Below are 57,003 nucleotides of genomic sequence, written 5' to 3'. Positions count from 1 at the left end.
ATGGGAAAAGGGTTGTTCCATCTACTGAAACAACCCTTTTCTGGTCCTGTTAATTCCGGACAGTCTATTCGCTTTTCATTTCCATGGAAAGAATAGCCAGGTTTACACTTTCATCTTCACTCAGTGCTTCTGTCACGATGTACAGGTCCTGCAGCCCTTGTTCCGGCACTTCATTAAACGTTAACTGAAAGGTATATTGAGATCTTCCTTCCCCGGGTTTTTTACGGAGAACCGACTGTCCAATGACCGGTCCATCCGGTGCGCCGATGCGGGCTTCTACCTGGTAGCCATAGGCAAGGGGATTTTGGGATCCGGCTGTAAAATCGATGCCTGCCAGGTTGGTAAGATCGATGTCCTTGAGGGCAAAATATCCCGGCCCGGTAGGGGCTAGCAGCATGTTCTGTCCATTCATTTCAAAGGAGGTATAGCCCGAAGTTTCGCTTACTTCTGCAAAGTTAATTTTACTGTTTCGCAGGTAGGCAGTGCTGGCCGTACTGAGTGGTTTGATATTAACGCCGCCGCGGTCTGTAAAGCTGGCATTGAGTATCATCACGCCATCATCCGACATCGTTTTCCCTTGAAGCGGATCGATTTTGCCGGAAAGTGGCAAACTGGTCTCCAGGTTTTCCAATTCCCCCAGAGAAAGAATCCATGCCACAATTTTTCGGGCATCTGCAACTTTTAAATCCGGATTCGCTGGCATCATGGTTTCTCCCCAGACACCCGAACCACCATTGATGATTTTATTGATAAGATGGTCCGTCGCCTCTGGGTCATCGGCATATTTCTTAGATACCTCGGTGTAGGCAGGTCCTACGGAAAGTTCGTCTACCTGGTGACAGGTTTTACAGGTAAGTGATTCCATGATACTTTTTCCCGCCATTGCTTCTGACATCACCTGATGCCCCATGGCTGCCTCTGCTCTGTCAAACCCCTCAATATAATCCGCTGAAACATACAAGCTAGATAAATCCTCCGCTGCTTCGGGGTCGTCCGGGTCCGTCACGGTTACCTGATATTCAATGGGTTTTCCAGGAAAATAAAAGCTGGAATTGCCTACGAATTCAATGGAGACTTCCGGTGCCACATTTCCCGCATAGACGTTTACGGTATTGCTTTTTACCGCTTCATTTCCAGTGTCCTTTACCGTGACTGAAATGTCATAGTCACCGACAGCTTCATAGGTATAGGTCAACTCAGGCTCGGCAGTTTCGATTGATTCCCCATTTCCAAGATCCCAGGTATAGGTCAGCGGATCCTTTTCAGGGTCACTGGCTTCGGCTTTCAGATGTACTTCCAGGGGCAAGGAGCCCGATGTTTTATCAGAAGCTATTCCTGCAATTACCGGTGCCCTGTTGCCCGGGTTGTAGTTGATTACCGAGAGGGCTGCGTCCTCATTGGCACTAAACCAACCATTTCCGTATTCCAGCAGATAGAGTTTGCCATCAGGCCCCATTTCCAAATCGATGAGGGCATTGTGGCGAACCCCTTCCATAAATGGCTCCATTTTCAGGTAGTCTCCGTTTTCATCCATGGTGACTACTTTAATCCATCCCCGGATCCATTCGTAGATAAACAGTTTGCCGTCATAATAATCCGGAAGCCCGCCGCCATTAGGGTACAGGTCCGAATAGTAGACAGGTCCGGCCATGGCATTTCTTCCGCCCGTTCCGACCTGAGGAAATTCGTCTGACTGGTCATAGGGGTAATAGATAAAGGCTGGTTGGGCAGGGGGCAATTCTGTTAATCCGGTATTATTTTGGGAAATATTTACCGGAGATAGCGGGTCAAATTGGATTCCCGGTTCACCGGTATTAAAATTATAGGCATTGTAGGGGTAGTTGTCACCCACAAAGAAAGGCCAGCCAAAAAAACCAGCTTCCTTGGCTTGATTAACTTCGTCGTATCCTCTTGGCCCTCGTACTCCCAGGCTGTCTGCTCTGGCATCAGGCCCGACTTCTCCCCAGTACAAATAACCGGTTTTTTGATCCACGCTGATTCGATAAGGGTTCCGGTTGCCCTGTACGTAGATTTCTGGTTTGGTGCCTTCCATTCCCTCCGGATACAGGTTGCCCTCAGGAATGCTGTAGGATCCGTCTTCGTTCACTTTTATACGGATGATTTTTCCGCGAAGGTCATTGGTGTTGCCGGATGACCGGCCGGCATCATATTGTTCAAATCCGGGCCTGTCGTCCAAAGGAGCATATCCTTTCAGGGTATAAGGTTGGTTTGGTTGGTTAAACGGCGTGGAGTTATCTCCGGCAGATACGTAAAGTAATCCCTCGCTATCAAAAGCGATGGAGCCGCCCGTATGGCAGCAAATGTCTCGCTGGGAATAAAATTCGAGGATCACCTGCTCGGTATCCATTTTCCATTCATCTGACTCAAATTTAAATCTGGAAAGCCTGTTTACCGATTCACCTGTGGGGCTGTAGAAAACATAGATCCAATGATTGTTTTCAAAATCCGGATCCGCTTTTATTCCCATAAGTCCCTCTTCGGCATTGACTCCTGGAGCATCCGTCTTCCAGTACACATCCAGCTGTGCCACCTGACGGGTGGTGGAATCCCCTTCTTTATACAACAGAATTTCGCCTCTTCGTTGAGAAACAAGTATATCCAGGTCAGGCAAAATGGTCATTTCAGTAGGCTCGGTAAACTCACCTTTTACCATGCTCACTTTTTCAAACCGATCGGCTTCCGGCACCCTTTTGCTACTGGATTTGGAATAGTCCAGTTTTCTATTTTCACCGATGGCATAGTGTATCCCTTCAAGGAGGTGGCGCAAAAACAACTCTTCCTGGAAGGAAGCGGTGGTATGTCCCCCACCGGTGTAAAATGCCCTACCGCCATCATAATCATGGTACCAGGCAATGGGGTGTTCGCCCATATCTTCTCCGCCCTGGTAACTGCTTTCATCCAGGGTCATCAAAACGTTTACACTTTCGTTAAAGTCTTTGTAGCTGTACCATTCATCGGTGCGGGTCCATTTTTCCGGTAAAAAAGAAGTACTGCTGTGGGATGGGTCTACCACATCGATTTCTCCTTCCTGCACATTTGGGTGGGGATCATTGATTCCTGGGTGGTCTGAAAAGTACCCTCCGGTCATTTTTCCATACCAGGACCAGTCGTATTCCGTATCTGCCGCCGCGTGTATTCCTACAAAGCCTCCACCGGCCTGGATGTATCGCTCAAAATCTGCCTGCTGGTAATGATCTAGCACATCACCCGTCGTGCTTAGAAAAATCACGGCACTGTATTGTTCTAAAATACTCTCTGTAAAAAGCTCCGCATTGGTCGTGGTGTCCACCAAAAAGCCGTTTTCCTGGCCCATTTTGATAAGTGCCTGTACTCCATCTGGAATAGACTCATGATAATAGCCCGCGGTTTTGGAGAAAACCAAGACTTTGGGGTCACCCGAACGGGTGGAACAAGCTCCCAGAAGAAAGCCTGCAAACAAAAGAGCGATAAAGCCCTTTGTGATCCTGTTGATATACATACCTAAATTCTAATTTTGCGGCAATATAAAGAATATCTTTTTTTTGGCAGCTACCTTCATCAAAATTGTAGTTGAATGGTGCCTTCAGGCCAGGGACTGCAGGAAAAGGCTTCATTTTTCCGTAAATCGTATGCCTTGGCGGAAATAATAAGTATGGAAGCGTAGCCTTATTAGCGGCACCAATTCAAAGTTATGCCATGGAAGTATGGGCTTGCCAGGCCAGATAAATGAAAAAAGCATTCAGGGCGGTGGCAGAAATCTTGTTCATCCACATGCTCATCCGGTGGGATACATAACTTTCCGGATCCTTTCGGGCCAATATAAACCATAGGGAAAAATAAAAAACTACCGGAAGCATGGCTAGCAAAAAAAGCCAAACCGCCCAGGGCTTATCCATATGAATAAAGTATCCTGCAAATGCCAGGCCTCCCAAAAACAACCAGATGGCGGAAAAGCTAAAGGTACCTAAAATACCCAGCTTTATGCTCAGGGTCAGATCTCCTCTTTTGAGGTCTTCCTCATGCTGGTAAATTTGCGTGAGTGGATAGGAGCCAAGTAATAGCAAGCTGGTTAGTAGGGCCGGCACCCAGTGCTCCCAGGACAGGGGCCAAACCAAACCGGAATCGCTTATTCCTGCGATACACATCCAGAAAGTGAAGGCACCTTGGAAAAATCCGGCCGTGAGCCAGCTGAGATAGGGGTATTTTTTAAGGCGCACGGAGGGGTGACTATAGGCCATGGACACCAGACCATATACCAGTACCATCCAAAAAAAGAGAGTGTCTATGGTTAGGGAAATTACCAATGCGATCAAAAAAAACACCAGGGATAGGTAATAAAGACCTATGGTCACCTTCTTTGGGTTCTTCAATCCCCCGATGCTTTTTTCATCTTTGTCAAAATAGCTATTGTACCCATTGCTGGAAGGATATAAAAACAAGTGTAATACCAACCCTACCATCAATGTGCGAAGGGCATTCAGCTCCGGTACACTTGCCAGGGCAAACCAGTATACCGGCATCAAGTAATAAGAAAAGGGAATTCTCAGGTGTTCCCAGTTTGATTTTTTGAACATATCTATAAACCTTGATAACTTTTCGTTGCGGCAACTGTTTTTTACTTATCTTGAAAAGTACAATAAATAAAAACTAAAATAAAATCCATGAATAGCCAAATAGTCAGCATAGGACTGGCCAATCCGGGAATACCAATACCGCAGGACAAGATCAGTCGATTCATGCAGATGGCTCATGGGTTGGACGCGCAGGAGTGTAGGAAATTGGGCTTTATTTATCGGAAGTCTGGAATTCGGGAGCGCTACAGTGCGCTGAATGATTTCCATCACGAGGATCCCTTACGATTTGATTTTTTTCCGAAAAACAATAGCCTGGAGCCTTTTCCAGGGACTGCCAGCAGGATGCAGGTGTTTCGTAAGGTAGCTCCTGTACTGGCAACGACAGCCATTCGGCGTTGTTTGCAAGACGCTGACACGAGTCCTGAAAAGATAAGCCACCTGATCCTAGTAAGCTGCACCGGAATGTACGCCCCGGGGGTCGAATTGGACATTATTCAGCAAATGGGTTTTCAAAATACCATTGAACGCTATGCGATTCACTTTATGGGTTGTTATGCAGCGTTCAACGCCATCAAACTGGCCGACAGGATTTGCAGCAGTGAACCCGATGCTCAGGTGATTATCGTAGGCGTGGAGTTGTGTACCATCCATTTTCAAAAAGAATACAATGAGGACAATGTGATCGCCAATGCCCTTTTCGGAGATGGAGCCGCTGCGGTATTGGTAAAAAACGCCGAACAGGGCCTTTCTATACGGAAATACCAAAGCAATATCCTTATAGAAGGTGAAACCGATATGGCATGGACCATCGGTGACTTTGGCTTTGAAATGAGACTCAGTAAATACATTCCGGATCTACTGAATCGCGGTATCCATGAGCTACGGAAAAACCTGGAGAAGAAGTTCGACATCGCACAGGTCAGTCATTTTGCCATCCATCCGGGAGGAAAACAGATTCTAAAAAAAATCGAAGCGGCTTTTGGCATCGGAGAAGAGCAGAACCTGCATGCGCATCAGATCCTGGAAAGGTTTGGTAACATGTCTTCGGTAACCATTTTATATGTCCTATCAGCGATTCTGAAAGATGCAACCATGCAAGGAAATGTTTTGGCCATGGGTTTTGGTCCTGGCCTTACCTTGGAAACCTTACTACTTCATAAGTCATGAGCACGTTTTCCAAAAGATCCTACACGAAGGAATTGATGGACGACCTGCATTGCAGCGGCAGGGAACTGGAGCAAACGCTGCGAGAGCTCAAGACCATCAATCGACTGCTGGGGGGGAATAAGGTAACCACTTCAGGGATTCGGGAACTGGTTGGGAAAAATGTCGGTCGCCCCTACAGCGTAGCTGATCTGGGATGTGGAGGAGGCGACATGACCCTGGTGATGAAAGACTGGAGTATACGAAATGGATACGCGTTGCGAATCATCGGCATAGATGCCAATCCAAATATTATTTCCCTGGCAAAAGGAAACGTTCAGCTCAACTATCCTGACATTGAATTCAGGCAAGGAAACGTGTTTGATGCGGATTATTTGACGGAAGAAGTGGACATTCAAACCTGCACCTTATTTATGCATCATTTTACAGATGAGGAATTGGTTCGGATGCTAATCAACCTCAGGAAGCGTACCAGGATCGGATTGGTGATTAATGATCTCCACCGGCATTTTTTAGCTTATCACGGCATTAAATGGCTGACAGCAGCCTTCTCTCGTTCTCAAATGGTAAAGAATGATGCTCCGCTTTCGGTTTTGAGGGCATTTTCAAGAGGGGATTGGGAGCGATTATTGAGCGCTGCTGGCATTGAAAAATATAAAATTTCCTGGCATTGGGCATTTAGATGGCAAGTTATTTGCTGGGTGTGAATATTATTTTGTAATTTAAATTTTAACCTAAAATCATAATTAACCTATGGATATGGATACTATAGATTATGAAGGGGTGTTTACGAGTGCCCTTCCGTTTATTTTAGATGCTTTAACAAGCATTCTCATTGCCGTAATCGTTTATTTTGTCGGTAAATGGGTAATCAATTTTACCTTAAAGGCACTTAATAAGGTCTTCGCCAAATACGATATCGATCCATCCTTAACTTCTTTTTTGAATAGCTTTCTGAAGGGGTTTTTGTATGTGGTATTGATATTAATTATTCTCTCGACAGTGGGCGTAGAGGTTACTGCGTTTATCGCCGTACTAGGTGCTGCCGGTTTGGCCGTTGGTTTGGCACTGCAAGGCTCCCTGGCAAATTTTGCCGGAGGAATTCTTATTTTGGTCTTCAAGCCTTTTAAAGTAGGCGACACCATTGAGGCGCAGGGAACCCTGGGCTCGGTCGAAAATATCGCCATCCTTTATACGACCGTTAGAAATTTTGATAATAAAGTCGTAACCATACCTAACGGTGCCCTGGCTAATAATAGCATTGTTAATTTATCCATTAAACCCACGCGCAGAGTTGAGATGGCGGTGGGAGTAGCCTATGGCACTGATCTGAAAAAAACCCGCCAAGTCATTCTGGACACCCTGAAAAAAGACGATCGAATACTTCCGGATCCGGCACCCGCCGTTTATTTCACCAATTTTGGGGATAATTCTCTGGATTTATCGGTAAGATGCTGGGCGAATGCAGACGACTTATGGCCGGTGTTTTGGGATAATATGGAAACCATAAAAGAATCGCTGGAGGCACATGATATTGAAGTTCCCTTTCCTCAGCGCGATTTGCATCACTTTTTTCCAGAGGGAAAACCTGAAATTAAAGGGTAAAAAAAGCCGGAGCCTCTGTTACTACCAAGTTAAGAGGCTCCGGGCAAACCCTACATTAAAAAATAACCAACTACCAAAATTCAACCAACTTCACTTCCTACTTCACTCGTAATTAATCTTCAAAAAAATAAACTCTTTCTCTCAAGGGTCAGGTGTACAACCCTCCGAATCAAACGTGATTAACACTTGTAACTCTTTTTCACCTTTCAGCTGCATACTTCCCTTTGAAGGAATGGACAGGCCTGAGTTCATACATTCCTGTAAATAGACTACCGGATGGATGATTTCGAATGATGTCTTCTGATCGTCCGATGAGGATAAGTTGCCATACCCTTCCAGGTAGATCCGGAACCCATTTTTATCCGTTGATAAATGTAAGTTTTTAATGTAATCCAAATTTAAATTAAAGGTCTTCCCCGTACGGGATGTCATTTTAAAATCATTTGTCACCGAAGAAATCCGAAGACTTCGGCTGTTTACCTCAAATCCAAGATTTTCCAAAGAACGGCTACCTTTCAATTGATGCCCGTTTAGGTAAAAATCTTCAAACGCAATGGTTACTTTACTTCCTTTTATCAGAAATTCATCGGTATAATCGATGATTACAATTCCTTTTTTTTCAATTCCCCTGCTAGAGACACAACCATCCCCAAAATCTATTTTTATTCTTTTGTTTTTCTCGTCCCGCTGGAAAATCGAGCCAGGGCAATAGGAAACATCCACTAAGGGACTGATTTTCTGTTGGGTTAAGTCTTGTTGCAAGGCCGACAGCGCCATCAGGTCTACCTCCTCCATGAGTCCCATTGTATGGGCCACCTCTTCTGAAGAAATCATTTCCATTTTGGGAGCCGGGTCTTCCATTTCAGGCTCCATGCAGGAAAAGACCAGGAGAGGGAAGGCTACTACAAACCAGCTAACCAAACGTAAATTCGAAGTTCCCATCGTATGCTAAAGTCAATGACCTTGTTGTTTGTATACGAAATGTAGAATAGAATACGTTGTTTTACTAATAAGAAACCAACTAATTTACTTCAAAAATGAACAAAACATATAATTGATTTTGAAAAGCAAAAATCCGCATGCACCTGCCGATATAGCTTTAAAATTGCCTTTTTTTTCAAAAAAAATGTAGTTGATAATCGATCCCGATTCCATTTTTCGTTTTTAGGCTTGATTTCAAGTAGTATAATGAAATAAAAAATAAAATAAATAATATTTATACATGGAAGAGCTAAGGTGTAATTATTTGGACAGCTGATTTTCCGAGTGTTACTTGTTGAAGACCTTTCTATTTTTTCAGAATTCCGGCAGGGTCGGGCCGGGTATCCTGTCTTTTTTTGTCCGGCTTTAGGTAAGAGGGGTACCCAGCAAAATTCTTTTTATCTTTGTCCCTTTATTCGCAAAATCCAATCTATATGAATACTAATTTTGACCTTACAGATCCGAAAAAATCGGTGGAAGACGCCAGGAAAAAGGCTTTGATGTTGTCAGTGGGTCGGTTGGTCTTGTTTTTTTTGCTGGGGATTGTTTTAATCGTGGGCATTTCCGAGTCGCACTGGTCCGCATTGCTGTTTTTTCCCTTAAGTGGGGTATTTATCGTTTTGATATTAAAGTTTAACACCCAAAAAGACCGGGAACGTTTTTACGAATCGCTTCTGGACATCCATCGGATGGGGGAAAAGCGGCAGGAAAGAAAATTTGCCGGTTTCGATCCGGGAACCGATTTTATCGATCCGGCCCATCCCTTTTCAAGTGACCTGGATTTGTTTGGAGAACATTCGCTTTTCCAATTACTCAACCACACGGTCAGCAAAGGCGGACGAAGCAAGTTGGCAGGTTGGATCCGAAATCCGCTTCAACCGAAGGCCGCCGAAGAAAAGCGGGAGGCATTACTTGAACTGAGTAGAAAAACAGATTTTTTATTCATATTTGAATCACTGGGTAGGGCTTTTTTAAAACAGGAAAAGTCAAAGGTAGCTTTTTACCGCTGGTTGGAAAAGACGTTATATTGGAGTCCGCTATTCCTATTACCCATGATTATTGGTCCTTCTCTGGGCCTTTTGGTATTGCTGGGAGTGTTATTGGGCTGGTTTCCGACGGTGTACTTAAGTGTTTTTATAGGCCTTGGGCTGCTTTTGCTTGGATTTGCCTTTAAGCCACTTCTGGAGGCGATGAAGGCCCTGCCAAACGACAGTGACCTAAAAACCTTACAAGCCTGGGCAAATTTGCTCGAAAGGCAGGAGTTTGAGCATTCCCTACTAAATGGGTTTCAGCAACCCGTAAAAAACCATGGTTTTCTGGCATCCAAGGCCCTGGATCAGTTGGAAAGCCTGACGTTTTTGTTGCAGAACAGGACGAATCTTATGTACTTGATTTTTAACGTTTTTTTCTGGACTGATTTTTACGTGCTTTACCGATTGGTCCGCTGGCACAGAGGGGTGGGAAGCTATATCCGGCAATGGGAAGAAACGTTCGAAAATTGGGAGGCATTGGTTTCGTTGGCCGCTTTTATTAGAGAGGAAAAATTATCGGCTCCTGTTTATTGGTCCTCAGCAGCAGACTTGAAGTTGGACGCGGTCAAACATCCCTTGATAAAACCGGAAGACTGCGTGGCAAATGATTTTAAAATGGGAGCGAAGGATCAGGTCATTCTCCTTACCGGCTCCAACATGTCTGGGAAAACAACTTTTATGCGCACGGTAGGCATCAATCTGGTTTTGGCGGGTATGGGGCTTCCTCCTTTTGCCGCACAGCTTAGCTGTGGTCATTTTCAGCTTTACACTAGCATGAGAAACACCGATAGCTTGGGAGAAAGTATCAGTTCATTTTATGCTGAGCTGGCCCGAATTAAAGGATTGCTGGATCTGGCCAAGGAAGGTAAGCCTGTTTTTTACCTTTTGGATGAAATACTGAAGGGTACTAATACGGCGGACCGGATAATGGGTAGCGAGGCCTTGATCCGGCAACTGGCCGGAAGCTCGTCCAAAGGCATTATTTCAACCCATGATATTGAATTGAGTGAATTAGAAAGTAGTCTTCCTACTCTGTCCAATTATAGTTTCCACCATGATATACAAAAGGATGAAATTGTGTTTGACTACAAGATTAAGCCCGGCTCCTGTCCTAATTTTAATGCGAAAATCCTGATGGAACTGATGGGGATAAACCTCTCTAAAACAGGTACTGATAAAAATTAAATTTTGTTTGGCATAAATATTGGTACTATTCAAATGAAATTTATAATCATCATTAACCAACACCACTATGAGTTCTTTATTGTATTTGATTGCGATCATCCTGGTCATTGGATGGATTGTAGGAGCATTTGTTTATAGCGTAGGTGGACTAATTCATATATTATTGGTCTTAGCTGTAATTGCTATTCTATTCCGTCTTATAGGCGGGAGGACGGTTTAGCCTTTGAAACCTATTGAAAATTTAATAAATGAAAACCGCCGGGAATGGCGGTTTTTTTATTTCCATTCGGTATTTATGCCTATTTTTGAGTTCGCAAACCATGTAAATCAGCCAGATTGTGCAGAAAAATTACCAGCAACAGACTTTAGGCATCTTAGGAGGTGGACAACTGGGCCGAATGCTCATTCAATCTGCCATCAATTATAACCTGGACATCCACATTTTGGATCCGGATGCGGAGGCTCCTTGTAAAGACCTTTGCGGCCGCTTCGTTCAGGGCAATCTTACGGATTTTAACACGGTGTATGAATTTGGGAAAGTATGCGATGTGATTTCCATAGAGATTGAGCATGTAAATACCCAGGCACTTTACCAACTGGAAAAGGAGGGTAGGAAAATATTTCCCCAACCACATATTATCGAATTGATTCAGGACAAGCGCAAGCAAAAACAATTTTACCAGGATAAAGGCATCCCTACCTCCCCTTTTGTGCTGACGGAAACCAAAGCAGATGTCAAGCAACACCTGGATTTTTTGCCTGCCGTGCATAAATTGGGAAAAGAAGGTTACGATGGCCGCGGGGTGCAACTCATTCGAGAGGCGCAGGATATTGACAAAGCCTTTGACGCGCCGGGTTTGCTTGAGAAATTTGTTGATTTCGATAAGGAACTCGCCGTCATTGTCGCCAGAAATGAACAAGGGGAGGTAAAGACCTTTCCATCGGTAGAGTGCGCTTTTCATCCGGTACACAATCTGGTGGAGTTTTTGTTTTCTCCGGCAGCCATTTCTGCGGAAACAGATCAGCAGGCACAAGCGCTGGCGTTGGAGGTGATCGAAAAGTTGGATATGGTGGGCTTGCTGGCAGTGGAACTATTTGTCACCAGATCCGGGGAAATCCTGGTGAATGAGATTGCCCCCAGACCACATAACAGCGGTCACCATACCATTGAAGCTAATTTTACTTCCCAATTTGAACAACACCTCCGGGCTGTAATGGGCATGCCGCTGGGGGATACCGGTATCCGTAGTGCTGCCGCCATGGTTAATTTGCTGGGGGAAGACGGATATACGGGAGAGGCATTGGTAGAAGGAATGGATGAAGCGATAAACATGAAGGGCGTGTACTTGCATCTTTACGGGAAGAAACTGACCAAGCCTTTTCGGAAAATGGGGCACGTGACGGTATTGGAAGCGGATGTGGATCGGCTAAAAGAAAAAGCACAGCGAATCAAAGAATTAATCAAGATAAAAGCATGAGCAAGGTTCAGGTAGGTATCATAATGGGCAGTCAGTCTGATTTGCCTGTCATGGCAGAGGCGGCCAAATTTTTAGAAGAAATGGAAGTCGGTTACGAGCTCACGATCGTTTCGGCGCATCGAACTCCCCGTCGAATGATTGATTACGCAGAAAATGCCAAGGCAAGGGGCATAAAGGTGATTATTGCCGGGGCAGGGGGCGCTGCCCATCTGCCAGGGATGGTGGCCTCACTGACCACCTTGCCGGTCATTGGGGTACCGGTCAAATCCTCCAATTCCATTGATGGCTGGGACAGCATCCTTTCTATTTTGCAAATGCCTTCCGGTATCCCCGTCGCCACGGTGGCATTGAATGGGGCAAAGAATGCCGGGATCCTGGCCGCCTCGATTGTTGGTGCCTTTGAGGAAAAGACTGGGGCCAAAATGGCAACATTCAAAAAATCACTCAAAGAAAAAGTAGAAAATACCGCTGAAGAGATAGAAAGTAAAGGCTGGAAAACGGTACTTGGAAACAAAGGGTGATTAATGAGACCTTTCTTATCCGGTTAAACGTTAGTTTCCTAATTTTTTACTCCCCTTTTCAATAATAACTTCTTTGTTTTCCACCCTAATGGCGAAATCCTCAGGGTGAAGCGTTGGTCCGTATCGTTCGGCATAAACCCGGGTAAATGCGGCTCCAAAAAACAGTATCAAACAAGAATACGATACCCACAATAAGACCAGGACCACAGATCCCGCTGCGCCATAAGTAGAGCCAGGTTCGGCGATACCAAAATAAAGGCTTAATAAAATTTTGCCCAGATTAAATAAAAAAGCGGTAATAAATCCACCGAGCCAAACGGAACGCCAATGGACCTTCATGTCAGGCATAAATTTAAATATCAAAACAAACAAACATCCTAACACAGCTGTGGAAAATAGAAACTCCAATACCTGGGCAATTTCCACATAGCCAGGTTCCCACAAGCGCGCCAGGTAAGTACTGACCAATGTCAAGGCAGTGGAAACCACAAAACTGATAATCAATAAAAACGCAATGGCCATGACAAATGCCAGGCTCAAGGCCCTGTCCTTGATGATTTTCCAGTATCCGGCTTTGGGATCAATTTTTACACCCCAAATTTCATTCATGGAAATCTGGAGTTGGTAAAAAACACCTGTCGCTCCAAAAATTAAGATGGCTATTCCAAGAATGGTAGCAAAAACCGTCCTGCCGTCTTTTTGGGTGTTTTCTATAATGGCAATCACTGCCTGGGCGGCATCAGGCCCTATGGCTTCCGAAATTTCACCCGTGATCTGCCCCTGTACGATCTCCGTGCCCCAAATGGCTCCCACCGTGTTGATAATAATGATCAGCAAGCCGGGAAGCGATAACACCGCATAGTAGGCGACTACTGCCCCTAGTCGCCAGGGATTGTTGTCATTCCAGATCTTCGCCGCTTTCCAAAAAAGCCCGGGTAAATGTGCGATTCTAAATTTCCCCTTCCTCCTCGCGGACACACTTTTCTTTCGTATCATTTCAATAAAAATTAACTTTTATCCGGCCATCAGATAATCAATGCGTACAGCATTAACCATGCCCCGCTTTTCATCGGAATTGGCAAACAAGTAATTGACTACTAAAAAATAAGGGCCAACAGGGCCCAATTTCCCATCACCATTCTTTAAGGGTCAGAAATGAACGGTTTTCATTATTTTATCCGCTTTTTTTACCTCCAAGGTAAAGGTCTGTGCATTCCTGTCCTTATAGTCACCTAGTGGGGTAACTTTTACCTTATACATGCCAGGGTTTAATAGAAATTCCTTTCCTCGATCATAGGTACGGCCTCCGGCTACGTTTTTGCCAGAGGATTCTTCGGTTAAGGTAACCATACTGTCAATGGATCTGTCCGCTACCCGTGCGTCAATATGTGCAGTTCCTGTTTGGAAATCAAACGTAACAGGGGTGATCCCGCCTGATTGGATGGTGACATTTTCAATTTCCGCATAGGTGTCCATACCGTTCATGGCGAGTGCCTGAATGGTGATTTTATACGTACCTGGGTTTACCTCTACTTCTTTGGCTGAATTATAGGTACGAATCGAAGCGGTCCTATTCCCATTTTGGTCAATCACTTTTACCATCGCATCCCAAAAGTCACCATTATTTAAGATCGAAATCCCAAATTTCCCGCTGTCAAAACTAATCTCCTGATGCACCAGTCTGTCTTCCGTACTTTCTATTCCCGAAACGGTTACCATTTTTACATCACTGCCTTCGAGCGGGCTTGCTTCAAAATTGTATGTGCTCGGTGGCAAATAAAAAAAGACCGTGTCCCGGTAAGTGCGCACACTTATTGGCTCTCTTTTTCCAACGACATCATAAGCCTTAACCATGGCATCAATGGGCATTCCATTCTTTACGGCATATACCGAAGCGTTGCTTTTGGGTTTGTCTATGGTAGCCGTAGTAGCTTCATTCAGGACCGCTCCCAGGTCCACGGCATCTGTTGCCGGGAAGTACCGACCCTCCCCGGCCAAAGCAGCGCATTTTAATGGCTCGGTATCTTCATCGACTAAGCCAAAACCGATGATGTGCAAGCGAAAATCAATTCCTTCTTTTTTGGCTTGCCTCACTACCTCACATATGTTTCCGTCGCAGGACTCAATCCCATCGGTTACCAGAATGACGGTTGCCTTGGCTTTTGAGTCCCTTAGTTGATCAATTACCAACGAAGTAGCATAAGCCAAAGGGGTCATTCCCAGTGGTTTGATCGAATGTAAGGCCGTATTGAAGCCGGTTTTAGTTCCATTCTCGAAATCAACCAAAAATTCAACATCCCCGCAATCACCTTTATTCCGGTGTCCATAAGCGACCAATCCGATTTTTTGATTTTTCCGAAGGCCATTGACGGAGTTGGTCAACACCTCAGCCGCAATTTCCATTTTGGTTCTCCCCTCTAATTGACCCCACATGGAGCCGCTGGCATCGTAAATAAATACAATCGGGGACAGGGATTCATATTCTTGCGCTGACCCAGAATAGGATGACAAAACGACCAAAAAAAAGATGGTAAGGAATCTCATAAGGGGCAGGTTTAGAGCGGGATACGATAAATATAATCAAAAAATCAAGAAACCAGTTACTTTGGTAGTCATTAAAATAGACCGGGAATCAGGACAGTATCTTAATTTTATACGTATAAAGAATAGACAATTCAAATTTTCTTCCCATGAAATCTATATGTGCGTATTCCTTACTGGTAGGCTTCCTTTTTTCATGTACCGATACGGAAATCCCGATACTCCCTGAGGAGCTTGTGGGTACCTGGAAGATGGTTGAATACGAGGAAAACCAGGATATGGACCGGGTGGAATGGGTTACTTAATTATGAAAATGGTACTTATGCGCAATTGATCGGGTATCGGGAGGCTGGATCGGGAGCGTTTTTGGGCTACCGGTCCTATGCTGAGGGAACCTACACAGTGGAAGGAAACCGTGTGCTGTTTCAGGAAAGCAATCGCCTGATACATCTGGGCGGTACCATTTACGGAGAACGGGATCAATTGAGTCCTATCAACCCCAACCCGGACGTTTGGGCAGAGCTGTCGATAAGGGAAAACGGATCCGTTCTGAACATTCACCTACCCTGCAACCCCGTTTCCTCGGCAGGGTGCATTCCCGATAAAAGCTATAACAAACTGGTAGCTTTCTCCGGTGACCTGCTTTGATGCGGATTTTTCAATACGTGGGTCGCAAAAATAATACCTGACCGGATCAAAGTCAGGGTGATAAATAGCACCTTCCGCTGATCTTACCCCCTTCTAGTCAGTCCGACCGCGGTGTCAGGTAAATTTAGTTTCCCGAAGAATCAACCTCAGTAGGTCAATCCAAAACCAAAGGGAAACAGTGTATCTTCTTCGGGATATCCCGGTGCATCAGGGGCCTGGTCCACGATTGCCTCCGGCTTATTGGCCAGGGCAAAGGGAAGTTTTCCAGCTGGCTTGAATTTTCCAGTGAGGATGTCCAAAAGGGCCCCATCCGTAACGCCAAAAGTAGCCAAAATGGCTCCTGCGTTCAGGATTCCGGAATTTTTATCCAGAACATAGGGTTGTCTGAAATCAATGGCCAACACCGTATTTTCAGGTCCTACCTTTTCCATGATGGTTTTTATGTCTTTTAGAGAAGGGGTAATTTCCCAGGATGTTGAGCCCTCCATGGCTGAAAAAGCAAGTAAATCCAGTTCGTTGGGGTCCGCCCCGCCAAACCTCCGTCCGCTCTCTCTTCCGCCACTATTGGATACATTTACACGGATGATGGCCAGTTCAGTACCATCACTGATGGGGGCAAGGGTTTCTTCCTCGCCGGAATGTTGATCCCCTGCCACTGCCATGATGCCAGCCCAGGACTGGTCCTCAAATACTTCCGGGTTTACGCCCATGGTATAGACCATCAGGGAGTCACCTTCTTCCGGAAGGGCAATGGGAAGGTTCATTTTATTTTGAAGCAATACGATCGATTTTCGCTGGGCGATATCCGCTTTTCTTTGGTGGGCCGGATTACCCAGCAGGTAGGCTGCCCGGTTGGGATCCACATAGGGGTTTTCAAACAAGCCCAGTTCGAATTGTTCCCTTAACAGTCTTTCCACGGAAAGGTCTACCCGGCTTTCTGAAAGTTTCCCCGATTGAACTAAGGAAAGTAGCTGCTCATTATCATTAAAACCGGACAATACATCGGTCCCCGCTTCGATGGCGATGAGAATTTGCTCCTCTGTGCTTTTGTCTTCCAGGCCCCATGCCCGGTCTCCGATAATGCCGGTATCCGAATTGATATACCCCTTAAATCCCAGCTTATTCCGCAATAAATCGGTGAGAATTCCCTTTGAAAAAGCCATTCCTACATTGTTGGGCATGTAGGCCTGCCCCACCGGAATGCCATAGTAGGCCATGATGGAAGAGGCTCCTGCATCAATGGCCGCCTGAAACGGCGCCAGGTGGTAATCAAAATTATCGGAGGGATACACCTGATTTTTGCCATAATCGTAATGGGGGTCTCCGCCACCTTCCTGCGGCCCACCACCAGGAAAATGTTTGATGGTCAGGGCAACGCTTTTGGCATTCAGGGATTCACCTTGAAGGTTTTTGACAAGGGTCGAAAGTATATCCGATGCCAGTTCGCTGTCTTCGGTAAAGGTTTCATGCACCCTGTACCAGCGGGGTTCGGTAGAGAGATCGGCCATGTAGCCATACATTCCACGGATGCCAACCGAGGTCCATTCCCGGGCCATGATATTGGCAAAGTCAGCAATCAACGCCATGTCCCGTGTAGCGGCCAGACCGCTTTCCTTGGGCCAGGCCGAGAATGAACCTGAGGAAACATTAATGCCAGCCCTGGCATCGAAATCTACCTGATTTCGGGCATTGGACTTAAATACCACGGGTATGCCGAGTCTGGTGGATTCTGCCAATTCCTGGATGGAATTGGTAAACTGGGCCGCTTCAAAGGGGCTGATCTGCGCCCCGCCAAAAGAATTGGTCGATTCAGACCGCTCAGGGTTATTTTTAAGCACATTTCTAAATACAAACCGGGTCATCTTTTCATTCTCAATGAATTGGACCGCACGGTCTGTCATATGGCCATACTCCCCGGCATTAAGCGTATTAATCAGCAGCATGCCCACCTTTTCCTCTAAAGTCATCTGACCGAGCAGGTTTCCTATCCGCTGCTCCACCGGCAGCCGCCAATCCTCATAGGCATCCAAACGATTGTTTTTGTTGAGGTCTTTGAAGGTCAATTGCCCTTCATGCAGAAGGTCAACGGCCCGGGATTCAATCGCCGGTTGGTGGGTATAAGTACCTTGTGCATGGCCCTGAATGCACAAAAGCAAAACGGACAGTCGGAATAGATTTTTCATGATTGCTTTAATTTCCAGAGTTCTTTTGATTCATTTCCGTCTTTTGTGTTCAATTGAATTTTATCCGAATGACTGCAAATAAAACGGACCCGATCTTCCGGTAAATTGTTATGACTTGCTATGGCTCTGGTAGAACGCCATACCTCCGAATGCTTAGGTTTTGTATTTTCTTTCAGCCATTTCAATACCCGCTTGGTATGGCTTTTTTTCAAGTAACCCTGCCGTGACAGTTCAGCCAGCCAAATGACCAATCCTGCAATGGCACCGCCAACAGCACCAATAATAATTCCTTGCCATATTTGCACTTCGTCCATGTGAAAGCAATATACCCAATAATCAATTACAGTAATAGGTCTATAGAAATTATCTGTATTCGAAAATACCAGGTGAAAAAATAAAAGGAATAAAGATCCAGCAATCGGTTGGGAGAAATGATACCAGGAAATTATCCCTTTACTAATTTAAAAAGGAACGATTATCGTTTTCTAACGATTCGCTTCAAATACCATGGATGACCTGATTTCGGGAATTAACCTTTTCGAATCCGAAGCTTACGGGCAGTTTATGCGAATAATCCTGATTAAAAAGGCAGGATATCTCCTTCGCTGTCATCGCTGAAGGTACTGACATCAGGTTGGTCCTGCTTTTGGTTTCCGGAAGCCGCTGCACCACCTCCATTACTGGTATCCTGGCTGTTTACCCGCCAAACTTTCACATCGGTATACCAGCGTCCGTTGTATTCCCTGCTTTCTACTTCTATACTGGCGGTAACATCAGCACCTTCCTGAATGTTAAATTGGTCGATTTTATCTCCCCATACGGTGAGACAGACTTTTTTGGGATACTGGCCGGGAGTTTCCATGATATAGTCCCTTTTTCGCCAGGTACCGTTTCTACCGTTACCTGATTGTTCTTCCAGTGCCTGAATGATTTTTCCAGTTAGTTCCATGATGGTTGGGTTGGTTGATGAAAATACGAAGGTAATTAAAATTTTTGATTAACTTTAATGTCTAAATCTGGTAACATGAAGGTCTTAATCCTAATCGTTTTATCGATGGCTTATTTTGAAAGCCCTGCACAGGAAAAAGTAACTGACTTTACATTACCTGCCGTAGGGGACCATGAACCCTTTATCTTAAGCAATGCCAAGGGTAACTATGTGGCCTTACATTTTTTACTCAAAACCGAATGCCCTTATTGTATCCGCCATACAAATGACTATATAGAGAAATCTTCTTCCCTGGAAAATGTCATTCAGGTGTTTATTAAACCTGATACAGAGCAAGAAATCGAGGCTTGGGCGGAAAACCTTGGGGAAACTCCTTTTCCTATTTACCAGGATATGGATGCCAATCTGGCCGAGAGACTGGGTATTCCCGATGGCTATGCCTTTCACGGACAGGTGGTTCACTATCCAGCCTTGATTCTTATAGATCCTGAGGGAAAAGAGGTATACCGGTATGTTGGAAAGAACAACAGTGACCGGCTATCCTTCAAAAGATTTAAGGACATTTTAGATAAACAGTGAGAAACGTAATTCTCTACGGATTATTACTGATATTGCCCTGCCCTGCTATTAGATGCTAAATCATTTTCCTTCGCAGTAGGTAATGGACAATCTCCGAATATGGATTCTTTTCCATATTGCTAATTAGAAAAGAAAACAAAACACCAAAAGCTATCCCATATTCTTCACGGCATGGTCTACCGCTCTGGCGGCAAAGGCCATGTAGGTCAGCGAAGGGTTTTGCGTACTGGTGGAGGTCATACAGGCCCCGTCGGTCACATAGACATTGGGGCAACTGTGAATCTGGTTCCATTTATTCAGCACCGAAGTTTCCGGATCGTTCCCCATTCGGGCTCCACCCATTTCATGGATATCCAGGCCGGGGGCACGTTTGTCATCCCGGGTACGGATATTGGTGAATCCAGCCGCTTCAAACATCTCGGTCATCTGCTCCAGATAATCCTTGATCATGGCTTCGTCATTGGCATCGTAGTCCATGGCAATCTTTAACTGCGGGATGCCCCAGGCATCTTTTTTAACTGGGTCCAGGCTTACCTGACTTTCTTCTTTCGGGATGGTTTCGCCCATCATGTGGGAACCCACCCGCCAGGGCCCGTATTCCTCCCGGGTCAGCGCCTGTTCCAGTTCTTCTCCAATGCCGGAGTAGTCCGTAATCATACTTCGACTAGCACTGAATCCGGCCGCATATCCCCTCAGAAAATCGGTTTCCTGTTTGTAAACATTCCGGAAACGCGGGAAGTACCCGGAAGTGGGCCGTCTTCCCTCAGTGGTATATTCTTTTAAGCCATCGTATTCTCCGGAAATGCCTGCCCGGTAGTTATGAAAGGCCACGTATTTTCCCAGGACGCCACTGTCATTGCCCAAGCCATTGGGAAAACGGTTGGAGGTTGAATTCAACAAGATCAGATTGCTATTGAGGGCACTGGCATTCAAAAAGATTACCTTGGCATAATATTCTGTGGTTTCCCCGGTATTGGCATCGATCACCCGAACTCCCGTGGCTTTGCCTTTGGCCTCGTCATAGATGATGGAATGAACCACGGCATGGTGTTGCATACTGAGGTTGCCGGTGTTGGCAGCCCAGGGCAAGGTGGAGGAGTTGCTACTGAAATAGCCTCCAAAAGGACAGCCCCGCTGGCAAAGCGTCCGGTTTTGGCAAAGGGCCCGACCCTGTTTGGCATAAAATTCCTTGTTGCCGGTAATGTGGGCACAACGAGCCACGATTATTTCCCTTTCGGGGTAGTTTTTACGTAGAAAGTCCTTGAAGTACAACTCACCGGCTGTCAGCTCGAAAGGGGGTAAAAACTCCCCATCGGGAAGGTTGTCCCTGCCATCCTTATTGCCGGAAACGCCGATAAATTTCTCCACATGGCTGTACCAGGGAGCGATGTCCTGATAGCGAATGGGCCAATCCACCGCAAATCCATCCCGGGCAGGTCCTTCAAAATCGAAATCACTCCAGCGCTGCACCTGTCGGGCCCAAAGCAGCGATTTGCCACCCGTTTGATACCCTCTGATCCAGTCAAAAGGTTTTTCTTGTACATAGGGATGCTCCTGGTCTTTTACAAAAAAATGCTGAGCATCCTCCCGAAAGGCGTAGCAACGACTCACTACCGGATTTTCCTTTTTGATTGCTTCCGGAATGGCCCCCCGGTGTTCAAATTCCCAGGGCATCTTATTGGTGGTAGGGTAATCCTGAACGTGCTTCACTTCCCTTCCTCTTTCAAGAACCAGGGTTTTGAGGCCTTTTTCGCAAAGCTCTTTGGCTGCCCAACCGCCGCTCATCCCTGAGCCGATAACGATAGCATCGTAGCTGTTTTCCTTTTTACTGTTTATATTCAAATTCGCCATGGCGTACGTTTCTTTTATGCGTTTTCAATCTTTTTGCTTCCGTAAAATCGTGCAGGAACCAATTCATAGGGTTTGATTTCTGTCATGAAGTATTCGGAATTCAGGTAGCCTTGCAAGGCAAACTGTTTGGTGGTGCTAATAAAACCCCTAGCCGCATCTGCTTCCTTGTCTCCATCCATAACCAGGGTTTTTCGAAGGCTGTTTTCTGCCTGTGTAGCATCCATCTGGGAAAATTCCGTTCCAAAATGGGTTTTGGAAAACAGTTCCCATTGCCGGAGGCCGGTGAGAAACGCTTCCTGTTGGGTATCATTCAGACAATCGTTGCACATCACCAGCACAAAATCGGGAAGCTGTAGCGCTTCCCCGGATTTGAGCACGTTTCCCGGAAAAATCGTATGGATAATGCGGGTCAACAGTTCTTTTTCAGAAGCGGTGATCTTTAGGTTTTCATAGGCTTGCAAGATGGATTCCTCGCTGAAGTCGCAGGCCGGAATCAGAACCACCCCTCCGGTAAGCAGCGCCAATTGCTTCATGGCAGATCTTCTATCCATAATCGTAGGTATATTTAATGATAATTGTCAAACAAGGTATTGATTTTTTGATTACCTGCCACAGGTTTTTTTTATTGGTGGTATATTGCGAGCGAAATGATTTAATTTTGTAAGCGTAACTACATTCTCATCGTATTCCTCCAATCCATGATCAAAAGTTTACTATTATTAATAATTACCTTATTGCCTTTGACGCTCTTGGCGCAAACCAGAATCCTGGTGCTGGATGCACAGTCTGGCAATCCCATACCTTATGTTTCGCTGAAAGCAAATAATCTGCCTGCTTACGTGGTCGATGAAGAGGGACAAGTAAGCTTTTCATTGGAAGAAGCCACCGAGATGCGTTTTTCGCACGTAGCCTATGAGAGCAAGACCCAAACGGTACCCGTCTCAGGTACCTTGACGGTTTCCCTGCAGCGGGCTGAAAACGCCCTTTCGGAAGTGGTGGTCAGTTCCTTTGATACGGAAAGGCCGCTTTTGGAGCAGGCTGCGGGCATTGCCAGGGTTTCTGAAGCGGATTTGTTTCGGTTCAATGAAACCTCGGTGGTCCATGCCTTTAATACCAAACCGGGCATACGGGTGGAGCAAAGGGCACCCGCCAGCTACCGTATTTCGATTCGGGGTAGCTCCTTGCGCGCACCTTTTGGAGTAAGAAATGTAAAAGTCTACTGGAATGGAATCCCTTTTACGGCTGCAGATGGCACCACTCCGCTCAACATGCTGGATCTTTCCAACCTGGAGAACACCGAGATTATCAAGGGGCCTGCGGGAAGCATCTATGGTGCCGGAAATGGAGGCGTGATTAATTTTACCAGTAGTCCGGACATTAATGAAAACAGGATTAGCTCGGACCTCATTTTTGGCGACTTTGGGATGACCCGGTACCGCTTTGGATTGTCTCAAAAAATGGAGGAAGGAGGTATTAAGGTATCCTACGTGAAGCAGAAAGCCGACGGCTACCGGGACCATACCGCCATGGACCGGGAAGTTGTCCAACTGAGCGGATATTTCCAGCCCTCTGAAAAGCAAATGCTGACCACACAGCTGTTGTATTCCGATCTTTTTTACGAATTGCCCGGGGCATTGACTGCCGACCAGGTGGAGGAAGATCCTAGTCAGGCCCGACCCGGATCTGCGGCCCAAAACGCATCCATTGACCAACAGTCGATGTACGGAGTGCTTTCCCATGATTACCAGTTCCACCCAAACTTCAGTAACAAAACCTCGATCTACATCAATACCGTGGATTTCGAAAACCCCTTCAACCTGGACTATAAGAAGGAAACGCAGTTTAGTTACGGAGGAAGAACCAGTTTTACCTATGATGCCATTTGGGGTTCCGTGCCGGTACGTTTGATCGGCGGGGGGGAATACCAGTTTTCAAAGACGGCGGCCCAAAACTTTGGCAACCGGGGCGGTCAGGCAGATACCATCCGGTTCAGTGATGAATTGCAATCTACTACGGCCTTTCTTTTCCAGCAAGTGGAGGCGGAATTATCAGAGCAATTTCTACTTACGCTGGGTTTGAGTGAAAATTTTTCCAATTTGGATATTGCCAGAAACATCGATGCCATCCGGGGAATGCCCTCGCAAGCTCGTCGCACATTTGATCCGGTGATTGTTCCCAGACTCGCATTGGTTGCCAAATTGAACCCCACTGCAGCAATTCACGGGAGCATAAGTTCCGGTTTTTCCCCTCCCACCATTGACGAAGTACGGACCAATGAAGGCACGATTAACCTGAATTTGGAGGCAGAGAAGGGAATCAATTACGAACTGGGATACCGGTCCAGTTTTAATCAGGGAAGGGTGAATGTGGATCTTTCTGCTTTCTATTTTAAACTAGACGAGACCATCACCACCTTTACCAATGAACAGGGAGTGGTGCTGTTTCGCAATGCCGGGGCAACGGACCAAAAAGGAGTGGAAGCCCTGGTGGATTATGCCTTGATCCGCAATCAACTGACTTTTGTTCAAGAGCTTAAACTGACCCATACCTTTACCGGTCACTATTTTACCTTTGCCGATTTTGTAAAGGGTGAAAATGATTATTCCGGAAATGACCTCACCGGAGTAGCACCTCATACGCTGGTAAATCAATTAGATATCCGCACCAGACCTGGTTTTTACCTTAATTTCACCCACCAATTTGTGGATGATATTCCGCTGAATGATGCCAACACGGTTTACCAGGATGCCTATCACCTGCTAAATGCCCGCGCAGGCTGGAGGGGAAGTATCGGTACCACCTTGGATTTGGAAGTTTTTGCGGGAGTGGAAAACCTCTCCGATTCCAGCTATAGCCTGGGTAATGACCTGAATCCATTCGGAGGCAGGTACTTCCAACCAGCCGCTCCAAGAAACTTTTATGGTGGGATAAAGGTTGGATTGAAATACTAGTAATAACAGCACATTTATGAATAACCGACCCGTATTTAATATAGAAGAAGTCAATAAAATCATCCGAAACCGAAGGTCTCAATTTGTAGCTCAGTTTAAGGAGGACGACCCGGTGGATGATCGGATCATTATGGAAATGCTTGAAAATGCCAATTGGGCACCAACCCACAAGCTGACGGAGCCCTGGCGTTTTGTAGTCTTTTCAGGAGAAGGACTTCAGCGACTGGCTGATTTTCAATCCGGATTATACAAGGAACGAAGTGAAAAAGCCGGGAAATTTATAGAAGCCACCTATACTAAATTCAAGGAGAACCCACTCAAAGCTTCTCACATCATTGCGATCGGGATGAAGCGCGATCTTCGGGCGAATCTCCCGGAAATGGAAGAAGTAGCGGCGGTTTCCATGGCGGTACAGAACATGTACCTGACGGCCAGTGCCCATGGTTTGGCGGCATATTGGGGGACCGGCGGACCTACATTTTGGCCCGAAGCCAAATCCTTTTTCGGCCTGGAAGAAGAAGACATGCTGATGGGCTTTTTTTATGTGGCCAAACCGGCTACCGATCGCTGGCCGGAGGGAAGAAGGAAGCCAATTTCAGAAAAAGTGACCTGGGTAAGAGAATGAGGAATAGTAAAAAGCAAGGCATGGATTGTTCATCGGGATGTATCGGATGGAGCTTGCTGCTGCTGCTGTTTATCAGTTCCTGCGGAGAAGACTACCTACCCAAGCCAATGGGGTACAATCGCATTGACCTGCCGGAAAGGGAGTTTGAGTCCCTATCAATGGACCTTCCCTATTCCTTTCAGCATTCCAGTCACCTGCAGGTGGAGCCGGATTCCTTTAACATGGCTGAGAAAACCTGGATCAATCTGCACTATACGGCACTGGGAGCAAGGGTGCACCTTACCTATAAGCCAATTGAAGGGAATAAAGAAAACCTGAGAACCTACCTGGATGACGCACTCAATCTGACTTTTAAGCATCAAATCAAGGCTTACGGCATCGACGAGAGTGTTGTCCGAACGCCTAAGGGCTATACTGGATTGGTAGCCGAGTTGAGCGGAGAAGTACCGACGCAGTTCCAGTTCTTTGTGACTGATTCCACCACTCATTTTCTGAGAGGGGCGCTTTATTTCAACACCGCAGTTAAGAACGATTCACTGGCCCCGATCATTGAATATGTTAAAACAGATATGATGCATTTGATTAATACAGTGGAATTTAATTGATTCATTCGATAAAATGTAGTATCTTTCAAATTGGTATTTTGGATACCATCCCTCACCCGGCTGATTTCATAAATACGAAGCCACCTCCGACCTTGATTCACCTTTTGCAATTCACCTATTAAAATATCAGTATGGCTACGCCAAAATTTTCTAAACCTACCCTTAATTTCCATCAGGATCTCAAAAAAAGGGTAAGTGACTACTTCCGGGAAAAACAATTAACACGGTCCGGTAACCGCCCCCTTTATTTGAAAGCGGGTATCATTGTATTGTCTTTTATTTTTCTATACGTTCACCTTGTTTTCTTTACCCCTCACTGGGCATTTGCGTTGTTGGAATGCCTGCTTCTTGGTGCCATGACGGCCTTTATAGGCTTTAATGTCATGCATGATGGGGCACATGGGAGCTTTAGTGACCGGCCCTGGGTCAATCGATTGGCAGGTCTTTCTATCAATTTTCTGGGAGCGAATGTATTTATGTGGAAAACCAAACATAATGTGGTACACCATTCCTATACTAATGTGGAAGGAGTGGATGACGACTTGAACGCCGGCCATTTTTTGAGACTTTCCCCAACCCAGAAAAAGTTAAAATTTCATCAGTTTCAACATTACTACTTTATTTTTACCTATTCTCTGCTGTACCTTTATTGGGTGTTTTTTACGGATTACAAAAAGTACGTGACCAAAAAGGTCGGCTTGGTTCCCATAACGAAAATGAAGCTTTCAGACCATATCAGTTTCTGGTCTTTTAAGGCCATTCATCTGGTCTTATTCCTGGCCATACCCATTTATATGGTAGGCTTTAGTCAATGGCTGCTGGGTTTTGCTGTTTTCAGTTTGTTTGCAGGACTATTACTGACCCTGGTATTTCAACTGGCACATAGCCTGGAGGAAACGGCTTTCCCGATACCTTCCCCGGCCACCAACAGCCTGGAAGACGAATGGATGATTCACCAAATCCGCACCACTGCTAATTTTGCGACCGGCAACAAACTGCTAACCTGGTTTTTGGGTGGTTTGAATTTTCAAGTTGAGCATCACTTGTTTCCAAAAATTTCGCACATTCACTATCCTGCTATCAGCAAGATAATCAAACAAGCATGTCAGGAGTATAACATCACGTATCTGGAGCATCAGAAATTGCGTCGTGCTTTCGTTTCCCATTTCCGACATCTAAGAGTATTGGGAACGGCTTAAGCCATGCGGTAGTATTTGGCATTCCCATTTCTACCACTTACATTTGCATCAAGATCATTAGGGGTGCCCCAATATACCGGGCTGAGATCATACCCATATTACCTGATCCGGGTAGTGCCGGCGAAGGGAAATGAGAAATAGCTAATCGTACGTACTGCTATTGGGTAAACTACGAAAAAAGGAATACCCCTTTATTCCTTTTATGTTTAACCGAATTCGTTAATAATTATGATTCGCATGTATCTGTCAGCCGCAGCAATGCTGTTGACCCAATGGGCAATGGCCCAAAACCGCATTCAAGGAGAAATCAGGGATGCCGAAAACGATGTTGCCCTTCCGGGTGCCACCATTATCCTTGAAGATTCGGACCAAGGTACCGTCTCGAACAGAAACGGAAGCTTTGAGCTGAATGGAATGGGGCAGGGAGAATGGGAACTACGGATATCCTATGTGGGATATGAGACCACCTGGGCTACCGTCCGGGTTCCGCAGGATTCACCGCTTTTGATTGAGCTAAATCCGATTACCATCTCTACAGAGGAGTTTATCGTCTCCGGAACCAGGGCCTCAGCCACCACCCCCACCACCTTTCAGGTGATAGACAAATCGGACCTTTCCAAAAATAACCTGGGCCAGGACCTGCCGATGTTGCTCAATTATACCCCTTCCATGGTCACGCACTCCGATGCCGGAGCAGGCGTAGGCTATACAGGTTTGAGAATCAGGGGAACCGACCAGACCCGGATTAACGTGACAGTGAATGGGATTCCGCTGAACGACGCCGAATCACACGGCGTTTTTTGGGTAAACATGCCGGATTTTGCATCTTCGGTAGAAAACATCCAAATCCAAAGGGGGGTAGGTACTTCCACCAATGGAGCGGCCACCTTTGGTGCCAGCCTGAATATCCAAACGGATACCAAAAAGGAAGAAGCCTATGCGGAAACCGATCACTCGGTGGGCTCTTTTGCTACCCGTAAACACACCATAAAGGCAGGTACAGGACTAATTGACGACCGTTGGGCGGTAGATGCCCGGCTTTCCAGGATTTCTTCTGATGGCTACATTGATCGGGCGTTCTCAGACCTGAAATCCTATTTCGTTTCAGGCGGCTATTTTGGCGATGATCATGTGGTAAAGGTCAATATCTTTTCCGGATCTGAGCAGACGTATCAGGCCTGGAACGGCGTACCCGAAAACCTACTGGAAACCGATCGCACCTATAACGGCTACACGTATGAAAACGAAACCGATAACTACCAGCAGGATCATTATCAGTTTATTTATGCCGGTACCTGGGGAAATTATCTGAAGGCCAATTTTGCGTTACATTATACGCAGGGACAAGGATACTACGAGCAATTCAGACCGGATGATAACCTGCCGGATAACTATGGGATTGATCCCATCCTGATCGGAGGGGAAGAAATAAACGAAACCGATATTATTCGTAGAAGGTGGCTGGACAATGATTTTTATGGGGCGGTTTATTCTCTGAAATACGTGTCCAAAAATGGTAAAGTGGATGCCATTTTGGGCGGAGCAGCCAATCGTTATGATGGAGACCACTTTGGGGAAATCATCTGGATGGGTGTGAGCGGAGATACCGATATCCGCGACCGCTACTACGACAACGTGGCGGTGAAGGATGACCGGAATATTTACCTCAAATCAACCTACGAAGTACAGGAAAGGCTGTATTTGTTTGGTGATTTTCAGTGGCGAAATATTTACTACCGTTTCGAGGGAATCAACAGCGACCTAAGGACGATCACCGGTAGCCAGAATTATAACTTTTTTAATCCTAAAGTTGGCTTATCGTATGAAACAACCAATGGAAAGACCTGGTATGCCTCCTACGCCGTGGCCAATCGGGAGCCGGTACGGGCAGATTTCACGGATTCTCCGCTCGCAGAAATCCCCAGACCGGAGACCTTGAATAATGTGGAAGCGGGCGTTCGCGTCAGTCGCAATCGCTATCAATACAGTGCCAATCTGTATTACATGGGGTATCAGGACCAATTAGTACTCACCGGACAGCTCAACGATGTAGGGGCTTATATCCGGGAAAATGTTGCCAGTAGCTACCGGGCAGGGCTAGAACTGGATGGGGCAGTGCAGCTTACCTCTCGCTGGACGGTGGGAGGAAATATTGCATTTAGTAGAAATAAGATTGATACGTTTACGGAATACAACGATGTGTACGATGAAAATTGGGGATTCGCCGGCCAGGAAAGCACCACTTATCAGGATACGGATATTGCCTTTTCTCCCAATCTGGTAGGTAGTGCCCTCATCGATTTCCGTCCGGTAAAAAACCTGGAGCTTAGCCTGCTCAATAAGTATGTTGGGAGACAGTACCTGGACAATACCCAGCAGGAATCCCGTAGCCTGGATCCCTTCTGGACGACCGATCTACGGTTCTCTTACAGCTGGAATCCCGGGTTCGTGGAGGAAATGGCGTTTTCTGTAAAGGTAAATAACGTTTTCAACGAATTGTACGAACCCAATGGCTATACCTTTAGCTATTTCGTGCCCACCGAAGGAAACAGCGGACGGGAATTGGTGACTGAAAATTATTATTATCCTATGGCCGGGACCAACTACCTTGCGGGTCTGTCCATACGCTTTTAAGAGAAAGCTGCCAAGCCACCCCATGGCGTTTTCGAATGCTATTTGGGGTGGTTTTATTGGATAGGAGTGCCGTGGGTCTGTCGAATAAGTTGTCGGGAAAGAAAGGAAGAGCTTTGTAGCAATTTTACAGCCAGGGAAGATACCAGTGGTGCTCCAAATAGCTGTTGTATTTTCCTTCCCAGCATGAGCCGTTTCCGAAAAAATAGATTCCAATTTTTTTGATAGGCCTCCTGAATTTCAGTGAGGCCTTGTTTTTCCTTAAAGGCTTCGGCTGCCAGGATTGCCGTATGGATCGCAATGGCCATTCCGTTTCCGCAGAGAGGGGTGATCATGCCAGCCGCATCGCCTAGCATCAGGATCTGATTTTCCACAGGCTGTTTTGTGGCAAAGCTGATCTCGTTGATCACTTCCGGTCTGTCCCATAAAAAATGAGCATTTTCAAAAATATGGCGAATATGAGGGTTTTTGTACAGGTAGGTTTCTTCCATGGCCGCAATACTTCCGGAAGTTTTGAGCTGTTCCCTGCTTCCAAGGTAGCACAAGTTAAAATGCCCGTTTTCAACCTTATTGATTCCCAGGTAGCCACCATTGTAGTTATGTAACGCCACCATTTGGTCCTCCAATCCCTCCATCTGTATGTGGTATTTTATGCCTACATAGGGGCTTCTTTTTTGTATGAAGGGCCGCGCTAATTTTTTATCAATTTTGGATCTCTTGCCATAAGCACCCAGTACAAATTCCGCAGGAAGGATGGTACCGTTATTGGTTTCAACAATAAAACAGTGCTTTTCGGATTCGTAATGGACATCGGTAACCTGGGTTTTCTGCAAAAACTGCACCCCCTGTTCCATGCATTTTTGATAAATATGGTGGTCTAGTACGTAGCGGCTTATCCCAAAACCGCCTAAATCCAACGGAAAATCTGCGTGATTTCCATTGACGGCACTTAATCTAAATTGGTTGATGGAAGGCGGATTGTGCTCAAAGGGAAACAAGTCTTCCCGAATCAAAAAATCTTTTACCTCATTGGACACGTATTCTCCACAGACCCGATGAAAGGGATAGGTTTTCTTTTCGATAACCAGCACTTTTCTACCTTGCCGGGCTAATAGATAGGCAGCTGTCAGTCCGGATAAGCCACCTCCAATAATAATAATTTCATTTTCAAACATGCGTGATTTTTTAACTATTCTTATTCGGGATGGTTTGGAAAACGAGAAAGATATTTCAACAGGTGATTTCCATTCCGGATAACAAACAGATTTAAAAATAATCCTTTAATTTCGTCTTTCCATTAAATCATTGAAAATGAAAAAATACAAGCATCGGTCGAAGTCAGGTATACTCCTTACGCTTTTGGTAAGTTTTTGCTTTATCCTGGTTTTTACCGAAGAAGCCGACGCTCAGCGTAAAAACAAGAAAAACAAAAAGGAGGACGAAAAACAAGAGGAAAAAGCCTCGGATGAGAAGGAGGAATCCAAAGGAGGTTTAAAACCCTACAAAGAAATCATTACAGAGGAGGCACAGAGCCGGGAAGGGCTTTTTGACGTTCACCTGGTGGATGGGTCTTATTTTTATGAGATTCCGGAGGAAATGCTGGGTAGGGAAATGTTAATGGTCACCACCATCGCTAAAACGGCTTCGGGAATAGGCTACGGAGGCGAGCGAACCAATACACAGATGCTACGCTGGGATAAAAAGGATAAAAACCTGCTGCTTCGGGTCGTTTCTTACTCCAATACGGCCTCTGATTCGCTCCCGATCTATGAAGCGGTGAGAAATTCCAATCTGGAACCCATTCTTTATCGCTTCGACATCAAGTCTAAAGGTAAGGACGAAACAGGCTGGGTGATAGAAGTAACGGACCTTTTTTCCAAGGACATACAGGCCCTTGGCTTGCAGAAAAACCGGCGTACCCAATACAAGGTTTCCCGATTGGATACGGATCGATCCTACGTAGATAGCATTCGCACCTACCCCACCAATATTGAAGCCCGATACGTGCTTACCTATGCTGCTGCCGAGCCACCTTCCAATTCCAGCACGGGCTTGATCACGGTAGAAATGAACAGTAGCATGGTTTTGCTTCCGGAAGAACCCATGATGCAGCGACTGGCGGATCGCAGGGTGGGCTGGTTTAGCACTCGGGTGACCGATTACGGCCTGGATGCGCAAAAGGCCAGCAAGCGGACTTACCTGGATCGCTGGCGATTGGAAGTGAAAGAAGAAGACCTTGAAAAGTTCCAGGCGGGCGAGTTAGTAGAGCCAAAAAAACAAATCGTATACTATATTGATCCCGCTACACCGAAGAAATGGGTACCCTATCTGAAGGCGGGGGTCGAGGATTGGAATGTGGCCTTTGAGGAAGCGGGATTTAAAAACGCCATTGTGGCAAAAGATGCCCCTACGCCCGAGGAAGACCCGAATTGGCATCCCGAGGACGCGCGCTATTCGGTGATTCGATATTTTGCTTCCGACATACAGAATGCCTACGGTCCTCATGTTTCCGACCCCCGATCCGGTGAAATCATTGAGTCCGATATCGGTTGGTACCATAATGTCATGAACCTGCTGCGCAATTGGTTTTTTGTCCAAACGGCGGCTATCAATCCGGAATCCCGGGGAATTGAATTTCAGGATGAAGTGATGGGCAGGTTAATTCGGTTCGTCTCTGCGCACGAAGTTGGCCATACCCTGGGTTTGCCGCACAATTTTGCCTCCTCTTTTGCCTATCCGGTAGATTCCCTGCGTTCAGCCACTTTCACCCGTGAATTCGGTACGGCCCCCTCCATTATGGATTATGCCCGGTTCAATTACATTGCACAACCTGAGGATGAAGGAGTACACCTGTATCCAGAGGTGGGGCCTTATGACAAATTTGCTGTTGGATGGGGGTACCGGCCCATTCCCGAAGCCAGTACTCCGGAAGAGGAGCAGGCTATCCTGGATCAATGGATATTGGAAAAACAGGGAAATCCGGTCTATCGGTACGGGCGACAGGGCAATCCCTACGATCCCAGCACCCAAAGCGAAGACCTGGGTAACGATGCGATGAAGGCTTCTGACTATGGCATCCAGAACCTGCAACGGATCGTACCAAACTTGATCGAATGGACGGCAGAGGAAGACAAACCCTATAAGGATTACAGTGATCTGGAGGAATTGTACGGACAGGTTTTGGCCCAGTATAACCGATACATGGGACATGTACGAACCAATATAGGCGGGGTCTACGAAATTTATAAAGCCACGGGTCAGGAAGAGGAAGCCGTATATACCCACGTAGCCAAAGCCACCCAAAAAGAAGCCATGGCATTTTTGGTTAATGAGTTATTTGCTACCCAGGACTGGTTGACCAATGAGGCCATTACCCGGCGTATCGAAGATTTTGGAATGCTTGACCGGGTGCGAAAGCTTCAGGTAACTACGCTGAATGGCATACTGGAATGGGGCAGATTGGGAAGGGTCATCGAAAACCAGGCCCTGAACGGAGCATCGGTCTATGGTTTGCTGGAGATGATGGATGACCTCAGCGAGGGGATATGGTCCGAGCTTCCCCAGGGAAAAACCATCGATGTCAACCGCAGAAGCCTGCAACGTGCGCATATAGAGCGGCTGGAACTCCTGCTTACCGAAGATGAAAGTGGTAGGTCGGCTTCCTCCTTAGATGCCTCCCAGTCGGATATCCGGCCAGCCGCTCGGGCGGGCCTAAAAACCCTTCAGGGGCAAATTCAAAGGGCCATCCCCAGAACCGGAGACCGGATGAGTAAAATCCATCTAGAGGATTGTCTGGAACGCATCAAAGAGATTCTGGATCCTGCCTAAGTACAGATTCCAGGTAAAAGTTTAAAGGCTGATTTCCGCGAGGAGTCAGCCTTTGTTTTCTTAATACGGTGCCTACCTTAATTTTCTTTTGCCGGGCAAGTCTTTATTCCAACCAGCGTATAAAGGGGACAAAAACTCACCAGGCTTGTCAGCAGAAAAATAGCTGCCACTGCAATAAATACCAAGCCTAGGGTTGCCGATACGGCTCCTGTAAAGTAAAGATAAAGGGCGACCATAGCGATAATAGTCCGCACCACGCGATCAATAGTACCCATGTTTTTTTTCATGATAAGTTGTGTTTTGGTTTTTATATGTGCGCGCCAGGGTCAAATAAATTGATCCTCAGAACGGTACATGCTAAAGTTAGTCATTGTGGAGAAGGGGCCGTGTGATATCTATCACCGAACACCTTTTTATTTTTGGACTTTCTCTATGTATCGGGAAATTTTATTCGTTTTTAAACTTTGTTTCTATAATGATTTGCTCCTGCAGGGTACGGTGGACCGGACATTTATTGGCGATTTCCAATAGTCTTTTCCGTTGGGTTTCGTCGATGTCTCCGGTTATTTCCAGGCTTCGGGTAAAACGACTAATCTTGGCATTCTTATCGTCCACATTGTCGCCATCCTTTTGGTGAACTTTATCATGGTCCAGGTACACATTGATTTCCTCCAGTTTCCATTTTTTACGCTGAGCATACATTTGCAGGGTCATGGCAGTACAGGTGCCCAGTGCTGCCATGAGTAGGTCATAAGGTGTGGGGCCCAGATTATCGCCTCCCACCTCTTCCGGTTCATCTGCCAGCAGGTGATGGAAGGGTGTTTTCACTTCGGAGGTGTAGCCATCCCCGGCCAGCCGAATCTTTACTGCGTGTCCTTTGGTATCGTTGGGCACGGTAGGAGCGGGTATGTATTTTCTGGACCAGGAACTGATCATTTCTCCCACGTATTGGCTGTCAGTCGGGTTGGATAACAGGTGGTCCGCACCATCCAGGGAAACAAAACTTTTGGGATGGTAGGCTTTTTCATACAACTCGGCTGCATGCCGAATATCCACGATGAGATCCTGTGGGGAGTGTAAAATCAGGATGGGTTTCTTGAGTTTAGACAGGCAGAAACCCAGGTCTTTTTGGCGGAGATCCTGAATAAAGGCTTGGTTGATTTCAAAGCCCCTACCGCCGATATGAACCGTGGAAGATCCCTTTGTTTCAATAGATTCCAGGTGATCCTCAAACAAATGGGCGATGTGCTGAGGGTCTGAGGGGCTTCCAATAGTCACCAATGCTTCAATATGCGGCAGGGTTTGGGAGGCAAAAATGGCAGCAGCACCGCCAAATGAATGTCCGATCAGCAGGGAAGGGGCCTGGTAACGTTTGGTCAAAAATTCCGATGCGTCTATCAGGTCACTGATATTGGAAGAGAAGTTGGTATTTTCAAACTCCCCTTTACTATTTCCCAAACCCGTAAAATCAAGGCTCATAACCGCAACCCCCATTTGAGAAAGGGTATTGCAAATGTTTTGAATGGCTTTCAGGTTTTTGTCACAGGTAAAACAATGGGCAAACAGGGCAAAAAAACGAGGATGCTGGTCAAGCGGATGATAAATGTAGGCAGAGAGATCGATTCCCTGGCGGTTTTTAAAACGTACGGTTTCCTTTTTCATGCTTTTAGCGATTTATTCATTTTCAAAGTATAACAAAAAAAGAAATTCCGGACACGAACCCTGGTTCTGTCCGGAATTTCCAGTGAGTCCCGTTTATTTTCAGGTAAAGCTGAGCTTATCCTCCTGATCAGGAAACAGCTTCTTGTTTATAATGAAAATGAACGGAATGACAAATACCCAATGCCGCAATAGCGAGCCTATGGCCATCATGGGTCCGGCATTGCTTCCGGCTACTCCGGCACCCATTAAGGGGAACATAAAGAACCATACCAGTGCGATCGTCTGGGCGGTGATGAAAATAAAAGGCCTTACCCAATGGGGCCCCCATAGCGAGGGAGCGATGGCCGCATAAAGTATGGCTAATAAGATGCCATTACTGTAATGGCCAAACACCCCATATACCAGGCCGAGACCGGTCTTTTCGCCCAACAGGGCGGGTAGATCCCACCACTCGCCGGACATCAGCAGACCGAATACATCAAATAATACCGTACCGATGAATCCTGCGATGATTGCGTTTTTCCAATTAATTGATTGCATAACGAATAAAATTTTAGTGATAATGGTATTGGACTTAATTTAACGGGGCTGCTTCCGGGAAATCTACCGGAACTTTGGTCACATTATGAAGCATATTGGTAATTGCTTTTTCGCCAATGGCCACGATGGTATCTACCAGATTTTCTTTATCATATCCGGCTTCAAAGAAATTTTCCAGAACCGTGTCATCTATTTTTCCGGCATTTTCCATGACCGATTTGGCGAGTTTTGCCAAAGCATCGAATTTCGGATGGAATGTGGCCGTACCTTTTCGTATTTCCAGGATTTCCTTTTCAGAGAAACCGTTCATTTTACCAATGGCGGTGTGAGCTGCCAGGCAATAGGTACAGCCATTGATTTGGCTGACCACCAGATTGACCACTTCTTTTTCCTTGTTGTTCAGGCTGGTTTTGCCATTGGCAAAGGCGGTATATCTGGCCAGTGCGTTGTTTGAAAGGGCATAGGTGGCATAAATGTTAGGGACAAACCCCACGCCGCCTTCGATCTTTTCCAAAATGGCCTTATTTTCTTCGCTTACCGATGATTTAGTTGGTACGTCAAATTTAATGTTACGCATAGCTTTTTTGTTTTTGTTTTAATGATGTTACAAAGGTGCCATGCAGGACAGCCAAAGAAAATGGCAATACCCCCTTATTCCTTGTCAATTATTCCCGAATGATGGAATGATGAGAAAGAAGAAGGCTTTTGGTGAATTAAGATATGAAAAAGTCATTGGCTAGCAGGTGTTTCCAGGCTGGAAACGAAACGGATGATTTCCTCTACCATGGTTTCGCGTTCTGTAAAAGGGATCAGGTGTCCTTTATTTTCGAAGGTTTTTATTTCCAGCCAATTTTCGGGGATGTTGTTTTTGGAGAAGGCTACATTCCCATAGGGAACCAGTCCATCGTCATCACCATGTATATGGAGCACCGGTTTACGAATTTGGTCCCAGTCCGCAATAAACGTTTTGAGTTCATCTTCATGGCTGTACTTTTCATCTGCATCCACCCGCAGGGAGCGGGGGGCCAGCCATCGGGTACTTTTGTATAGGGCCAACTTGCCAAACCACAAGTACTTTTCCTGCTCCGGATCAATGGCCGGAGCAATCATAATGGTTCCCTTCAACCAATCGGGATTCTGAATTTCCTGACAGCTCAAATTGTTTTTTTAGCGAAAGTTCAGTTTATTGCATGGTTACAAAAAGGATGATATATGGTGGTTCGATGGATTGCACTCTTACTCTTTATGGCCGGAACGAATCTACATGCGCAGGAATATTTTGAAAAACAGTATGCCGGAGTCTGGCAGCGAAACCTAAACTATTCAAAATCCGTGGCGGAAGCCATGCCGGAGGCTGGTTATGATTTTAGACCTACGGATGAAGCCATGTCTTTTCAGGAGCAATGGCTTCACGTGGCGGATAATATCAGCATGCTGACCTCACGCATTACCGGGGATCGGAAAAGCTTTTACCGCAAAGAGGATGCTACCGGCTTCAAAAAAGCAGATGTAATGGCTATTCTGGATCGGGCCAATGCCTATGTGCTGGATTTGATCCAAAATGCCTCCGAATCTCAGTTAAATGAGGAGATTGAATTTGGGGGCGTTTCCATGACCAAGGAAAATATTTTTTACCTGCTGCGCGATCACCAGGCCCATCATCGGGCACAATGCCTGGTATACCTTCGAATGAAAGGGGTATCGGCTCCCGGCTATGTCGGCTGGTAGATATCCTGCTAAAAAAATGTCAATAGGGTAATATTTTGCTGTTTTTGGGAAATTATTGCCTGGAAACGAGTGTTATTACCCCATGAATGCATCCTTTCCACGATTAATTTGTTTCATTGCCTTGACTTTTATTGCGGTTCCGGCAATTTCGCAAAGCCTGCCGTTTAAAACCTTGCTAAAAACCACCTATGACAAGGATTTTCCCCTGGTTTACCCCGAGCAAAAAGACTTGCTAAAGGAGGCAGTGATTTTGGATACCCGTGAACGAGAGGAATATTCCGTTAGCCACCTTGAGTCAGCCCAATGGGTAGGGTACGAAACATTTTCCATGGAGTCGGTGTCCGAAATTTCAAAGGAAGAGACCATTGTGGTTTATTGCTCCATTGGGGCCCGAAGTCAGGAAATTGGCAAAAAACTGAAGGCGGCCGGGTACCAACACGTGTACAACTTGTATGGAGGAATTTTTCATTGGGTGAACGAGGACAACCCCGTCTTTACACCCGACACCATTCAGACGGATCGGGTGCATACCTACAATAAAATGTGGGGCATGTGGCTGAATAAAGGGGAAAAGGTGTATTAATTTCAGATGGTCGCCGGACTATTCCTAACTTTTCAATAATAAAGGCATCTGGCCAAGAAAAGAAAATTATTAACGAATGAAATCAAAAGCCGCATTTCTCGAAAAACCTCAGTTATTGATTTTTGATGTCAATGAAACCTTATTGGATTTAAGTCCGGTAAAAAGGAGGGTGAATGAACTAAGAGGTGATGCGCATGCCTTCAAGGAGTGGTTTTCCCTGCTGTTGCATTACTCCTGCGTAGAATCAATAAGCGGTAATTACATTGAATTCGGCTCCATAGGCAAGGCCACACTGAAAATGGTTTTTCAGGAGTACCGGAAAGACATTCAGAAAAAGGAGATAGAGGAGGTTTTAGATTTGATGGGTACACTTCCTGCCCACAAGGAGGTGCCCGAAGCCTTGGAATTGTTTCGACACGCGGGGTATACGCTGGTGGCACTGAGCAACGGTAGCCTGGATCTGGTTCAAAAGCAACTGGATCATGCAGGGCTTTCCCCATTTTTTGAACGGATTTTCAGTGTCGATGTCACCGGTAAATTTAAGCCCGACCCGGCTACTTATACGCATGTATTGGATCAAATGCAGATCCAAGCCAACAAAGGAATGCTACTGGCGGCCCATGCCTGGGATATTCTCGGGGCCCAACGAGTCGGAATGCAAACGGCATTTGTCTCCCGTCCGGGTAAAGTGTTATATCCGGAGGCACCTCTTCCGGAATACACCGGGAATTCGTTGGTGGAAATTGCCGAACAAATGGATCAATAGTTGGTTTGATGGATGGAATCAATTGAGCCTACATTTACCTATAAAAGTACAGCTTCCATCTGGAATCATTAGTTACAATTGGAGCAGAATTTCTGTGAAAGCAATTGAAAGGCATTAACAAGCTACAGAGTCACGACAAAACACAAAAACCTCCATGAAAATCCTTATCCTGTTTGTTCTTTTTCTGTTTAACGTATCTTGTGGGAATTCCTCATTGGGCGGGAGTGATACCGAGCTGCCGTCTCATGACATTTTTGATTCCCTGCTCTCGCGACATGTAGACAAGGAGGGGTTAGTGGATTACGAGGGTTTTATCGCTGATAAAGAGGAGTTTGAGAATTACCTGCAATTGCTAAGTCAAAATCCGCCCGATAGAAATACCTGGTCCAGAGAGGAGCAACTGGCCTATTGGATCAATGCCTACAACGCCTTTACCATTAAGTTGATCATTGATCACTATCCGGTAGAAAGCATCCGGGATATCGGGCCATTATTGGATATTCCCCTGGTGAATACTGTCTGGCACCTGGAGTTTTTTGAAATTGGCGGGCAACCGGCCAGTCTGGATGAAATAGAGCACAAGATTCTCCGAAAAGAGTTCGACGAGCCCCGCATTCATTTTGCCATTAACTGCGCTTCGGTTTCTTGTCCCAAGCTATTGAATCGTGCTTTTAGGGCAGAAAAGATGGAAGCCCAGTTGGAAAAGGTTAGCAGGGAATTTATCAACGATCCCAGCCGGAATGAACTGGGTACTGATAGGGCTGGAATTTCCAGTATCTTCTCCTGGTTTGAAGCCGATTTTACAAAAAATGGCAGTTTAATTGATTTCTTAAATCAGTACGCTGAAACACCGCTTGAGCCTGGTAGCAAAATTAGTTACTTGGATTACGATTGGAGTTTGAACGAATGAGTCAAGTATAAACCAAATCAAGACTTTTTGTTTTTTGTAGCGTCAGCCCCGGGTTTATAGGGTGAATTTTTAGGTGGATTTTTCGACATTTCCCGGATTGCCAGGGGGTGGAATTTTTAAAAGTTGTTGTCCCTTATCATCATTTCCAGAGAGGCTTCTTTCTGCGAAACAGGGATTGGGGACTCTATATGGTAATTTTCAATTTTTATTTAAATTAATTCCAAATAGTTTTGTTTAGATTTAGTCTAATTAATAGCTTTGTCAAATCATTCAATTAGTAACCATTATGAAGCTTAAATCCATTAGTCTGATTCTTTTTACCCTGGGGTTCGGATTTGCCGCCTGGGCACAAGATGCCCGTATTAAAGGCACCGTCACCTCCGCCGATGAGTTACCGCTGGAGTTTGTCAATGTGGGCATTCAAGGCTTATCTAAAGGTGCCACTACGGATCGTTTTGGAACCTATGAAATAAAAAACATACCTCCGGGCACCTATGAAATTTTTGCTTCGCTGGTGGGAGCAGAAAGGCAGACAAAAACCATCCAATTGCAGCCCGGACAAATGGTGGAGTTATCGTTTCGCCTCCAGGAATCTTCCACGCAACTAGCGGAAGTGGTGGTTTCGGATCAATTTTCAAACCGCTTTTATGAGGACAGTGCTTTTACGGTGGCCAAACTGCCTTTAAAAGATCTTGAAAACCCACAGGTATATCAATCCATCAGTTCTAAACTGCTAAAGGAGCAAGTGGTGACCAATATGAACGATGCCATGAAAAATGCCACGGGCGTGACCCGGCTTTGGGAATCGACCGGTAGGGGTGGCGATGGAGCCGAATATTATTCCATGAGAGGTTTTTCCGTCCAACCTACCATGGTTAATGGGTTACCCAGTGTCAATAACGGCGCGCTGGACCCGGCAAATATAGAAAGCATTGACGTTATCAAAGGCCCTTCGGGTACGCTGTTCGGTAGTTCTCTGATTTCGTATGGGGGATTGATCAATGTTTCCACCAAAAGGCCCATGAATATTTTGAAAGGGGAACTTGGATTCATTACAGGAAGTTTTGGTCTGAATCGGGTCACCGGGGACATTAACCTGCCGCTTTCGGATCAGGCGTTTATGAGAGTCAACACCGCCTACCAATCACAGAATACGTTTCAGGATGCAGGCAACCGAAAATCCTTTTACATTGCGCCTTCTTTTAAATTGAAAGCCAGCGATCGGTTAACCTTTCTGATCAACACCGAATTTTTGGATTCCGAGGCAGCCAATGCGCCGATGATCTTTCTAAATCGAAATGCGCCGTTGAGCTTTAATAGTATAGAATTGTTTGAAGATAATTATTTCCGTTCGTTTACCAGTAACGAATTGACCATGCGAAACAGTACCTTCGCTATACAGGCACAGGGCTTGTACAAAATTTCAGACTCCTGGACTTCCCAAACCGCTCTTTCCAGAAGTTCCACCAAGTCCGCCGGGTACTATCACTACCTCTGGGATCAGTCCAACGGCGATGAATTTGTTCGATTTATTTCCAACCGCAACGGACAAACGCTCACCACGGACATCCAGCAAAACTTTATCGGTGAGTTCTCTCTCGGCGAATTCGAAAACAAAATGGTAATCGGACTGGATTTTTATGAATCGGGTTTGTCTGACGGGAGTTCCGGATGGCTCGCCAACGGTACCGTATCGCTACAGGAAGGTACCGATACGGGAGACTTGACCCGAGCGGGTGTGGATGATATTTTAAAAGGTACGTTTGTAGGAAATTCCATGGCCAAAACCCAGGTGATAAGTGCCTACGTATCGGATGTGATCGCCTTTACACCGAAATTATCTGCCATGGCTAGTTTACGGGTCGACCGTTTCAGTGATCAGTCTGAAAATCTTTCAGAAGAGGAACGGAACGAACAGGTAGCCTTGTCGCCCAAATTTGGCCTGGTCTACCAGCCGGTAAAAGACAAAGTCTCCATTTTTGGTAACTACATGAATGGATTTGTAAACGTGGCTCCTCGTCAGGTAAGCAATGCTGACGGGTCCAATCCCAGAGTAGAATCCTTCTCCCCCGAACAGGCTAACCAATGGGAACTCGGGGTAAAGTCTAGCCTGTACAAAGATAAATTGGCGGCTACCCTGAGTTATTATTCCATCGGCATCGATAACCGCATCATGGCAGATCCGGCTAACATTAACAACTTCATCCAGGGTGGAAGCGTGGAAAGCAAAGGACTGGAATTTAGTCTGGTAGCAAACCCAATCAATGGCCTGAATATCGTTGCCGGTTACTCCAAAAACACCTCGGAGGTGACCGGGGATAATCCGGAAAACGGTTACCTGGGCATGCGTCCGGAAGAAGCCGGTCCGGATCGCCTGATCAATTTCTGGGCAAGTTACACGGCTCCTCAGGGACCCCTTAAAGGCGTTGGTCTCGGATTTGGAGGAAACGCAGCCAGCGAGCACCTTACCTTAAACAGAAGCACCACGGGTACTTTCGCCCTACCGGCGTATGAAGTGTTTAATGCTTCGCTTTCCTACTCAGGACCGCAATACCTGTTGGCACTAAAGGTTAATAACCTGACAGATGAATTGTATTACTCCGGATGGTCTACCGTCACCCCGCAGAATACACGAAACATAAGTCTGGCATTAAATTACCGATTCTAATGCGTTTGAAGAACTACATCAGAAAAATGCACCTCTGGCTCGGATTATCTTCCGGGCTGGTGGTATTTATCGTCGCCGTTACGGGCTGTTTGTATGCCTTCCAATCGGAAATACAAGACTTGCTCCAGCCTTACCGGTATGTGACCCCACAGGAAACGGCGGTCCTTCCGCCAAGTAAAATATGGGAAGCAGCAGACGAAGCCCTACCGGACAAACACCTGCATGCGGTGCTCTACCCCAAGGCGGAGCGGGCAGCCATGGCGATCTATTACAGCTTTGAAGAACATTATTATTATTTCGTCTATGTCAATCCCTACACGGGAATGGTGCAAAAGGTAAAGGATGAATACGCTGATTTTTTCAGGATTATTCTGGATGGTCATTTTTACCTTTGGCTTCCTCCGGAAATCGGGCAGCCGGTAGTAGCTAGTTTTACCCTTATTTTTTTGGTGATGGTAGTATCCGGCCTGGTACTTTGGTGGCCCAAAAAGAAGGTTAATCTGAAACAGGCCCTTAAAATCCGCTGGAATGCGCGATGGAGACGAAGAAACTTCGATCTACACCGGGTTCTTGGGTTTTATGTGATGGTATTTGCCTTGATCTTTGCGCTGACGGGATTAGTATGGGGTTTTTCCTGGTTTCGGGATGCGGTTTTTTACACGACTACCGGAGGAAAATCCTTTATCGAGTACTACACCCCGCTTTCTGATTCCATCCAGGTATCGGAAGCTAACACCCCAGCCATAGACCAGGTTTGGGCCAAAATGAACCGTCTTTACCCCGATGCTGATTGGATTGAAGTACATCCTGCCGAAAACGAACACGGAGCCATCGCGGCCAATGCCAATCCGGATGCGGATACCTACTGGAAAATGGATTACCGCTATTTCGATCAATACAGCCTGGAAGAAATCACAGTAGACCATGTTTGGGGCCGATTTCCGGAGGCTGGCTTTGGGGAAAAACTAAACCGGATGAACTACGATATTCATGTAGGAGCGATTGCGGGTTTACCGGGTAAATTCCTTGCCTTTTGCCTGAGTGCCCTGATTGCATCGCTGCCAATTACCGGATGTATGATTTGGTGGGGGAGAAGGAAAAAACCCGGCAAGGCTGGAAAAGAAACGAAGGTCCTTAACCGAAAGCAAAGCAAAACGCTGGTGGAAGCCTAGTAGTTCTGCTTCAAGCGATCGTTTATTCGGATACCATCCAAAAGCTACCGATGATGGTTAGGAGTTAGTAAGATAGCATCTCCTTATTTGAAAACATAGGTGGAAAATCGCTCCCGAAACTCTCTGGGAGGAAGATCGGTTTGCCTTTTAAAGAAGCGATTGAACTGAGAAGGGTCCTCAAAACCCAAGTCCCAGCCGATTTCTTTAGAGGGTTTATCGGTATAGAGCAGCAGCCGTTTGGCTTCTAATGCTACTCGATCGTGGATTATTTCCAGCGGACTTTTCTCCCCCTGCAAGGCAAAGATATTGGCGATGGTTTTGGGTGATCGGTGCATTAGGTCGGCATAGTCAGCTACTTGCCGGTACTTTTTGAAATGTTCTTCTACCAAGACATTAAACTGCCGTATCAATTCCAGTTCCTTTTCCGGTAATTTTCGGTTGAGGAGTTGCTTGCGTGCCAGGCGGGATACACGGATAATGAACCGTTTCAAAAGTAAGCGAAGCATTTCCTCCTGATTTTGGTCCCGTGTATCGAATTCTTCCTGCAGGACACTCGCAAGGGTACGTAGCCTTCCGTTTTCTGCATCATCCAATTTGACCACGGGGGTGTAGTTAGAGCCAAAAAAGAGGAATCCATTGCAGGAAACTTCGGAATCATGGGTGTGAATGCAGTAAAACCCACGGTTAAAAGCCAATAATAGCACCTCAGGATGCGGATGCTCATGGAGTACGTCTATTTTTTGAAGGTAGGTGCAACTTAGCAAATGGTTGGGTTCTAAGCGTACCTCCTGATGATCAACCCGTAGCTTTAGCGTCTCTGCTCCGTAATTCCAAAAAAACTTAAGATGGTTTACTGTTTCCGTAAGCGCCTGCTCGAAATCATTTCCATCGGCCAGATGGAAACTCCATTCAACGGTTGCTATTTCAAAGGTTTTGTGCATGGCTTCTCCTTAAAAACCGAATCCTACGGTCAATCCAATTCTCAGATCAGTTTCAAAATTTTCATTGAGTTCATGAGTGGCACCGGCGGGACGGGTAGACTCGGTAGACCAAAGAGGAAGGCCATAACCTAAAAAAGCGGATAGTGCTAATCTCTTATAATTGTATCGATATCCGGCGTTCAATCCTGAAAATACGGCCTGGTATTCATGTTGTATGCTGCTGCCACTTACTGTATTTTCCTCGCCCCAGCGGTACTTGGAATAGACACCGGCAAAAAGACCTTCGGCCAGGTTATCTTCAGCAAAAAAATAATACCGGTATTCCAAAGCCAGGGAATTGACTTGTTGGTCTTTATCATCCGATAATTGATTGAGGCGGTGTTCCAATCCCAGCCACAGCCCATTTTTTCTAAAACTGTGTTCATAGCTCAGTACCAGGTTTTCGGCCGGTAGTCCCAGCGCATTGATTCCGATCCTGTTTTTATAGGATGGAGCCTCTTGAGCAAAAGAAGAAAACCCGTTTAGATGAACCAGAACCAGGGATAAAAATAGAAGAGTAGCGTTACGTTTCATTAGAAAGAGATGGTTTAGGATGACTCCGGACTGCTTTGCATTCGGAATTTAATAGTAGAGGGGGCTACCCCAAAATGGGCATCGATGAGATCGGACAATCCCTGTTCAAAAAGCCCTATTTTTATTAAGGCCTGATGGTGGATACTATGTTCCAGGCAGTAAGCCAACTCCCGCTGAAAGGAGGAAGGGATGGTACAGGTTTGTTCTGTGGACACCGCATAGGAAGCAACCAGGTAAACCGGTCCTACCATTTTCTCTGATTCCAGCCAATGGATCATTTGACGAATTATCTTTGCGGCTTCTGCAGGTTTTTTTTCCAGGAGCATGGCCCGCCTTCGTTTGTCGTAATTAACCGCTCCTCCATCCCTGTAGGCCTGCGACAAGCAGGTATAGAATTCAAGGATGTGCCGAATGTGTTGACCGATAGAGGCCCCGGACAAGTAAGAGGAGGGAAATTGGTATTGTTCTGCATTCAACTTATCTAGTAGCGAAGCGATGCTTTTAAGATTTTCCTGACAATCAAGTTGCATGGATTTAGGGGTTAAAGGTTTCTTTCACACGGGTATTGGCCAATTCATGAGATCCCACGACAGATACTTCCGTGATATTGGGTTTCCAAAACGACCCCCCATCAATTTCCAGGTAAATATGTCTGATTTTCATCATGCGATCATTAATTTTGGCGAATACTCCATAGTTGCCGAAAAGGTCTTTTTTTAAGGTGAATATTTTTTTGTCGTAAGAAACAAATTGGAAGGTTACCTGGTCGCTTCTATGAGAAAGAATATCGATTCCGTAACCAAATTTCTTTTTGATCCAGTTTACCGGGATCAATTCGCCCGTTTTTTCATTGTCCAGCCATTTCAGGCTTATTGGAACTTCTTTTGCAGGCTTGCCATTTTTATCCAAATGCAGAAAATAAACAATCTGATCTTCATTCAGACTGCGTTCTATCGTAAACAAAACTTGCTGATCTTGCGCCGAAACCTGTGTTAGAAACAGCACTCCAATTAGGATTAAAAGGCCCCCAAACCGACTCATGATGATAATATTTTTCTGATTCGTGCTAATAGACGTAAAGCGTATGGAAACCTGACAAAAAAATAAATATATTATTTCTGGTTTTTCCATTCTTTAAAATGCCTCCAGGCGGCACCAAACGAGGCGGGTTTGAATCCCCTTTCTTTATTTTCCATACTGATCGCATAAATGACTTTCCAGTGATGTAATAAGGTTCGGACTCCCTTCCAGAATTTCGCATTTGGATCATAAATATGGGCGGGCTCGGCATTGACACCGTTTACTTCCAGTATTTTGATGCCCCAACCCTTCTTAAAATCCTCTTCGGAGGCTGCCTTGAGGTCAAACCTGCCATAGTAGAAGTTTGGGATATGGTAACTTAAGGCATCAAAAAAATAGATCAGATCCTCATTGCAGAGGTGATTACCATCCATGAATTTTGTTCCACGGTTGTGGTTGCCAATGGGCTCTAATAGTTTTTCGATTCCGCCAGGTAAAATTTCGTCCGGGTTTATCCCTTCTTGGGCCAGCAATTTAGTAGCGATTAGTCGGGCTCTTGGCTTTTGTAGTATAAGTTCCTTAACGGTAGAATAGCCATCACCTCTAATAGTCAGAAATGATTTTACCACCAGGGAGGGAATCGTGCCAGTGCTTTGGCCCGGTATCCGATAATAAAAAACACCAGCCTCAAAGGGGCTGTCGATATACTCCTGTATCAAAAAGTCAACCCGGGTTTGGTGCAGGTATTTTTTGAGTTGTTTATAGCTATGTAGCAGCGATACACCTACGCCGCGCTCTCCCCGGTCCGGTTTGGCAATCAGCGGGAAGTTCAGATTCAAACTTGAAAGACGGATGAGAACTTCTTGAAGCTGGGTGTTTGGTTTAAGGTACAGCGTTCGTGGCTTAAAAGCCGAAGGGATTTTTTTGAGTTGTTTGTTTTTGCTGCAATTATACAAACCTCCCATTTCCATTTCGGGATTGGCCATGGAAAAGAAAAAGAAGTTCCTGGCTTTTAGCGAAAGGAGCAGGTAGTAAAGAAAGACCGGAAAATAAATGATCCAGGTCGGCCAATATTCCCAGTGGAATAGCTTGGTGTAGAGGGTGGAGCGGTTTCTTCTGCGCATGACTGACATTAAAAGGACTCGGCAAAATAAATATAAAACCCGGTTGAGTCCGGAGTAACGCTGTAATCAAAGCGAACATTGGTGCGGTCCTTTTTGCTGACGCGTACCCGGATTCCGGCCCCTGTCGCCAGGTGGATATGTTGGACCAATTCGGTTCGTATATCCGGATAGACCCTTCCCATCGACCCGAAGACTACAAATCCAAACCTACCTTTGACATGCTGACGAAATTCCGACTGCAATATCATGAGGTGCTTATCCCGAAACCGACCCTGGTAGTAACCCCTATGCAAAAAGGCCCCCCCAAGGGTAGGCAATGCCCGGAATGGAACCGTTCCCATCGAAAACTGGGCGACAAATTGATTCGCCCAGGTAGCCTTTTCTCCCAATTTCCAATAGTCCCGAATATCCAGGGTAGCCAACCCAAAGTAGATGGGATTTTCATTGGCTTTCCCCATCCCAAACACGGGTGTAAATTCTAAGAAACTTCCATCTGAAGGTGACAGGATGTGATCTCTTTTGTCCCACATAAAGGAGGGGCCCAGGCTCAGGTAGGAATAGCCCTTTTCCCCATTTTCGAGAGCAATGTCATTAAAAATGACTTCGTTTTCAGGAAATTCCGGCGTAAGCCACTGTCCCTGCAGGGAGATACCCATATAGGTATCATTTTCCAGTTTACTGTAGCTTTTGCTGCTTAATGTAAAGGCAGAAAACTCATAAAGTGCCCGATGGGCTTCCTGGGTGTCATTCCCTATTCCATAATAGTATTCCGGAAATTTTCGATAGTCGAGGCTACCGTTTAGAAAATACCGGTCATCAGCCGTATATATTTGCCAGGGAATGGTCAATAGATACTGCCGGTTTTGGGTGTAGGTGGCAAAAAGGCGGATATTGGATTTCCTCCGGCTGCCTTCTGAATAGTAGCTGTAAAAGGCGAATGCTTCAAATGCAATGCGTGTTTCCGGGGTGTAATAAGCCAGGGGCAGGGCCTTGAAAATGGTGCTGTCGTTTTCGTCTTCCTGGGCCAGGGCCAACTGCGTGCTCACCATCAACAGAAAAACCGTGATGATAAAGGAAAGATGTTTCGGTATGTTTACTGCTGGGTGCAAGTCGTTGGTCAAATTTTCTTTTAGTTATACCTGATCAGTGCGCTTTCCAGGGATACGCCCGGACCGAAGGCAGCGGCATAAATCATTTTCGTGTTCCCATTTATAATGCCTGGATCTTTTAGAATCCGATCCAATACAAATAGTATGGTGACCGAAGACATATTCCCATATTAAGGTCAGTTTTCGACATATAGATCTAAATACACATCATCAGACATGGTCCAACTGCTGCCGCCAACCCCAAAATCCCGGCGATCCAATTCACCTGAAATGGTGAAAGCAATCTTGCCTCCGGATTCAGAAATGGTTACATCCAATTCAATAGGTAGTGTTTTTCCTTTGATGGTTAAATCCCCTTTTACTTTTAGTTGATTGGAGCCCGGACTGCTTACCTCTGTAGACTGAAAGGTGATGGTCGGATATTTTTCTACATGAAAAAACTCCTCTTGTCTCAGGTGGTTGTCTCGTTTGTTGATGCCGGTATTGATGGAATTTACTTGTATTTTTGCTGAAAAGCGACTGCTTGAAGGCTGATTTTTGTTATAATCGACTTCGGTCGTAAAGGAATCGAACACCCCTTCTACATTTATTCCCAGGTTCCGAATATTAAATTTGATAGACGATTCTTCCTGAGTTCCTTCCCATTTAGCATGGGTATCTCCGGGTTGAGGATTGATAATCCAGAACCAAAGTACTACTAAGAACGATAGTTTCATATGATTATAATTTGCTTTTTAAAGGCCATATGGAATCTCGCATGATTGATAGTCATCTCTCTATATGACGTTCTGGTCATGCTCGATTTCATGTTAAGTAGGTTTGAAAGGTGTTAGTTAAAAGGGTTGTAAGAGACTGCCAGAAAAACGAGTACAGGCTTGTACCTGAAGCGATCGTTGGCGTTGGTAAGTTCCTGGCTGGTGGTGTATTCGGTAAAGGTCATGTCCATCCCCCCTCTTAACCAGGTTTTTTCAGACAGGGCATAGGCGATGTAAAATTCCGATTTGAGCTGACCCAAATCGTTGTCTCCGCCTAGCAGCAAGTTAAAGGAAGATGGGCTTGATTCGAGTGTTTGGGGATACTGCCCGGTGTTTTCGGAAGAGATAAACCTGGAGTCATCTGTGCTCCCAAATCCCACTCCGATCACATCAATATTAAAACCTAGTTTGAATTTGGAGCTGAATTGATACTGTAAGGTTATCAGCGCACTTAGGCCCATGGAATGTGGACTATTTACCAGCAGGGTGTCAATGGTGGCATCATCCCCTGTAAGGTCGGCAGGAGCTGTGATGTAGTTTAGCTCGCTTCCGGTAAAACCGGAGAAACGGATACCGTATCCCATGCGAAATTTATTGGAGGAGAACAAACCATAGCTGGTATTCCAGGAAAGTGCATAGGAGAAGCTGCTGCTTTCGCCCATTCCCAAGGCCAGGTCAATGTTGGATTCTTTTTTTGGCAGGGCCGTATCTTGTGCCTGCGCACAGGTGACTGCTAGAAAAAACGCAGTGAGGAACAGATAGAATTTCATTAAATTTTTCATAGCTTATTTATCAAAGTTTTTGTGTTGATCTTCTTTAAAAAAGATAAATGCAATGGCTAGAAAGCCAATTCCGGTTAATGCAGGTGGAATCATAAAATTCCCGATACCCATCACGATGAGTGCGATAGCAAGAAGGGTTAAGACAATGGCGACTAGTTTTTTCATGGTTTTCATGGTTTTTAATTTATCTATATTCAGGGTTGGGGTGGTCTTTACTTTTTCGATCATCCCAGGCGGTTCGTTGATTTCCGTATGCAGGGATGCCATTTGTTTTTAGTAGCTGCGCCTGGTGCATCAGGTTCCAGGTCATAAAGGTGGTATTGCGGTTGGTAAAGTCGTTTTCAGGTCCGCCGGATCCCTTATCCAGGTAAGAGGGCCCGGGCCCGGCCTCGCCGATCCATCCGGCATCTGCTTGTGGAGGAATGGAATAACCCAGATGTTGCAGGGCATATAGGACACTCATGGCGCAATGCTTCACGCCGTCCTCGTTACCAGTCACCAGGCAGCCTCCAACTTTCCCGTAATAGGCATATTGGCCCTCTTTGTTCAATTCCCCGGAAAACCCATAGAGGCGTTCGATTGCTAAAGAGGCCACGGAGGATTTTTCTCCCAGCCAAATGGGCGTTCCCAATACCAGGATATCGGCTTCCATGATTTTTTTCTGAATGGGAGGCCAATCATCCACCTCCCAGCCCTTGGTGGTCATGTCTGGATAGACCCCAAAAGCGATCCGGTGATCCACCGGCCGGATTATCTCTGTCCGAATTCCATTGGCTTCCATGATAGCCTGACTCATTCGAATCAACCCTTCGGTATGGGATTGCTCCGGAGATTTTTTTAAGGTGCAGTTGAGAAAAATGGCACTTAACCTTGAAAAATCATAGGGGCTGTCCTGATTAAGTTGTTGTTGAAAGGTATTCAGTTTCATGTTTGATTGATTCAAGGCATCATCCTGAAACTGAGAAAAATTTTAAAAGGGGGACCGTCAAAAAGGCAACGGTCTGTTCGCTAAATTTCCATCAGCCAGGATAATTGTTCGTTATCTTAATTGCTGATAGAGTAGTCGGAAAGCCAGGTGTTTCCTGACAAAAAATTTTAATCTTCTTTTATTTTTTCAATAATCCGTTCTTTCGTCTCAGGAGGCAGTAGGTCTCCGGTAGCTCCTTCCGTGTTGATCCATTTGGAAAGGGCTCGCTCAATCGTTTTACTTTGGTGCCGGTAAAGATTGCAAACCACACACATCTTTACATGAATATACAGCCGGCACTTCTCTTTAAAAGTAAGGGGAAAGACGGATTTTTTTTCAATAAGACAAGTAGCTTCCTTACAGGAAAGAAGCATAATGGTCATGATTTTTTCTAAATTCATATTAGTTGGATCAGTTAGCGCCAAACCAATTTACTTCCAGGCATTTTTTCAGCAGCAATTTGGCCCGGTGTAATACCTGCCAATAATTAGTCTTACTGATTTCCAGTTCCTGACAGATTTCCAGGGTTTCTTTATCAAAAATATATTTGGAGATCACGGCCAGCCGCCAGCGTGGAGGGAGATCTTCCATGCAAACGTTCATTACATCGTTAAAGGCAGGGTCATCCAATAAGTGCGTATCGTTAGACCAGGCCTCTTCCAAACCATTGGCTTTCCAGTTGCCATTGGCATTAAAAAGTGTTTCCGTAAACTGAAACGCCTGATCGTCCAAATGAAGGGTTTTTTTGGCGGCCTTCCGGTAGTGGTCGATGATTTTATGATTTAGGATTTTGAGAAGCCAGGTTTTGGGACTGCTTTTTTCCTGAAATCCCTCAAAATTCTTTACAGCGGCTAGAAAGACCTCTTGCACCAGGTCTTCAGCAACTTCCCGATTACCGGTTTTATGATAGGCCCAACTGAATAGATAGTCTCCGTGGTCTTTAACCCACTCACTGACGGTGGCCTGCCTGGATGCCTGTTTGGATTGGTTTTTCATGGACACACCTGGGGTGAATTGATTGATTGATAAGTTCTTAAAGAAAAATAAAAATTTCCACTTATCAAGTTTTTTCACCTTTTAATTCGTCTTTTTTGCCGAATAAACAGGAGTCTACCTAAACAAAAACGTGTAGGAAATGCGGTAAAAATCAGATCTATAGCTCAATAAACAGGATATATGAAAAATTGAGAAAAAAAATGAGTAGGTTCCGGACATTTGGCAGTACTTTCTTATTTTAGCCTCACGATAACCGAAAAAGTACTTGAATGGAGAGTAAAAAACGATACGCCGATCGGGTAGCCGTAATCACAGGGGCTGCCGATGGCATTGGCAAGGCAATCGCCCAACGCATGGCCGCTGAAGGAGCCAGCATTGCACTGTGGGATATCAAGGAGGAGAAATTAAAAGCCCTGGAAAGCGAATGGCAGGCAAAAGGGATACGGGTAAAAGCCACGATCGTCGATATTTCGGATGAAGAGGCGGTGGAACGGGCCTTCCGAAAGACGATTGAAGACTTTGGCAGATTAGACATACTGGTCAATTCTGCCGGTATCGTGGGTCCTACGCAAACAAAAATCACCGATTATCCCACCGCAGCCTTTGATGAAATTTATCAGGTAAACTTAAGAGGTTCCTTTCTAACCAGTAAATACGCCTTGACCTGGATGGAAAAGGGTGGAAAAGGACGGATTCTTCTGATTGCTTCCATTGCCGGGAAAGAAGGTAATCCCAATATGGTCGGGTATTCGGCTACCAAAGCCGGGGTCATTGGTTTGGTCAAGGCGCTAGGTAAGGAATATGCCGCTACAGGTATTACCGTCAATGGCCTGGCACCGGCCGTCATTCGTACGCCGATGAATGCCGATACGGCACCGGAGCAATTGGAATACATGGCCTCCAAAATTCCGATGCAACGGCTGGGTACCGTGGAAGAAGTTGCCGCCATGGCTTGTTGGATCTGTTCGGACGAAGCCAGCTTTACCACTGGTTTTATCTATGATTTATCCGGAGGCAGGGCTACTTATTGACAGAAAGGGGTTGCAGAAAATTTTTTAGAATGGTTTGGGATTCGTTTTGTTTTTCAAACATGCCCATGTGACCGCAATTTTCCAGGATATTGAAATCCGTCACCGCCTGCTCGTGTTTCAGGCTGGCATCTAGTGGAACCGCCGGGTCTTTGTCCCCGCAGATCATTAATTTCGGACCGGAAAATTTCTTTAAGGTGTCCAGGTGTTCGTTTCGGTCTCGCATGGCCCGGGTGAAGCCAATAAGGCTTTCTTTCGGATGGAGCAGCCCCCTGGAAACCAGGTTTTCGATGGCTAGCCCACAGGCCTCTCGGTTTTCTGCCGCAAACAGGGGAGGCACAAAGGAACGAATAAATGGCGCTACCCCATGCTTTTCCACAAAGGCAACCGTCTGGTCTCTAGTTTCTTTTTTCGTGGGCGTGTCGGCAAAGGCTGCGGAATGAAACAAGGCAATGGCCGATAGCGAAAGGTCCGGCAAAGCAGCCATTTCCAATACCAGGTAGCCTCCCAGCGAATGGCCTAGCAGGCAAGCGTTTGGAATTCCTTGGTTTACCAACCATTGCCCCTGCGTTTGAGCAACAGATTGCAGGGTAAAGCCTTCTTCCGGCGCTTTACTTTCCCCAAAACCGGGTAGATCCGGACACCAGACTTCATAGCGGTCTGCCAGCGGCTTTGCAAAATCGGTCCACATTTCTTTGGTTTCGCCAAATCCTGGGAGCAATACCAGCGGTAGTCCTTTTCCGTATTTCAAATAGGCGATTTCAGGCATATTTCATTAACAAGTTTAGCAGTTTGCAATCTAGTTTTTCTCCATACCAATCTTCGTATACCACATCCTCCCTGCCAGAGTTTAATACCCCAAAAGTACCCGAAAACTCCCAAAGGCCAAAACCTATCCCATGGGCATGTTGTATGTCCAGTATGTCTTCAAACCAGGATAAAAACACCTCGTGGGGCGTTTTATTATAGCAACCCAATTCCCCACAATGCACGCCTACCCCTTGTTCCAGCAACGATATCCAGGGGGCATAGTGTTTCTCCAAATCCTCCCGGCTGTAGTATTTTTCATTGTTCATGCCGGGCCAAACCGGATCTTTCAGGCCATCCGGATCCTTGAATACCCAGGAGGCCTTGTGGTGGGAAATGTGCATGGGAAAATAACCCCGGCAACTCTGGTGCAGGTCCAGGTCCGCCAGTTCGGGTACTGCCATGCTCCCACCCCCGTTACCATCGGCAATGACGAGTCGATTTTTTTTGACGGATTTGATGGTATCCAGGGCTGCCTGAGCCACCTTTCGGTATTCTGCCACCGGAACGGGTCCTCCGGGAGAGTGTTGATCGTTTGGATTTTCCCGTTTAAAGGGCTCATTGACCAGGTCAAAACTTAGCTTTTTGGAAGAGATATTTTTATACCGTTTTGCCCACATTTCCCAATGGGCACAGAAAGCATCCAGTGCTTCGGCTTCTTCCCAGAGGTTGTAGGGTTCCTGAAAACCCGCATTGATGCAGAAGCCCGGTGCTCGGTGAAGGTTCAGGCTGACATGCAAATTTTGCGCATGGCATTGGTCGATCAGCGTATCAATTTCTTCCAGCCTCCGTTCATCGAATTGCATCACCTCTTCGGGAGTGATGGGCTTGCTGCGGTCAAAATCCAGGTAGCTGGGATAGGAAATCGGAATGCGGACAAAATCAAAACCCCAGTCGGCCATCCATTTGAAATACTCGTCTTTGCTTTTGCGTCCCTTATCCGGATCCGGATTAAAAAAATCCAGCAAATTAAAACCCCGCCATCGGGGCAATTGGTTTTGACCCTTAGTTGAAGCAGGGCTGCTTTGGGGCATGGATATTCCCAACCCTACTGTTAGCAAGCTGGACTTTTTGAGAAAATCTCTTCTGGAATTGGAATGGAATGACATGGGTTTAACAGGTTATTTGGTTTGTATTCGGCCTTGAATCACCAGTGGCCAAAGTAAAAAATAATTGCCAAAAAACCAGTGATCCTTTTTAATGGACATCCAATTTTCATGAATTTCCACCATGGAAAAATTTTACCACATAGCACACATAGAGCACATAGTTTATTGCGGCAAAACCTGGAATTTGCTGAGGGGTCATGATTCTGAGGGAAGCCCTCTATGTGAACTATGTCACTATGTGGTTAAAAAAATACCATGAAGATTCAGGGTATTATAGTAACCTGGGCTTGGGTAAATGCTGTAACTATAAGAAACGTAAGTAATAGGTAAAATGTTTTCGTAACGATTTTAGGGCTATTCAACAAACAATATTCAATTAACTTCAAAATCTAAAAGAACTTGTACCTTGAAATTTTCAAATTTTGGAGTTTCAAACTTATGCTCAAATTCCACAATATACTCTCCTTTAGGCAATGGCAAATTCTTTGGATAGCTCAGCCCTCCCCAGGAAACTTCGGTTTTTTCCAAATCTCCTAACCAAGTAACCTTAATGACAACCCTCTCTCCAGGCATAAGGGTTCGGCCCAGGTCTAAATCAAAACCGATTAATTTTGGATCATATACCGAACCTACTAAGGATTAACAGGTTTTCTAAAAATCTGAAATACAGGATATAGGGGTATAGGTCCACCATTAGTGCCTTCCCATGAAACAACCTTGTTTCCAGAATTTACTATTTGGTAATCAAATATTATATCTTCCCCTTCTCCAAATGAAATAGTAGGATTATCTGAAATATCAAGAAGTTGGAATTGCGCCTCAAGAGGAGGCAAAGACATATCTTCAACACAACCTGTTTCAATTAGAATAGCATGAATCATAATTAAAAAAGCTATCCACTTTCTTTTAAAAACTACTAATTTCTTCATATTAATCGAATTTTAATCGCTACTCCACCCAGGTTAAAAAGAAAGGATTAAAAACACTACTAAACATACAGGTTTTATTTTTAATTTCCTAATCCATTCCCCTTTTTCCTTTAAGACGAAAAAGGACTGCCAAACGCTACAGGAATGAGATGGCCTGGGACCAAAGCTGTTATTCATTTACGGCAATGGCGTGTTCAGTACGAAGATAAATAAACCACATAGCGCACATAGGGCACATAGTTTTTTTCAGCAAAACCTGGTATTTGCTGAAGGGTCCTAATTCTGATGGAATCCCTCTATGTGAACTATGTAACTATGTGGTTTTAAAAACACTGTAGATTCATTGAAGGGATGTCCATTATCTATAAATTTCCAGCACCCGAACTGGTTGAGTTTACAAATTCATCCCAGGTGTTTGATTGGGTACGTTAATGAGGCATTTGTAGTGCCGGAAACCAAGGACCAAGCTTAAAAAAATCGTTTTTTAAAATACACATGATTAGCCATTACAAATGGCTTGTTGGCGGGTCTTTTCTGTTTATGATTCCGAAAATAGTTGGGTGAAGTAGCATACTTCACCCAGTACTCGTAAGTTATTGGGTTTGGAAAACCTGGATTACGGAAGTGTTAAATAAGAGTCATTTGCGAAAAAATCCCTCCCGACTCTGGTCGGGACAGGCTCTGCACCCCCTTAAAAGGGGGAATTGTGTACGTTCGAATAGGTGGTTATCGAGAGTTTGCAATTTTGGTGGATTTGCCCAAATCTTGTTATCTTTAATAACCATTTTCGGATTGCGCAAAATATGGAAAAGCCTCAAGATAAAGTTAAAGAACCGTTTTCCGCCTATGGAAGCTATTCCTATGCGGATTATCTTACCTGGCAGCTGGAGGAGATGGTGGAGCTGATCAGGGGAAAAGTATTCCGGCAGGCAGCTGCTCCTCGTAGAATCCACGAGGAGCTTACGGTAGCTTTGGTTACGAGAATTCACGGATTTTTAAAAGGAGGAAGCTGTAAGGTGTATACCGCCCCCTTTGATGTGCGCCTTCCGGTTTCTTCCAGAAAGCATACGGACATCGATACTGTCGTACAGCCGGACCTATGCGTGGTATGCGACCCGGAGAAGCTGGATGAGCTGGGCTGTGTGGGTGCTCCGGACCTGATCGTGGAAATCCTGTCGCCGGGAAATAATAAGAAAGAGCTGCAATTGAAATATGACGTGTACGAAGCCTCTGGTGTAAAGGAATATTGGGTGGTGCATCCCGATGAACGTACCTTGCTGATCTATACCCTGGAAGCCGGAAAATACCGACCCTCCCGGTTATTTACGCTGGGAGACGAAGTAAAGTCTCAGGTTCTTTCAGGTTTTGTACTGGATCTGGATGAGGTGTTTGGGGAGTTGTAGAAGCAGGTTTTCAGCATTGCCATTTTGATATTTGATAGCCTTGAAAAAACTATTAACCTCTATTTAGTTTTCATTTGCCTATGATCCCTCAATTCCTGATATTTCTCAGAAGGGTGCGGGAGGATTGCGGGGGTAAGGATTTTTGTTTTGGTTTCCTGCCTGCAATGGCACTCACAGCGGCGATTTAGGTTTACCTTATTGTTCTTCGTGACTTTTTTTTTGTCACAGAGAACTCAAAGAACCACAGAGGTATTATGTTTGAAAAGTGAAGCATAAGCTAAGATTCGTAACTTAAAGGAATA

57 protein-coding genes and 1 riboswitch are annotated in these 57,003 nt (G+C 45.6%); of the genes, 24 read left to right on the top strand and 33 right to left on the bottom strand.

Translation table 11 applies throughout. The annotated features are described in order from the left end of the window. Window positions 1-64 precede the first annotated feature (64 nt). Window positions 65-3,499, bottom strand: a complete 3,435-nt coding sequence (locus GJS45_RS22265) for a ThuA domain-containing protein (protein WP_162344101.1) — start codon at window positions 3,497-3,499, stop codon at window positions 65-67. Between the two features lie 190 nt (window positions 3,500-3,689). Then, window positions 3,690-4,574: a UbiA family prenyltransferase gene (locus GJS45_RS22260; RefSeq protein WP_162344100.1), complete on the bottom strand. Its 885-nt coding sequence runs from the start codon at window positions 4,572-4,574 to the stop codon at window positions 3,690-3,692. A gap of 87 nt (window positions 4,575-4,661) precedes the next feature. On the opposite strand from GJS45_RS22260, the gene GJS45_RS22255 reads away from it, so the two are divergent. From GJS45_RS22255 to GJS45_RS22245, 3 genes are read left to right on the top strand one after another with little or no spacing between them, the layout of a single operon-like run. Continuing rightward, entirely contained in the window at window positions 4,662-5,741 is a 1,080-nt protein-coding gene (locus GJS45_RS22255; RefSeq protein ID WP_162344099.1) for a type III polyketide synthase, read from the top strand. After that, window positions 5,738-6,445, top strand: coding sequence for a methyltransferase domain-containing protein (locus GJS45_RS22250; protein ID WP_162344098.1), 708 nt, complete (start codon window positions 5,738-5,740; stop codon window positions 6,443-6,445). Before GJS45_RS22255 ends, GJS45_RS22250 begins: the two co-directional genes overlap by 4 nt. A gap of 46 nt (window positions 6,446-6,491) precedes the next feature. After that, a complete protein-coding gene (locus GJS45_RS22245; RefSeq protein WP_162344097.1) occupies window positions 6,492-7,343 on the top strand; it encodes a mechanosensitive ion channel family protein in 852 nt (283 codons plus the stop codon). A 141-nt stretch (window positions 7,344-7,484) separates the two neighbouring features. Here GJS45_RS22245 and GJS45_RS22240 read toward each other — a convergent pair whose 3' ends face one another. Next, complete coding sequence (locus GJS45_RS22240) at window positions 7,485-8,285, bottom strand: hypothetical protein (protein ID WP_162344096.1); 801 nt, start codon at window positions 8,283-8,285, stop codon at window positions 7,485-7,487. Between the two features lie 473 nt (window positions 8,286-8,758). Here GJS45_RS22240 and GJS45_RS22235 point away from each other — a divergent pair, with 473 nt between their 5' ends. The 4 genes from GJS45_RS22235 (at window position 8,759) to purE (ending at window position 12,539) form a co-directional block, all read left to right on the top strand. Next, a complete protein-coding gene (locus GJS45_RS22235) occupies window positions 8,759-10,540 on the top strand; it encodes a MutS-related protein (RefSeq protein WP_162344095.1) in 1,782 nt (593 codons plus the stop codon). Between the two features lie 67 nt (window positions 10,541-10,607). Next, the gene (locus GJS45_RS22230) at window positions 10,608-10,760 is read left to right on the top strand and encodes a lmo0937 family membrane protein (protein ID WP_162344094.1); all 153 of its coding nucleotides are present in this window, start codon (window positions 10,608-10,610) and stop codon (window positions 10,758-10,760) included. A 118-nt stretch (window positions 10,761-10,878) separates the two neighbouring features. Then, the gene (locus GJS45_RS22225) at window positions 10,879-12,018 is read left to right on the top strand and encodes a 5-(carboxyamino)imidazole ribonucleotide synthase (protein ID WP_162344093.1); all 1,140 of its coding nucleotides are present in this window, start codon (window positions 10,879-10,881) and stop codon (window positions 12,016-12,018) included. Continuing rightward, window positions 12,015-12,539, top strand: a complete 525-nt coding sequence (gene purE / locus GJS45_RS22220; RefSeq protein ID WP_162344092.1) for a 5-(carboxyamino)imidazole ribonucleotide mutase — start codon at window positions 12,015-12,017, stop codon at window positions 12,537-12,539. The genes GJS45_RS22225 and purE overlap by 4 nt, the downstream gene beginning before the upstream one ends. Window positions 12,540-12,569: 30 nt before the next feature. Here the strand turns inward: purE and GJS45_RS22215 are convergent, their stop codons facing one another. Both GJS45_RS22215 and GJS45_RS22210 read right to left on the bottom strand, forming a co-directional pair. Continuing rightward, entirely contained in the window at window positions 12,570-13,535 is a 966-nt protein-coding gene (locus GJS45_RS22215; protein ID WP_162344091.1) for a YihY/virulence factor BrkB family protein, read from the bottom strand. Between the two features lie 153 nt (window positions 13,536-13,688). Continuing rightward, window positions 13,689-15,083: a vWA domain-containing protein gene (locus tag GJS45_RS22210; RefSeq protein ID WP_162344090.1), complete on the bottom strand. Its 1,395-nt coding sequence runs from the start codon at window positions 15,081-15,083 to the stop codon at window positions 13,689-13,691. A gap of 146 nt (window positions 15,084-15,229) precedes the next feature. Between GJS45_RS22210 and GJS45_RS22205 the strand changes: the two genes are divergently transcribed. Together GJS45_RS22205 and GJS45_RS22200 are read left to right on the top strand one after the other, a co-directional pair. Continuing rightward, window positions 15,230-15,385: a hypothetical protein gene (locus GJS45_RS22205; RefSeq protein ID WP_162344089.1), complete on the top strand. Its 156-nt coding sequence runs from the start codon at window positions 15,230-15,232 to the stop codon at window positions 15,383-15,385. Then, window positions 15,336-15,728, top strand: a complete 393-nt coding sequence (locus GJS45_RS22200) for a hypothetical protein (RefSeq protein ID WP_162344088.1) — start codon at window positions 15,336-15,338, stop codon at window positions 15,726-15,728. The genes GJS45_RS22205 and GJS45_RS22200 overlap by 50 nt, the downstream gene beginning before the upstream one ends. Before the next feature lie 146 nt (window positions 15,729-15,874). Here GJS45_RS22200 and GJS45_RS22195 read toward each other — a convergent pair whose 3' ends face one another. From GJS45_RS22195 to GJS45_RS22185, 3 genes are all read right to left on the bottom strand, one after another. Next, window positions 15,875-17,911 (bottom strand): glycoside hydrolase family 3 protein, encoded by a 2,037-nt coding sequence (locus GJS45_RS22195; protein ID WP_162344087.1) that lies wholly within the window; start codon window positions 17,909-17,911, stop codon window positions 15,875-15,877. Then, window positions 17,908-18,225 (bottom strand): hypothetical protein, encoded by a 318-nt coding sequence (locus tag GJS45_RS22190; RefSeq protein WP_162344086.1) that lies wholly within the window; start codon window positions 18,223-18,225, stop codon window positions 17,908-17,910. Before GJS45_RS22190 ends, GJS45_RS22195 begins: the two co-directional genes overlap by 4 nt. Before the next feature lie 266 nt (window positions 18,226-18,491). After that, complete coding sequence (locus GJS45_RS22185) at window positions 18,492-18,860, bottom strand: DUF3127 domain-containing protein (protein ID WP_162344085.1); 369 nt, start codon at window positions 18,858-18,860, stop codon at window positions 18,492-18,494. 75 nt (window positions 18,861-18,935) lie between these two features. On the opposite strand from GJS45_RS22185, the gene GJS45_RS22180 reads away from it, so the two are divergent. Then, the gene (locus tag GJS45_RS22180; protein WP_162344084.1) at window positions 18,936-19,439 is read left to right on the top strand and encodes a peroxiredoxin family protein; all 504 of its coding nucleotides are present in this window, start codon (window positions 18,936-18,938) and stop codon (window positions 19,437-19,439) included. A gap of 150 nt (window positions 19,440-19,589) precedes the next feature. On the opposite strand, the gene GJS45_RS22175 is transcribed toward GJS45_RS22180, so the two are convergent. Continuing rightward, window positions 19,590-21,290: a GMC oxidoreductase gene (locus GJS45_RS22175; RefSeq protein ID WP_162344083.1), complete on the bottom strand. Its 1,701-nt coding sequence runs from the start codon at window positions 21,288-21,290 to the stop codon at window positions 19,590-19,592. 14 nt (window positions 21,291-21,304) lie between these two features. After that, window positions 21,305-21,841: a gluconate 2-dehydrogenase subunit 3 family protein gene (locus tag GJS45_RS22170; RefSeq protein WP_162344082.1), complete on the bottom strand. Its 537-nt coding sequence runs from the start codon at window positions 21,839-21,841 to the stop codon at window positions 21,305-21,307. A gap of 147 nt (window positions 21,842-21,988) precedes the next feature. Between GJS45_RS22170 and GJS45_RS22165 the strand changes: the two genes are divergently transcribed. The 5 genes from GJS45_RS22165 to GJS45_RS22145 all read left to right on the top strand — a co-directional run bounded on the left by GJS45_RS22165 (window position 21,989) and on the right by GJS45_RS22145 (window position 29,304). Next, the gene (locus GJS45_RS22165; RefSeq protein WP_162344081.1) at window positions 21,989-24,241 is read left to right on the top strand and encodes a TonB-dependent receptor domain-containing protein; all 2,253 of its coding nucleotides are present in this window, start codon (window positions 21,989-21,991) and stop codon (window positions 24,239-24,241) included. A 16-nt stretch (window positions 24,242-24,257) separates the two neighbouring features. Continuing rightward, the gene (locus GJS45_RS22160; RefSeq protein ID WP_162344080.1) at window positions 24,258-24,866 is read left to right on the top strand and encodes a nitroreductase family protein; all 609 of its coding nucleotides are present in this window, start codon (window positions 24,258-24,260) and stop codon (window positions 24,864-24,866) included. A gap of 20 nt (window positions 24,867-24,886) precedes the next feature. Next, complete coding sequence (gene gldD / locus GJS45_RS22155) at window positions 24,887-25,471, top strand: gliding motility lipoprotein GldD (RefSeq protein WP_162344079.1); 585 nt, start codon at window positions 24,887-24,889, stop codon at window positions 25,469-25,471. Between the two features lie 131 nt (window positions 25,472-25,602). Next, entirely contained in the window at window positions 25,603-26,670 is a 1,068-nt protein-coding gene (locus GJS45_RS22150) for a fatty acid desaturase family protein (RefSeq protein ID WP_162344078.1), read from the top strand. A 49-nt stretch (window positions 26,671-26,719) separates the two neighbouring features. Continuing rightward, a riboswitch (TPP riboswitch) is annotated at window positions 26,720-26,816 on the top strand. Between the two features lie 82 nt (window positions 26,817-26,898). Continuing rightward, window positions 26,899-29,304, top strand: coding sequence for a TonB-dependent receptor (locus tag GJS45_RS22145; RefSeq protein ID WP_162344077.1), 2,406 nt, complete (start codon window positions 26,899-26,901; stop codon window positions 29,302-29,304). A 53-nt stretch (window positions 29,305-29,357) separates the two neighbouring features. Here the strand turns inward: GJS45_RS22145 and GJS45_RS22140 are convergent, their stop codons facing one another. Then, window positions 29,358-30,476 carry an NAD(P)/FAD-dependent oxidoreductase gene (locus tag GJS45_RS22140; RefSeq protein ID WP_162344076.1) on the bottom strand — a complete coding sequence of 373 codons (1,119 nt, stop codon included), beginning with the start codon at window positions 30,474-30,476 and terminating at the stop codon, window positions 29,358-29,360. A 136-nt stretch (window positions 30,477-30,612) separates the two neighbouring features. Here GJS45_RS22140 and GJS45_RS22135 point away from each other — a divergent pair, with 136 nt between their 5' ends. Beyond that, a complete protein-coding gene (locus GJS45_RS22135) occupies window positions 30,613-33,129 on the top strand; it encodes a zinc-dependent metalloprotease (protein WP_162344075.1) in 2,517 nt (838 codons plus the stop codon). Between the two features lie 77 nt (window positions 33,130-33,206). On the opposite strand, the gene GJS45_RS22130 is transcribed toward GJS45_RS22135, so the two are convergent. The 5 genes from GJS45_RS22130 to GJS45_RS22110 all read right to left on the bottom strand — a co-directional run bounded on the left by GJS45_RS22130 (window position 33,207) and on the right by GJS45_RS22110 (window position 36,489). Beyond that, complete coding sequence (locus GJS45_RS22130) at window positions 33,207-33,416, bottom strand: YgaP family membrane protein (RefSeq protein ID WP_162344074.1); 210 nt, start codon at window positions 33,414-33,416, stop codon at window positions 33,207-33,209. A 160-nt stretch (window positions 33,417-33,576) separates the two neighbouring features. After that, window positions 33,577-34,791: a bifunctional alpha/beta hydrolase/OsmC family protein gene (locus tag GJS45_RS22125; RefSeq protein WP_162344073.1), complete on the bottom strand. Its 1,215-nt coding sequence runs from the start codon at window positions 34,789-34,791 to the stop codon at window positions 33,577-33,579. 99 nt (window positions 34,792-34,890) lie between these two features. Further along, a complete protein-coding gene (locus GJS45_RS22120) occupies window positions 34,891-35,331 on the bottom strand; it encodes a DUF2938 domain-containing protein (protein WP_162344072.1) in 441 nt (146 codons plus the stop codon). Window positions 35,332-35,365: 34 nt separating this feature from the next. Beyond that, a complete protein-coding gene (locus GJS45_RS22115) occupies window positions 35,366-35,908 on the bottom strand; it encodes a carboxymuconolactone decarboxylase family protein (protein WP_162344071.1) in 543 nt (180 codons plus the stop codon). A 152-nt stretch (window positions 35,909-36,060) separates the two neighbouring features. Further along, the gene (locus GJS45_RS22110; protein ID WP_162344070.1) at window positions 36,061-36,489 is read right to left on the bottom strand and encodes an alpha/beta hydrolase; all 429 of its coding nucleotides are present in this window, start codon (window positions 36,487-36,489) and stop codon (window positions 36,061-36,063) included. 54 nt (window positions 36,490-36,543) lie between these two features. Between GJS45_RS22110 and GJS45_RS22105 the strand changes: the two genes are divergently transcribed. From GJS45_RS22105 to GJS45_RS22080, 6 genes are all read left to right on the top strand, one after another. Beyond that, window positions 36,544-37,059 (top strand): DinB family protein, encoded by a 516-nt coding sequence (locus tag GJS45_RS22105; RefSeq protein WP_162344069.1) that lies wholly within the window; start codon window positions 36,544-36,546, stop codon window positions 37,057-37,059. An 82-nt stretch (window positions 37,060-37,141) separates the two neighbouring features. Then, window positions 37,142-37,642 carry a rhodanese-like domain-containing protein gene (locus GJS45_RS22100; protein ID WP_162344068.1) on the top strand — a complete coding sequence of 167 codons (501 nt, stop codon included), beginning with the start codon at window positions 37,142-37,144 and terminating at the stop codon, window positions 37,640-37,642. 76 nt (window positions 37,643-37,718) lie between these two features. Further along, window positions 37,719-38,408, top strand: a complete 690-nt coding sequence (locus tag GJS45_RS22095) for a haloacid dehalogenase type II (protein ID WP_162344067.1) — start codon at window positions 37,719-37,721, stop codon at window positions 38,406-38,408. Window positions 38,409-38,562: 154 nt separating this feature from the next. After that, the gene (locus GJS45_RS22090; RefSeq protein ID WP_162344066.1) at window positions 38,563-39,318 is read left to right on the top strand and encodes a DUF547 domain-containing protein; all 756 of its coding nucleotides are present in this window, start codon (window positions 38,563-38,565) and stop codon (window positions 39,316-39,318) included. 286 nt (window positions 39,319-39,604) lie between these two features. After that, the gene (locus GJS45_RS22085) at window positions 39,605-41,986 is read left to right on the top strand and encodes a TonB-dependent receptor (RefSeq protein ID WP_162344065.1); all 2,382 of its coding nucleotides are present in this window, start codon (window positions 39,605-39,607) and stop codon (window positions 41,984-41,986) included. Beyond that, on the top strand, window positions 41,986-43,158 hold the full coding sequence (locus GJS45_RS22080; RefSeq protein ID WP_162344064.1) for a PepSY-associated TM helix domain-containing protein: 1,173 nt from the start codon (window positions 41,986-41,988) through the stop codon (window positions 43,156-43,158). The genes GJS45_RS22085 and GJS45_RS22080 overlap by 1 nt, the downstream gene beginning before the upstream one ends. Before the next feature lie 83 nt (window positions 43,159-43,241). Here GJS45_RS22080 and GJS45_RS22075 read toward each other — a convergent pair whose 3' ends face one another. From GJS45_RS22075 to GJS45_RS22015, 13 genes are all read right to left on the bottom strand, one after another. After that, complete coding sequence (locus tag GJS45_RS22075) at window positions 43,242-44,099, bottom strand: AraC family transcriptional regulator (RefSeq protein ID WP_162344063.1); 858 nt, start codon at window positions 44,097-44,099, stop codon at window positions 43,242-43,244. 9 nt (window positions 44,100-44,108) lie between these two features. Further along, window positions 44,109-44,672, bottom strand: coding sequence for a hypothetical protein (locus GJS45_RS22070; RefSeq protein ID WP_162344062.1), 564 nt, complete (start codon window positions 44,670-44,672; stop codon window positions 44,109-44,111). Between the two features lie 14 nt (window positions 44,673-44,686). Next, window positions 44,687-45,202 carry a DinB family protein gene (locus GJS45_RS22065; protein WP_162344061.1) on the bottom strand — a complete coding sequence of 172 codons (516 nt, stop codon included), beginning with the start codon at window positions 45,200-45,202 and terminating at the stop codon, window positions 44,687-44,689. Window positions 45,203-45,206: 4 nt separating this feature from the next. Further along, a complete protein-coding gene (locus tag GJS45_RS22060; RefSeq protein WP_162344060.1) occupies window positions 45,207-45,713 on the bottom strand; it encodes a DUF4833 domain-containing protein in 507 nt (168 codons plus the stop codon). 71 nt (window positions 45,714-45,784) lie between these two features. After that, complete coding sequence (locus tag GJS45_RS22055) at window positions 45,785-46,816, bottom strand: ATP-grasp domain-containing protein (protein ID WP_162344059.1); 1,032 nt, start codon at window positions 46,814-46,816, stop codon at window positions 45,785-45,787. Window positions 46,817-46,824: 8 nt separating this feature from the next. Further along, the gene (locus GJS45_RS22050) at window positions 46,825-47,937 is read right to left on the bottom strand and encodes a BamA/TamA family outer membrane protein (RefSeq protein WP_162344058.1); all 1,113 of its coding nucleotides are present in this window, start codon (window positions 47,935-47,937) and stop codon (window positions 46,825-46,827) included. An 8-nt stretch (window positions 47,938-47,945) separates the two neighbouring features. Next, window positions 47,946-48,086, bottom strand: coding sequence for a hypothetical protein (locus GJS45_RS22045; RefSeq protein ID WP_162344057.1), 141 nt, complete (start codon window positions 48,084-48,086; stop codon window positions 47,946-47,948). A 15-nt stretch (window positions 48,087-48,101) separates the two neighbouring features. Next, window positions 48,102-48,641, bottom strand: coding sequence for a YceI family protein (locus tag GJS45_RS22040; RefSeq protein ID WP_162344056.1), 540 nt, complete (start codon window positions 48,639-48,641; stop codon window positions 48,102-48,104). A 113-nt stretch (window positions 48,642-48,754) separates the two neighbouring features. After that, window positions 48,755-49,462, bottom strand: coding sequence for a hypothetical protein (locus GJS45_RS22035; protein WP_162344055.1), 708 nt, complete (start codon window positions 49,460-49,462; stop codon window positions 48,755-48,757). A gap of 3 nt (window positions 49,463-49,465) precedes the next feature. Continuing rightward, window positions 49,466-49,627 carry a hypothetical protein gene (locus GJS45_RS22030; protein ID WP_162344046.1) on the bottom strand — a complete coding sequence of 54 codons (162 nt, stop codon included), beginning with the start codon at window positions 49,625-49,627 and terminating at the stop codon, window positions 49,466-49,468. 19 nt (window positions 49,628-49,646) lie between these two features. Continuing rightward, window positions 49,647-50,390 (bottom strand): flavodoxin family protein, encoded by a 744-nt coding sequence (locus GJS45_RS22025; protein ID WP_162344054.1) that lies wholly within the window; start codon window positions 50,388-50,390, stop codon window positions 49,647-49,649. Window positions 50,391-50,557: 167 nt separating this feature from the next. After that, window positions 50,558-50,830: a hypothetical protein gene (locus GJS45_RS22020; protein ID WP_162344053.1), complete on the bottom strand. Its 273-nt coding sequence runs from the start codon at window positions 50,828-50,830 to the stop codon at window positions 50,558-50,560. Window positions 50,831-50,840: 10 nt separating this feature from the next. Continuing rightward, entirely contained in the window at window positions 50,841-51,425 is a 585-nt protein-coding gene (locus tag GJS45_RS22015) for a sigma-70 family RNA polymerase sigma factor (RefSeq protein ID WP_162344125.1), read from the bottom strand. Window positions 51,426-51,694: 269 nt separating this feature from the next. On the opposite strand from GJS45_RS22015, the gene GJS45_RS22010 reads away from it, so the two are divergent. Then, a complete protein-coding gene (locus tag GJS45_RS22010; protein ID WP_162344052.1) occupies window positions 51,695-52,456 on the top strand; it encodes an SDR family NAD(P)-dependent oxidoreductase in 762 nt (253 codons plus the stop codon). On the opposite strand, the gene GJS45_RS22005 is transcribed toward GJS45_RS22010, so the two are convergent. From GJS45_RS22005 to GJS45_RS21990, 4 genes are all read right to left on the bottom strand, one after another. Then, complete coding sequence (locus GJS45_RS22005) at window positions 52,446-53,222, bottom strand: alpha/beta fold hydrolase (RefSeq protein WP_162344051.1); 777 nt, start codon at window positions 53,220-53,222, stop codon at window positions 52,446-52,448. The genes GJS45_RS22010 and GJS45_RS22005 overlap by 11 nt on opposite strands. Further along, window positions 53,215-54,369, bottom strand: coding sequence for a cellulase family glycosylhydrolase (locus GJS45_RS22000; protein WP_162344050.1), 1,155 nt, complete (start codon window positions 54,367-54,369; stop codon window positions 53,215-53,217). Before GJS45_RS22000 ends, GJS45_RS22005 begins: the two co-directional genes overlap by 8 nt. A 372-nt stretch (window positions 54,370-54,741) precedes the next feature. Then, on the bottom strand, window positions 54,742-54,942 hold the full coding sequence (locus GJS45_RS21995; protein ID WP_162344049.1) for a hypothetical protein: 201 nt from the start codon (window positions 54,940-54,942) through the stop codon (window positions 54,742-54,744). Window positions 54,943-55,001: 59 nt separating this feature from the next. Beyond that, window positions 55,002-55,298 (bottom strand): hypothetical protein, encoded by a 297-nt coding sequence (locus GJS45_RS21990; protein WP_162344048.1) that lies wholly within the window; start codon window positions 55,296-55,298, stop codon window positions 55,002-55,004. Window positions 55,299-56,101: 803 nt separating this feature from the next. Here GJS45_RS21990 and GJS45_RS21985 point away from each other — a divergent pair. Continuing rightward, window positions 56,102-56,701: a Uma2 family endonuclease gene (locus tag GJS45_RS21985; protein ID WP_162344047.1), complete on the top strand. Its 600-nt coding sequence runs from the start codon at window positions 56,102-56,104 to the stop codon at window positions 56,699-56,701. The last annotated feature ends 302 nt before the right edge of the window (window positions 56,702-57,003 follow it).

The sequence above is a fragment of the Cyclobacterium salsum genome (genome assembly GCF_010119245.1).
Taxonomy (GTDB): Bacteria; Bacteroidota; Bacteroidia; order Cytophagales; family Cyclobacteriaceae; genus Cyclobacterium; species Cyclobacterium salsum.
Note: the sequence above shows the minus strand (reverse complement) of the source record. Positions and strands in the feature narration are given on the sequence as shown.

Coding starts and splice junctions, on each gene's coding strand:
- GJS45_RS22265 (WP_162344101.1), bottom strand. CDS start 3,499: ATGTATATCAACAGGATCACAAAGGGCTTTATCGCTCTTTTGTTTGCA.
- GJS45_RS22260 (WP_162344100.1), bottom strand. CDS start 4,574: ATGTTCAAAAAATCAAACTGGGAACACCTGAGAATTCCCTTTTCTTAT.
- GJS45_RS22255 (WP_162344099.1), top strand. CDS start 4,662: ATGAATAGCCAAATAGTCAGCATAGGACTGGCCAATCCGGGAATACCA.
- GJS45_RS22250 (WP_162344098.1), top strand. CDS start 5,738: ATGAGCACGTTTTCCAAAAGATCCTACACGAAGGAATTGATGGACGAC.
- GJS45_RS22245 (WP_162344097.1), top strand. CDS start 6,492: ATGGATATGGATACTATAGATTATGAAGGGGTGTTTACGAGTGCCCTT.
- GJS45_RS22240 (WP_162344096.1), bottom strand. CDS start 8,285: ATGGGAACTTCGAATTTACGTTTGGTTAGCTGGTTTGTAGTAGCCTTC.
- GJS45_RS22235 (WP_162344095.1), top strand. CDS start 8,759: ATGAATACTAATTTTGACCTTACAGATCCGAAAAAATCGGTGGAAGAC.
- GJS45_RS22230 (WP_162344094.1), top strand. CDS start 10,608: ATGAGTTCTTTATTGTATTTGATTGCGATCATCCTGGTCATTGGATGG.
- purE (WP_162344092.1), top strand. CDS start 12,015: ATGAGCAAGGTTCAGGTAGGTATCATAATGGGCAGTCAGTCTGATTTG.
- GJS45_RS22215 (WP_162344091.1), bottom strand. CDS start 13,535: ATGATACGAAAGAAAAGTGTGTCCGCGAGGAGGAAGGGGAAATTTAGA.
- GJS45_RS22210 (WP_162344090.1), bottom strand. CDS start 15,083: ATGAGATTCCTTACCATCTTTTTTTTGGTCGTTTTGTCATCCTATTCT.
- GJS45_RS22205 (WP_162344089.1), top strand. CDS start 15,230: ATGAAATCTATATGTGCGTATTCCTTACTGGTAGGCTTCCTTTTTTCA.
- GJS45_RS22195 (WP_162344087.1), bottom strand. CDS start 17,911: ATGAAAAATCTATTCCGACTGTCCGTTTTGCTTTTGTGCATTCAGGGC.
- GJS45_RS22190 (WP_162344086.1), bottom strand. CDS start 18,225: ATGGACGAAGTGCAAATATGGCAAGGAATTATTATTGGTGCTGTTGGC.
- GJS45_RS22185 (WP_162344085.1), bottom strand. CDS start 18,860: ATGGAACTAACTGGAAAAATCATTCAGGCACTGGAAGAACAATCAGGT.
- GJS45_RS22180 (WP_162344084.1), top strand. CDS start 18,936: ATGAAGGTCTTAATCCTAATCGTTTTATCGATGGCTTATTTTGAAAGC.
- GJS45_RS22175 (WP_162344083.1), bottom strand. CDS start 21,290: ATGGCGAATTTGAATATAAACAGTAAAAAGGAAAACAGCTACGATGCT.
- GJS45_RS22170 (WP_162344082.1), bottom strand. CDS start 21,841: ATGGATAGAAGATCTGCCATGAAGCAATTGGCGCTGCTTACCGGAGGG.
- GJS45_RS22165 (WP_162344081.1), top strand. CDS start 21,989: ATGATCAAAAGTTTACTATTATTAATAATTACCTTATTGCCTTTGACG.
- GJS45_RS22160 (WP_162344080.1), top strand. CDS start 24,258: ATGAATAACCGACCCGTATTTAATATAGAAGAAGTCAATAAAATCATC.
- gldD (WP_162344079.1), top strand. CDS start 24,887: ATGGATTGTTCATCGGGATGTATCGGATGGAGCTTGCTGCTGCTGCTG.
- GJS45_RS22150 (WP_162344078.1), top strand. CDS start 25,603: ATGGCTACGCCAAAATTTTCTAAACCTACCCTTAATTTCCATCAGGAT.
- GJS45_RS22145 (WP_162344077.1), top strand. CDS start 26,899: ATGATTCGCATGTATCTGTCAGCCGCAGCAATGCTGTTGACCCAATGG.
- GJS45_RS22140 (WP_162344076.1), bottom strand. CDS start 30,476: ATGTTTGAAAATGAAATTATTATTATTGGAGGTGGCTTATCCGGACTG.
- GJS45_RS22135 (WP_162344075.1), top strand. CDS start 30,613: ATGAAAAAATACAAGCATCGGTCGAAGTCAGGTATACTCCTTACGCTT.
- GJS45_RS22130 (WP_162344074.1), bottom strand. CDS start 33,416: ATGAAAAAAAACATGGGTACTATTGATCGCGTGGTGCGGACTATTATC.
- GJS45_RS22125 (WP_162344073.1), bottom strand. CDS start 34,791: ATGAAAAAGGAAACCGTACGTTTTAAAAACCGCCAGGGAATCGATCTC.
- GJS45_RS22120 (WP_162344072.1), bottom strand. CDS start 35,331: ATGCAATCAATTAATTGGAAAAACGCAATCATCGCAGGATTCATCGGT.
- GJS45_RS22115 (WP_162344071.1), bottom strand. CDS start 35,908: ATGCGTAACATTAAATTTGACGTACCAACTAAATCATCGGTAAGCGAA.
- GJS45_RS22105 (WP_162344069.1), top strand. CDS start 36,544: ATGGTGGTTCGATGGATTGCACTCTTACTCTTTATGGCCGGAACGAAT.
- GJS45_RS22100 (WP_162344068.1), top strand. CDS start 37,142: ATGAATGCATCCTTTCCACGATTAATTTGTTTCATTGCCTTGACTTTT.
- GJS45_RS22095 (WP_162344067.1), top strand. CDS start 37,719: ATGAAATCAAAAGCCGCATTTCTCGAAAAACCTCAGTTATTGATTTTT.
- GJS45_RS22090 (WP_162344066.1), top strand. CDS start 38,563: ATGAAAATCCTTATCCTGTTTGTTCTTTTTCTGTTTAACGTATCTTGT.
- GJS45_RS22085 (WP_162344065.1), top strand. CDS start 39,605: ATGAAGCTTAAATCCATTAGTCTGATTCTTTTTACCCTGGGGTTCGGA.
- GJS45_RS22080 (WP_162344064.1), top strand. CDS start 41,986: ATGCGTTTGAAGAACTACATCAGAAAAATGCACCTCTGGCTCGGATTA.
- GJS45_RS22075 (WP_162344063.1), bottom strand. CDS start 44,099: ATGCACAAAACCTTTGAAATAGCAACCGTTGAATGGAGTTTCCATCTG.
- GJS45_RS22070 (WP_162344062.1), bottom strand. CDS start 44,672: ATGAAACGTAACGCTACTCTTCTATTTTTATCCCTGGTTCTGGTTCAT.
- GJS45_RS22065 (WP_162344061.1), bottom strand. CDS start 45,202: ATGCAACTTGATTGTCAGGAAAATCTTAAAAGCATCGCTTCGCTACTA.
- GJS45_RS22060 (WP_162344060.1), bottom strand. CDS start 45,713: ATGAGTCGGTTTGGGGGCCTTTTAATCCTAATTGGAGTGCTGTTTCTA.
- GJS45_RS22055 (WP_162344059.1), bottom strand. CDS start 46,816: ATGCGCAGAAGAAACCGCTCCACCCTCTACACCAAGCTATTCCACTGG.
- GJS45_RS22045 (WP_162344057.1), bottom strand. CDS start 48,086: ATGTCTTCGGTCACCATACTATTTGTATTGGATCGGATTCTAAAAGAT.
- GJS45_RS22040 (WP_162344056.1), bottom strand. CDS start 48,641: ATGAAACTATCGTTCTTAGTAGTACTTTGGTTCTGGATTATCAATCCT.
- GJS45_RS22035 (WP_162344055.1), bottom strand. CDS start 49,462: ATGAAAAATTTAATGAAATTCTATCTGTTCCTCACTGCGTTTTTTCTA.
- GJS45_RS22030 (WP_162344046.1), bottom strand. CDS start 49,627: ATGAAAAAACTAGTCGCCATTGTCTTAACCCTTCTTGCTATCGCACTC.
- GJS45_RS22025 (WP_162344054.1), bottom strand. CDS start 50,390: ATGAAACTGAATACCTTTCAACAACAACTTAATCAGGACAGCCCCTAT.
- GJS45_RS22020 (WP_162344053.1), bottom strand. CDS start 50,830: ATGAATTTAGAAAAAATCATGACCATTATGCTTCTTTCCTGTAAGGAA.
- GJS45_RS22015 (WP_162344125.1), bottom strand. CDS start 51,425: ATGAAAAACCAATCCAAACAGGCATCCAGGCAGGCCACCGTCAGTGAG.
- GJS45_RS22010 (WP_162344052.1), top strand. CDS start 51,695: ATGGAGAGTAAAAAACGATACGCCGATCGGGTAGCCGTAATCACAGGG.
- GJS45_RS22005 (WP_162344051.1), bottom strand. CDS start 53,222: ATGCCTGAAATCGCCTATTTGAAATACGGAAAAGGACTACCGCTGGTA.
- GJS45_RS22000 (WP_162344050.1), bottom strand. CDS start 54,369: ATGTCATTCCATTCCAATTCCAGAAGAGATTTTCTCAAAAAGTCCAGC.
- GJS45_RS21995 (WP_162344049.1), bottom strand. CDS start 54,942: ATGCCTGGAGAGAGGGTTGTCATTAAGGTTACTTGGTTAGGAGATTTG.
- GJS45_RS21990 (WP_162344048.1), bottom strand. CDS start 55,298: ATGAAGAAATTAGTAGTTTTTAAAAGAAAGTGGATAGCTTTTTTAATT.
- GJS45_RS21985 (WP_162344047.1), top strand. CDS start 56,102: ATGGAAAAGCCTCAAGATAAAGTTAAAGAACCGTTTTCCGCCTATGGA.